This window comes from Streptomyces sp. SID5643, from assembly GCF_009872555.1.
In the GTDB taxonomy this organism is placed as follows: domain Bacteria; phylum Actinomycetota; class Actinomycetes; order Streptomycetales; family Streptomycetaceae; genus Streptomyces; species Streptomyces iakyrus.
Genome location: NZ_WWIC01000051.1, coordinates 1 through 56,585, shown reverse-complemented (window position 1 = coordinate 56,585; position 56,585 = coordinate 1). Strand labels below are relative to the sequence as shown.

Here is a 56,585-nt window from a genome sequence, read left to right as displayed (position 1 = left end):
GTTCACGACGCCGCTGTCCGGATCCTGCCGGACCGGGCGGCGGCACCCAGCGCGGCGAAGTCCCGCTCGTTGCGGTCGGCGTAGGACTGCGCGAACGCGGTGAGGGCACGATCGAAACCGTTCCCGCCGCCCAGGTACGCCCCGATGGCGATGGGGTCGCCCGAGCGGGCATGGGCCCTGGCCAGGCTCGCTCCGCACAGCCCGGCGAACAGCCGCAGCAGCCCCGGGTCCATCGTGTCCGGCCGTGCGATGCCCTTCCAGTCGCGCAGCTGGCGTACGTAGAAGTCCCGCTCGTGCCCGTCGAGGCCCGTGGCGTGCGTCCAGCCGAGGAGGATGTCGCTGGTCGTCTGGATCAGCCGCTGGCCCGCCACCACGCGGCGGCCCTCATTGTCGTAGCGGATGCCGTCGGTGTGGTCGGCGAGTACCGACGCCTGTGCCTCCTTGGCCTGGAGCAGCAGCGGATCGTCGTCGTCCCGGCCGAGCAGGAGCACGATCCAGCAGCGGGTGCCGACGCTGCCGACACCCACCACCTTGCGGGCGATGTCGACCAGCCGGTAGCGGCGCAGCAGATGCCGTCGCTCGGACGACAGGGTCCGCACGTACCCCTCCAGGACGGCGCGCAGCTCCCTCTCCTGCCCGCGGGGCGCGGAGTCGGTCACCAGGTCGCGCAGCGGTGTGATCAGGGGCGGGTCGGGGGCGATCCGCCGGCCCTCGTCCGTGACCCGGGTGAGCTTCTCGAAGGCCTGGACGTGCGTGCGGGTCCTGGCCTTCGCCGCCGCCTCGGCGGTACGGCGCCTCGCCTCCTTGGTCATCGACGCGGCCATGAGCTCCCGCAGCCGGTCGGCGTCGTCCTGTGCGTACCAGATGTCGAGGTTGCGCATGCCGGCGAACTCCCGCATCCGCTGCCGGTAGGCCCGCACGCACGCCTCCACCACCCGGTTCTGCTCCTCGGCCTCGAAGCCGTTGGCCCGGCCCGCGATGGCGAGACTGGCCGCGAGCCGCTTGACGTCCCACTCGAACGGCCCGGCCAGGGTCTCGTCGAAGTCGTTGATGTCGAACACGAGATGGCGTTCCGGCGAGGCCAGCAGCCGGAAGTTCAGCAGATGGGCATCGCCGCAGAGCTGCACCCGCAGGCCGGTGTCCGAGACCGCCCCGAGGTCCGCCGCCATGACGGCCGCCGCGCCGCGGTAGAAGCGGAACGGGGACTCCAGCATGCGGGCGTAGCGGATCGGCACCAACTCCGGTATGCGGGTGGCCGACTGACGTTCCAGCACCTCGACCGGGTCGAAGCGCTGGGGACCCGCGTCGAAGTAGCCGTGGGAGGAGCGGGGGACGTGCCGTCGCACGTTCCTGCCCTCGGCCGCCCGCTCGGCCGGCGACAGGTACGTCGTGAGGGGACCCGGTACGGTCATGGCTCAGTCCTCCGGCCGCGAGGTGAAGTCGTCCGAGGGCTCCCGTCCCCGGCGCCGCAGACCCGCCTGTACGGCACCGGCGAGGATCCGTGCGGCAACGCCCACCAGCAGCAGTCCGCCCGCCATCTGAACCATCGTCAGTACGCGTCCGGTCTGGGACCGGGCGGTGACGTCCCCGTACCCGACCGTGGTGAACGTGGTGAGCGTGAAGTACAGGGAGTCCGTCTTGGTCAGCGGTTCGCTGAAGGAACCCGGGGTGGAGTGCTCCAGCAGGTAGTAGGTGCCGGCGAAGATCAGCAGGAAGAGGACCAGGGTGGCGGCCAGGGCCTCGACGGCCTTCAGCCGCGGGTAGGGCGAGTACGTGATGGCCCGCACCTCCCACCAGAAGACCACGATGCACAGCAGCAGTCCGCAGGCGAGCAGGACCGAGGTGCCGGTCGTGCTCCGTCCGTCCAGAGGCAGCACGTAGTAGACGGTGACGAGACCGGTCGCGATGAGCACCGCACGCATGAGGACGGCGGCCCGCGCGCGTCGCCGCGGACCGTGCGGCCGCCGAGGCCGCTCCCGCTCGTCGTCCTGCTCCTGCTTCTGCCGGAGCGGGGCGGACGCGGGCCGGGCCGGCGCTGGATCGTTCATCTCGTGTCTCGTGCTCCTTGCCGGCAGAGGGGGTCGTCCCCACCTCACCGCGGCGGGGCCGGAGGGGGATCACCCGCCGGGGGTGATCCCGAAGCCGGCGGGGCACGCGACGCTGCTCGGCAAGGGCGTTTCCGCAGACCGGCGGATCGCCGGTGAGGAGGAGCCATGGCCACGTCACCGGGTCGGGGGCCGCATGCGGGTGCCGAGTACGAGCCCGCGGGGCCGGCGTACGGCACCGCGGGCGACCCCGCGCAGCTGCTGGCGGCCCTCGGACGCTCCTGGACGTGGATCCTCGCCTCGGCGGTGGCGACCCTCGTGCCGGGCATCCTGCTCCTGGTCTGGCCCGAGGCCACCCTGCATGTCGTGGCGGTGCTGATCGGCCTGTACCTGCTGGCGGCCGGAGCGTTCCGCTTCGTCGCGACCTTCGCCCGGCAGGAGCAGGGCCACCGCCTGCCCAGCCTGCTCCTGGCCGTGCTGTACGTGCTGGCCGGAGTGCTGTGCCTGAGGAACCCGCTGCAGACCATCACCGCGCTGTCGCTGATCGTCGGCCTCGTCTGGCTGGTGTCCGGCATCCTCACGCTCTACACCGCCCTCGCCGCCCGGGACCTGCCGCACCGCGGCTTCGTCCTGGGCATGGCGGTGCTGGGCATCGTCGCGGGCATCGTGGTGCTCGCCCTGCCCACGGAGTCGGCCCGCGCGCTGACCCGGCTGCTCGGCCTGTGGCTCGTCCTGCTCGGACTGGCCGAGGCGGGGCTCGCGTTCGCCTGGCGGGCCGCGCTGCGCGGATCGTCCACGGCCGTTCCGCACGGCCCCGCCGGGAACGCCTGAACCGGGCGGGACACCTGACGGCGACCGGCCGTCACCGCATGCGAGGAGCAGCCATGGCCCCGACCGACGGTCCCGTCCCGTCATCTCCCAGCGAGGGACATGAGGGCTCGGGGCGCTTCCTGAGCACGGAAGAACACGCCGAGTACGAGCGGCTGCGCCGGAACGAAGGCGTACGGCACCGCCGGCTGCGCTCCTCCGGCGCCGCCGTGCTGCTCGTCCTGGCCCTGCTGCTCGCGCCGCTGTCGGTCGTCGCCGCCTGGGTGGACGACCAGGTCTCCGACACCGGCCGGTACGTGCAGACCGTGGCACCGCTCGCCTCGGACCCGGCGGTCCAGGACGTGGTGACCGACCGGCTGACCGACCGCGTGGTGGCCCAGGTGGATGTCGAGGCGGTGACGGAGGCGCTCACGCGGACGCTGGCGGACGCCGGGGCGCCGCCGCGCGTGGTGGAGGCGTCCGAGTCCCTCGCCGGGCCCTTGCGCTCCGCCGTCCGCGACGTCGTGGACAGGACCATTAGTCGCGTCGTGACCAGCGATGTCTTCGCACAGGCATGGGAGGGCGCCAACACGCGGGCGCACGCCGCCGTGGTGAGCATGCTCACCGGAGAGCGCGAGGGCGCGCTCCGCGCCGAGGGCGACACCGTGCAGCTCGACCTCGGCCAGGTGGTCGACCAGGTACAGCAGCGTCTCGTCGACGCGGGCTTCGACAAGGCCGCGGCCATCCCGGACACCGACCGGACCATCACACTGTTCCAGGCCGAGGAACTGGGCAAGGCGAAGGACGCGATGCGGCTGCTTGACACCCTGGGCACCTGGCTGCCCGTGCTGACGGTCGCCCTGGCCGCCCTCGCCGTGTGGACCGCTCCCCGGCACCGGCGCATGCTGCTGGTCACGGCTGTCGGCGTCGGCGTCATGATGATCGTGTTCCTGGTGGCGCTCGCCCTCCTGCGGCGGGTTTACCTGGACGCCGTGCCGAGCGCGACGCTGCCGCAGGACGCCGCCGCGGCGATCTACGACACCTTCGTCCGCTTCCTGCGCGACAGCACCCGCACCCTCCTCGTGGTGGCCGTGATCACCGCGCTGGCCGCCTACCTCTACGGCCCCGGGCGCGGGGCCCGGGCCGTCCGGAGCCTCGCCCGCCGGGGCACCTCGGCCGCAGGCCGGGGTCTCTCCCGCGCCGGCCTGCGCACCGGATCGGCCGGCCTCGCCCTGGCGGAGCACCGCTCGTGGACGACCGGCATCGTCATCGGCGCGGGGGTCCTGGCCCTCGTCCTGTGGAACCACCCCACGGTCGGCGCGGTCGCGCTCGTGGCAGGCCTGGTCGTCGTCGTGCTGATCGTCCTGGAGACGCTCGCCGCTGCCGCACAGGGCCCGGGCACGACGCGAACGGGCCCGGCCGCGGTTCCATGAGCCATGTCCGGCACCGCCGCCCCGGATCCGCCGTCCCGCAGGTCGAGGGTCGAGCGGATCTCGGCGCACCTGAGGTCCGGCCCCGCGGCCCAACTGCTGCCCCGGCTGGTCGCGCTCAACATCGTGGAAGGGGCGGTCCGGCTGGCCGCCCAGGCCTTCCTCGCCGTGCTGCCCCTGCTGATGTCGGTGGCGGCGTTCGCACCCGACGGCGTACAGGACCTGCTGGCCGACGCGCTCCAGGAGGTTCTCGGCGTCCGGGGCGACACGCTGGAGGAGGTGCGCCGCACCTTCGAGGCGACCGGACCCACCGCGAACACGGTCGGGGCCGTGGGTGTGCTCGTCACGCTGGCCTCGGCGACCGCCTTCAGCCGGGCGCTCCAAGCGGTGTGCCAACGGTGCTGGAACCTGCCCCGGGCCCCGCTGCGGGAGGCGGCCTGGCGCTGGCCGCTGTGGCTGCTGGTCTGGCTCGTCCACCTGCTCCTCCAGGCGCCGCTGCGCGGCGGTTTCGGCGCCGGTCCCGTGTTCGGAGCGGTGCTGTCCGTGCTCTGGGCGACGCTGCTGTGGTGGTGGTCGCAGCACCTGCTGCTGGGCGGCAGGGTCGGCTGGAGCGATCTGCTGCCGGGAGCGGCCCTGGCAGGGACGGGGACGGTCGCGCTCAGCTGGGCGGCCCGTCTGCTGATGCCCGCGGCCATGGACCGCAGCCTGGAGGAGTTCGGTCTGCTGGGGCCGGTGTTCACCTTCCTGTCGTGGCTGATCGCGGTGTTCCTGGTGGCCGTCTCGGGGCTGGCACTCGGGGAGGCGGTGGCCGCGTCCGCCTGGTACCGCGGAGCGCTCGGCACCCGTCGCCGGAGGCGCGGCGGCCGCACGATCACCCGCTCCGGGTGAGGCGGCCCCGCCCGCAGCGCGAGCACGCTGACAACGGCACACAACGGCTGCCGGGCGTGTGCCCGGAACGGAGGAGTGACATGAGTGCGCAGACCTACCTGGCGTACGACTTTCCGCTGCTGAGCGCCTTCTGGGCGATGCTGTGGTTCTTCCTGTGGATCATGTGGTTCGTGCTGCTCTTCCGGATCGTCTTCGACATCTTCCGCGACGACTCCCTGAGCGGCTGGGCCAAGACGGGCTGGCTGGCGTTCTGCATCGTCCTGCCCTTCCTCGGGGTGTTCGTCTACGTCATCGCCCGCGGCAAGAACATGGGACGCCGGGAAATCGCACACGCCCGCGAGCAGCAGGAGGCCATGGACAGCTACATACGGCAGACCGCCAGGAGCGGCGACGACCGGACGAGCAGCGTCGACGAACTCACCAGGCTGTCCGAGATCCGCGCCCGCGGTGACATCACGGACGAGGAGTTCCGCAAGGCCAAGGACCTTGTCCTGAGCGGATCCGGCGCGTCGGCGCCCTCGCCGCACGCCACTTCCACCTCCGGTCGCTGACCGCGCCGGACGCAACAGAAACGAGGCAGCAGATGGCAGCCACACACCCTACGCACGGGCACAGGACGGCGAAGCAGGGCCTGGCCACCGGCATGATGGTCTTCGCGGCCGTCATGCTCATGATCGCCGGGATCCTCGCCGTGATGCGCGGCATCGCGGCGATCGCCGAGGACGAGGTCTTCGTCTCGACGCCCAACTACGTCTTCGCCTTCGACCTCACCGGCTGGGGCTGGATCCACCTCGCCCTGGGCGTGGTCGCCGTTCTCGTCAGCCTGGGACTGTTCCAGGGGTCGGGCTGGGCACGGGTCACCGGCGTGGGCATCGCCGGACTCGTCATCATCGCCAACTTCCTCTCCCTGCCGGCCTACCCCGTCTGGTCCGTGGTCATGATCGCGATGTCCGCGTTCATCATCTGGGCCCTGTGCACCCCGCGCAGGGGTGACGCCTGAGGCGTCACGGCTCAGGCCCGCGTGCGGACCAGCAGCAGGGCCACGTCGTCGTCCGGTTCCGGACTCAGCGCGCTGAGCAGACTGTCGCTCGCGCGCTGAAGGCTGGGCCCCGCGTTCCGGAGCAGGCGGGTCAGCGTGTCGAGGCCCGTGTCGATCGGCTCCGCGCGGTTCTCCACCAGCCCGTCCGTGTAGAGGGCGAGCAGGGAGCCCGGGGCGAGTTCCACCTCCACCGTGCCGAACGGAACGCCGCCGACCCCGAGCGGCACACCGCCCGGCACGTCGAGGAGCTTCGCGCTGCCGTCCGCCCCGGCGAGCACCGGCGGCAGATGCCCGGCGCTGGACAGCTCGCAGGTGCCGCGCTCCAGGTCGCACACCGCGTACACGCACGTGGCGATCGCGTCACCGAGCGAGCCGGCGATGTCGTCGAGGTGGCGCAGCAGCTCCGCGGGCGGCAGGTCCAGCCGGGCCAGCGCCCGCGTCGCCGTGCTCAGCTGCCCCATGATCGCCGCGGCCTGGACACCCTTGCCCATGACGTCCCCGACGACCAGCCCGGTGCGCCCCGGGCCCAGCGGCAGGACGTCGTACCAGTCGCCGCCGACCTCGCTGAGGGCCGGGCGGTAGCGGGCGGCGATGTCCAGCCCCTCCCGCTGGGCGGGGGTGCTCGGCAGCAGACTGCGCTGCAACGTCAGGGCGGTGCCGCGCTCGCGGCCGTAGAGGCGCGCGTTGTCGATGCAGATCGCCGCCCGGGCGGCGAGTTCGGAGGCGAGCACCTGGTCCCGGTCGTCGAAGGGGCGCTCGTTGACCGTGCGGTACAGCGAGAGCGTGCCGAGCACCTTGCCCCGGGCCACCAGCGGCAGCGCCAGGTAGGAATGGGCACCGGCCTCGTGCAGGGCCTGGGCGGCCCGTGAGTCCCGGGCCAGGCGCCGCAGCATCTTGCCGTCCACGCGCTCGACCAGGACCGGGCGGGCACTGCGCACGCACTGCGTGATGACCCGCGACGAGCCGTATGTGGCGAGCTCGCCCACCGGGTCGGCGGCATGGATGGCGTCGGTCGGGTAGCCGGCCGCGACGGCCAGCGCCCGGAACTCCGCCGGGGCTCCGCCCGACACGGGGGTGATGGTGCCGCTGGCCACGACCGACTCCAGGACGTCCACGGCGGCCAGGTCCGCCAGCTGCGGCACGACCACGCCGGCCAGCTCCCGGGCGGTCTGCTGGAGGTCCAGCGTGGTGCCGATCTTCACACCGGCGTCGGCGATCACCGACAGGTGCTGGCGCGCCTGCGCGACCTCCGCCGCGGCCTGCTGGCGCTCGGTCACGTCCAGCACGGCCATCGCCAGCCCGAGCACCCGGCCGTCGGTGTCCTCGATGCGGTGGTACGACTCCGAGTAGGCGCGGTCCTGGAGATCCGCCGCCGTCCGCCCGACGGTCTGCTGGTCGAGCAGGGGTCTGCCGGTCTCCAGGACGTGCCGCATCCGGGCCTCGATGGCCGTCACGTCCAGGTCCGGCAGCACCTCACCCACCCGGCGCCCCAGCACGGCCTCCTCGGGCACGCCGTTGATCCGCTCCAGCGCGGGATTGACCCCGACCCAGCGCAGGTCGTTGTCGAAGACGGCGATGCCGAGCGGGGTCTGGTTGACCAGGCTGTGCGAGAGGGCGAGGTCGCGCTCCACCCGCCGTACGGTCGTCGCGTCCGTGGCGAGTCCCAGCAGGTGGGGCTGCCCCTCGGGGTCGAGGAGGCGCATCGTACGGAACTCCACGGCGCGTTCCGTGCCGTCGCGGTGCCGCAGCGGGAAGACACCGGCCCACCGGGCCCCCGTGCTGACCTGGGCGAAGAGCTCCCTGCCACGGGGCCGGTTCTCGGGGGAGACCAGGAGGGTGTCGGCGCGCTGCCGCAGGGCCTCCGCGGCGGTCCAGCCGAGCAGTTGCTCGATCTCGGGGCTCCACAGCGCGATGCGCCCGCCCGCGTCCAGGACCACGGCCGCGACCTTCAGCAGATCCAGCAGCCCACCGGGCGCGGCCGTGACGGCGTCGCGGTCCGAGGTCGCATACCCGTTCATGCGAGCCGCTCCTTCCGGCGCGGCAAAGGTACCGCCATGATCTGTTCCGCTGGCTGTCCGATGAGGTCACATTACGGTCGGAGGAGCGGCACTGTCGCGCCGAAATGACAAAAAACCGCGGGTGGGTGCCCGCTGTGGGAGGGAGTGGCTTCGTGGAGGACTGGACGCTGCGGGAGAGCCTGGTCACCGCTTCGGGGACCGTGCGCTGGGACCGGCTCGGCGACCCCGGCGCGGAGCCGGTGGTGCTGCTGCACGGGACGCCCTTCTCCTCGTACGTGTGGCACGAGATCGCGCCCGCCCTCGCCGCCGCCGGGTACCGCGTGCACGTGTGGGACATGGCGGGCTACGGCTCCTCCGGCATGCACGCCGACCAGGACGTCTCACTGGGCGTCCAGGGCCGGATCTTCGCCGAGCTGCTCGCCCACTGGGACCTGGAGGAGCCGGCGGTCGTCGCGCACGACTTCGGGGGGTGCGTGGCCCTGCGCGCCCATCTGCTGCACGGAGCCCGCTACCGGCGGCTCGCGCTGGTGGACCCGGTGGCGCTGAAGCCCTGGGGATCCCCCTTCTTCCGGCTGGTCGGGGAGCACAGCCGCGTCTTCGATCAGCTGCCGGCGGCCCTGCACGAGGCGCTGGTGCGCGAGTACGTCTCCTCCGCGAGCCACCTCGGCCTGCGTCCCGCCGTCCTCGACGCCCTGGTGGGGCCCTGGACGGGGGAGGAGGGCCAGGCGGCCTTCTACCGGCAGATCGCGCAGGCCGACCAGCGTTACACCGACGAGATCCAGCCGCTCTACCCGACGATCGACCTGCCCGTCACGGTGTGCTGGGGCACCGAGGACACCTGGATCCCGTTCGCCAGGGGGCGGGAGCTCGCCGCCCTGATCCCGGGAGCCCGGCTGGCGCCCGTCCCGGAGGCCGGTCATCTCGTCCCACTGGACGCGCCCGCCCGGCTGACGGGCGAGTTGCTCACCTTCCTCATGGCCTGAACGATCAGGAACGCACAAAGTCCGACGAGGTCATTGCTTCGATTGTGTGCGGGTCCTAGGGTGTGCCTGCTCAGCAGTTGCTCTCTCACCGTCAGTTGCCACGCGACTCAACAGAAACACTCAGCCCGGGTGGGGAGTTGAGGCCCGCAGCTGACGCGCCCTCAGTCCGTGCAGCACCGCACCTGTCGAACCGAGGAAGGCCACGTTCATGCCGCACCCCCCGCACCCGTCCCCCGCCGACCGGCCCGTCGTCAGCCGCCGCCGACTGCTGGAGGGGGGTGCCGCCGTACTCGGCGCGCTCGCCCTCTCGGCGTCGCCCACCGCATCGCACGCGGCCGGCCGGCGCGCGGCGGCGGACGGCCCTCCCGAGTGGAACGACGGCCTGAGCGTGTACCGGGTGGGCACCGAGCCGCCGCACACCACCCTCATGCCCTACGCGGACCTCGGGCAGGCCCTGAAGGGCGACCGGGAGCGCTCGCCGTACCGGCTGAGTCTCGACGGCACCTGGAAGTTCGCCTATGCGGACCGTCCCGACGACCGGGACACCGACTTCCACCGCACCGACCTCGACGACTCGGGCTGGGACACCATCCCGGTGCCTTCGGCCTGGCAGCTGCACGGCTACGACTTCCCGATCTACGTCAACATCACCTACCCCTGGTGGGGCCCCAACGGCCGCGGGGAGGAGGCCCAGCCGCCGGCCGCCCCGACCCGCTACAACCCCGTCGGCCAGTACCGCCGCACCTTCACCGTGCCCCGCAACTGGCAGGGCCGGCGCACCTTCCTGCACTTCGAGGGCGTCAAGTCCGCCCACTACGTGTGGATCAACGGCGAACTGGTGGGCTACCACGAGGACTCCTACACCTCCGCCGAGTACGACATCACGCCCCACCTCAAGCCGGGCACCAACCAGATCGCCGTGGAGGTGTACCGCTACTCCGACGCGGAGTGGCTGGAGGACCAGGACATGATCCGGCTGAGCGGCATCTTCCGCTCGGTTCACCTGTACTCCACGCCCAGCGTGCACCTGCGCGACTTCAAGCTGGACACCCCGCTCGGCGACGGCTACACCTCCGCCGAGCTCAAGGTCACCGCGCACGTACGCGACTACGGCGGCAAGGGCGGCGGCCGCTACACCGTCGAGACCCAGCTCTACGACGCCCGTGGCCACGCGGTCTGGTCCCGGCCCCTGAACCGTTCCGCCGACGTCCCGGACGGAGACGAGGCGACGGTCGAGGCGTCCAGAGCCGTCCCCGCCCCGAAGCTGTGGTCGGCCGAGCACCCGAACCTCTACACCGCCGTGCTCCGCCTGCGCGACCCCGCAGGCAAGGTGGTGGAGACCCTCTCGCACCGGGTCGGCCTGCGCGAGTTCGCGCTGAAGGACGGCCTGATGCGCATCAACGGCAAGCCGGTCTCCTTCCGCGGCACCAACCGCCACGAGATGCATCCCGTCACCGGCTCGGCGCTGACCCGGGCGCAGATGGTCGAGGACATCCGGATCATCAAGCGCCTCAACATCAACAGCGTCCGCACCTCGCACTACCCCAACAACCCCCTGTGGCTCGAACTCGCAGACGAATACGGCCTGTACCTCGTCGACGAGACCAACCTGGAGACCCACGGCATCCGCGACGAGTTCCCGGGCAGCGGCCACCCCGAGTGGACCGAGGCCTGCGTGGTCCGCGCCCAGAACATGGTCCACCGCGACAAGAACCACGCCAGCGTGGTCATCTGGTCCCTCGGCAACGAGGCGGGCGGCGGTACCACCTTCAACGCCATGCACGACTGGATCCGCTCCTACGACCCCACCCGCGTCATCCAGTACGAGGGCGACGACCGCCCGGGCATCAGCGACATCCGCTCCGAGATGTACGACAGCCCGCAACGGGTCGAGCAGCGCGCCAAGGACACGAGCGACACCCGGCCGTACGTGATGATCGAGTACTCCCACGGCATGGGCAACTCCAACGGCAACTTCAAGAAGTACTGGGACATCGTCCGCCGCTACGACGTCCTCCAGGGCGGCTGGATCTGGGACTTCGTCGACCAGGCCCTGAGCTGGCCCACCCCCACGCGCAAGCTGCTGACCGAGTCCGGCCCGGGCGCGCTGCGCGGCGAGATCATGGCACCCGCGGGCACCTTCGACCGGGCCAAGGGCGTCTCGGGCGGCACCGTCTTCCCCCGCGACCCCCGCCTCGACCTCACCGGCTCCCTGACCCTGGAGGCCTGGGTCACCCCGGACGTCACCGGCGGCCATCAGCCCATCATCGCCAAGGGCGACACCCAGTACGCCCTCAAGCAGAGCGACAAGAACCTGGAGTTCTTCATCCACGGCGGCGGGCAGTGGGTCACCGCGAGCTGGGCCCTGCCCGACGGCTGGACCGGCAAGGAGCATCACATCGCCGGTGTCTTCGACGCGGACGCCGGGACACTCACCCTGTACGTCGACGGCCAGGTGCGCGGCACCCGGACGACCACCCGCCGTCCCGGCGTCAACACCGCGTCCCTGTCCCTCGCCACCGACATCGACAACCCGACCCGGGAGTTCAGCGGCACCATCCGCCGCGCCCGTGTGTACGCCCGCGCCCTGAGCGCCGCCGAACTGGCCTCGGACACCCGCAAGCCCGACGACGAGGGCGTGCGCCTCTGGTTCGACGCGGCCACCGCCGGCCTCACCGAGAAGCGTCCGCGCGACAAGTCGTTCTACGCCTACGGTGGCGACTGGGGCGACAACCCCAACGACGGTGCCTTCGCAGGCGACGGCATCGTCCTGCCCGACCGGACCCTCACCGGCAAGTCCGCCGAGGTCAAGCAGATCTACCAGGCCGTCGACGCAAGCCCGGCCGCGGGCGGCCCCGGTGCCGTCAGGCTCACCAACGAGTACCTTTTCACCAACCTCCGTGAGTTCGACGGCCGTTGGTCCCTGGTCGCCGACGGCAAGGTCGTCCAGCGCGGCCGGCTGACCCGCGACCAGCTGAACGTCGCCCCGCTGAGCAGCAAGGACATCAAGGTCCCGGTGCGGCTCCCGGCGAAGCCCGGGCCCGGCACGGAGTACTTCCTCCAGCTCTCCTTCACCACCAGGGAGGCCACTCCCTGGGCCAGGCCCGGCTTCGAGGTGGCGAAGCAGCAGCTCGAACTCGACGCGGACAGCCCGGCCGTGCGGCCCGCGCCGCTGCGATCCGTGCCCGCCCTCACCCACACCGACGGGGACAGGACCGTCACCGTGAAGGGCAAGGGCTTCGCCGTCACCGTCGACAAGGGCACCGGAACCATCACGTCCTACGAGGCGGGCGGGACCCGGCTCATCACCTCAGGGCCCGTCCCGAACTTCTGGCGGGCGCCCACCGACAACGACCGCGGCAACGGACAGCACACCCGCAACCAGCTGTGGCGCGACGCCGGAGCGCAGCGGAAGGTGGCCGACGTACGGGTGCGGCCCCTGGACGACCGGGCCGTCGAGGTCACCGTCACCGGCACGCTGCCCACCGGCACGGAGTCCACGTACAGCACGACGTACACGGTCTTCGGCAACGGCGAGATCAAGGTCGACAACACCCTGCACCCGGGAGCGGCGAACCTGCCGTACATCCCGGAGGTCGGCACCCTGCTGTTCCTGCCGCGGAGCCTGGACCGGCTGCACTACTACGGCCGGGGCCCCGAGGAGAACATGTGGGACCGCAACAACGCCACCGACGTGGGTCTGTACTCCGGCACCGTCGCCGGGCAGTGGACCCCGTACCTGCGCCCCCAGGAGAACGGCAACAAGACCGACGTCCGCTGGGCGGCGCTGACCGACGGCAAGGGGCGCGGACTGCTGGTGTCCGGTGAGCCGCTGCTGGAGGTCAACGCCTCGCACTTCACCCCCGAGGACCTGTCCGTCGGCGCCCGCCACGACTACCAGCTCACCCCCCGGGACGCGGTGGTCCTGCGGGTCAATCACCGCCAGATGGGCGTGGGCGGCGACAACAGCTGGGGCGCGCACACCCACGACGAGTTCAAGCTCCTCGCGGGCCGCGACTACGCGTACACCTACCGGCTGCGTCCGCTCACGCGCGTGAGCGAGGCGATGGAGGCCTCGCGACGGCCGACCGCCACCGCGTAGCCCGGGTCAGCGGCGCCGCCTCATTCGGCGGCGTCGCTGATGCCCAGCCGCAGGTGCTCCACGTGGTACACGGCCTGGTCGAGCAGCTCGGCGACATGGTGGTCGTGCAGCTGGTACACCACCGAACGGCCCCGGCGCTCGCCCACGACCAGGCCCAGGTTGCGCAGCAACCGCAGCTGGTGCGAGCAGGCCGACTGCTCCATGCCCACCTCGGCGGCCAACTCCGTGGCCGGCAGCGGGCCTTCGCGCAGCCGCGCCAGGATCAGCAGCCGGGAGGGCGTGGACAGGGCCTGGAGCGTGGTGGCGACCTTCGCGACGTTGTCCGCGTCCAGGCGCACGCGCTCGCCGGCGTCCTGCACGGGGGTGACGGCTCCATGACCCATGACGTCATCCTAGCGGCCCCACGCGAACACATGAATGAATCTTCAACTGTGCGTCCGGGGCCGTCCGCGCCGGCACGTCGATGTCGGATTCTCGCCAGCCCTGCGGCGCCCGGTGCCGGATGCTGAAGCCATGCAGATGGGGATGCACACCGACACCGAGCGCTGCGTGCGCGCCGTCCGCTCGAAGGACGCACGCTTCGACGGCTGGTTCTTCACGGCCGTCCTGACCACCGGTATCTACTGCCGTCCCAGCTGTCCGGTGGTGCCGCCCAAGCCGGGGAACATGGTCTTCCACCCGAGCGCGGCGGCCTGCCAGCAGGCCGGGTTCCGGGCCTGCAAGCGCTGCCGGCCCGACACCAGCCCCGGCTCTCCCGAGTGGAACCAGCGCGCCGACCTGGTGGCCCGGGCCATGCGGCTGATCGCCGACGGGGTCGTGGACCGCGAGGGGGTGCCCGGCCTCGCCGGCCGGCTCGGCTACAGCACCCGGCAGGTCGAACGCCAGCTCCTGGCCGAGCTGGGCGCGGGCCCGCTCGCACTCGCTCGCGCGCAGCGCGCGCAGACGGCCCGGCTGCTCATCGAGACGACCACCCTGCCCATGGCCCAGATCGCCTTCGCCGCCGGTTTCGCCTCGATCCGGACCTTCAACGACACGGTCCGCGAGGTCTTCGCCCTGGCCCCGAGCGAGTTGCGCACCCGCGCCCCGAAACGGCAGGGCACCAGCACACCCGGGGCACTCTCCCTGCGGCTGCCGTTCCGCGCCCCGCTCCACCCCGACAACCTCTTCGGTCACCTCGCCGCGACGGCCGTACCCGGGGTGGAGGAGTGGCGCGACGGCTCCTACCGCCGCACCCTGCGCCTTCCTTACGGCCACGGCATCGTGGCCCTCGCCCCCGAGCCGGACCACATCGCCTGCCGCCTGACCCTCAGTGACCTGCGCGATCTGACCGTCGCCATCAGCCGCTGCCGCCGCCTGCTCGACCTGGATGCCGACCCCGTCGCCATCGACGACCAGCTCAGCGCGGACCCGGTCCTCGCGCCGCTGGTCGACAAGGCGCCCGGCCGGCGCGTGCCGCGCACGGTCGACGAGGCCGAGTTCGCCGTCCGGGCCGTGCTCGGCCAACAGGTCTCCACCGCCGCCGCCCGCACCCACGCGGCCCGTCTGGTCATCGCGCACGGCGACCCGGTCGAGGACCCGGAAGGCGGTCTCACCCACCTCTTCCCGGCCCCCGAGGCCCTCGCGGCACTCGACCCCGAGACGCTGGCGATGCCGCGCACCCGCCGCACGACCTTCACCACCCTGGTCAGGACCCTCGCCGACGGCGACCTCCACCTCGGCGTGGAGAGCGACTGGTCCCGCACCCGCGAGCGGCTCCTCGCCCTGCCCGGCTTCGGCCCCTGGACGGTGGACGTCATCGCCATGCGCGCGCTCGGCGACCCCGACGCCTTCCTCCCCACCGACCTCGGCATCCGCCGGGCGGCCCGGGAACTGGGCCTGCCGTCCACTCCCGCCGCGCTCACCGCACGCGCCGGGGCCTGGCGCCCCTGGCGGGCCTACGCGGTCCAGTACCTCTGGGCGACCGACAGCCACCCGATCAACTTCCTTCCGGTATAAGGACGTCCGATGAAGCAGCACACCGTGACCGACAGCCCGTACGGACCCCTCACCCTCGTCGCCGACGACGGTGTCCTGTGCGGCCTGTACATGACCGACCAGCGCCACCGTCCGCCCGAGGAGACCTTCGGCAGCCGCGACGACACGCTCTTCGCCGAGGCGGAGGAGCAGCTGAAGGCCTACTTCGCGGGCGACCTGGAGGAGTTCACGGTCGAGCTCCGCCTGTACGGCACCCCGTTCCAGCGCACGGTCTGGGACGCACTGCGCCGCATCCCGTACGGCGAGACCCGTACCTACGGACAGCTGGCCGGCGTCCTCGGTGCCCCCACCGCCTCCCGCGCCGTCGGCCTCGCCAACGGCCGCAATCCCATCGGCATCATCGTGCCGTGCCATCGGGTGATCGGGGCGAACGGGGGCCTGACGGGGTACGGCGGCGGCCTGGAGCGCAAGCAGCGCCTGCTGGACTTCGAACGCGGAGCCTCACTCTTCTGACTCGGCTCCATGGCTCGTCAAATTTGACTAGGGTGGGGTCATGCCGGAGAAGACGATCCCGATCCTGCCCTGCCGGACCCTCCAGCCCGTCCTCGACTTCTACACCGCCCTCGGATTCCAGGTGACGTACCAGCAGCGCAGCCCCAACCCGTACGCGGTCGTGCAACGCGGCGGCATCGAGTTGCAGTTCTTCGCGATGAAGCAGTACGAGCCGGCCGCGTCGTTCAGCACCTGCTACCTCCTGACCGACGACGTCGACGGCCTCTACCGGGCGTTCCGCGCCGGTCTCAAGGAGACGTACGGCAGGATCCCCACCCGGGGGCTGCCGCGGGTCGGGCCGCTCAAGGACATGACGTACGGCGTGCGGCAGTTCCTCGTGACCGACCCCGGAGGCAACTGCGTCCGGGTCGGGCAGCGCACCGGCGGTGAGCGGCACCACGGGCCCGCCCCGGACGAGACGTTCGCGCGGGCCCTGCACTTCGCGTCCCTCCTGGCGGACTCCAAGGGGGACCCGGCGGGCGCCGCCAAGGTCGTCGACCGGGTGCTCGGTCTGACGGGCGAGACGCCGACCCGCGTCCAGCTGCTTCAGCTCCTCGTCCTGCGCGGGGACGTCGCGGCACGGCTCGGCGACGAGGAGGCGGCCGTCGCCACCCTCGCCCGGGCAGCCGCGCTCGACCTCACCGCGGCCGAGCGCGAGCAGGGCCGCGACGCGCTCACCCGCCTGGCGGACCTGCGGGGCTCGCTTCGGCCGTGAGGCCGCGCAACAGCTCCGGCAGCGCCGTGCCGATGGGGTCCCGGATGATCTCGTCGGCACGGTCGTCGTACGGGGTCGGCTCGGCGTTGACGATGATCAGCCGGGCACCGTGGTCGGCGGCGACGCCGGCCAGACCCGCCGCCGGCTGCACCTGGAGGCTCGTGCCGACGGCGACGAAGATCTGGCAGCCCTTGCTGACGGCGGCCGCCTGGCCGAGGACGACGGGGTCCAGCCGCTCGCCGAACATCACCGTCGCCGGCTTCATGATGCCGCCGCACTCCCGGCACGGCGGGTCCTCCTCACCGGCCTCCACCCGGGCCAGCGCGTCCGCCATCGGGCCGCGGGCGTGGCAGCCGGTGCAGACCACACTCCGCGCCGTGCCGTGCAGTTCGAGCACTTTGCGGGCCGGCATCCCGGCGAGCTGGTGCAGTCCGTCCACGTTCTGCGTGATCACCCGCACCGGCACCCCGGACCGCTCCAGCTCCGCCACCGCCCGGTGCGCGGCGTTGGGCTCGGCCCGCAGTGCCCCCGTCTCGCGCCGCATCCGCCAGGAGCGGCGGCGGATCTCCGGGTCGCCCATGTAGTGCTCGTACGTGACGAGCTTCTCGGCCTCGGGATCCCGGCGCCACAGCCCGTTCGGCCCGCGGTAGTCCGGGATGCCCGAGTCCGTGCTGATGCCGGCACCGGTGAGCAGGGCGACGAGGGGTCTGGCCATGTCACCGAGGGTAGGCCGGGCGAGGCGGCGTCGGCGAACGGATATCGGGCGGGGTCCCGAGCGGTGGGGGAGTGGCCGGGCCCGGTCAGAACACCCGGCGGCCGTCCTCCAGCTCCGCCGTGCCCGGCCCGTCCGCCAGGACGTCGAGGGCGGCCAGGACCCGGCCGCGGTGGGGGTCCGACAGGTACTCACCCAGTTCATCGCGCGCCACCAGCCGCCAGGACAGCAGCTCCTCCTCCTGGAGGCGGATCGCCTTGAACTCGTCCTCGCTCAGCACCCCGCCGTCGTACAGGTACGCCACCAGCGGCGGACGGCCCACGCCCTGCACCCAGTCCACCGTCAGCAGCCGGCCGAGCTCACGGTCCAGCCCGATCTCCTCCGCCGTCTCACGCCGTGCGCCCTGCCGTGGGGTTTCGCCGTCGTCGGACTCGATCGTGCCGCCGGGCAGCGTCCAGCCCTCCCGGTAGTTGGGCTCGACGAGCAGCACACGGCCCTCGCCGTCCCGGAACAGCACCGCGGCACCGGCCAGGACGCGGGGCAGGGAGGCGATGTAGGCGGCGTAGTCAGGAGAGGAGGTCATCGGTGCAGGGTAACCACCGCGCCCCGCATCACGTCAGGGCCGTCAGGCCGCCGGCTCCACCAGCCGCAGCGTCCGTTCCGCCAGTTCGCTGATCCGCACCCCGTCGTAGCCGAACACCGCGCTGCGGACCGTGTCCTCCAGCGGGGCCTTCCACTGGTCGGGGATGGCCGCCGCCCCGCCGAACACGCCGGCCACCGAACCCGCGGTCGCACCGTTGGAGTCGGTGTCCAGGCCCCCGCGGACGGTCAGCGTGATGGTGCGGGTGAAGTCACCGTCGCCGTAGAGCAGGCCCGCAGTGAGGACGGCCGCGTTCGGGACGGTGTGGATCCACCCCATGCCGCCGGTCTCCTCGGCGATCGTGGTGAGTGTGTCCTCCCAGGACATCCGGGTGTCGTGCAGGGCAGTCACCCGGCGCACCGTACGGGCGAGGCGGCTGCTCGCCGGGATCACGGCCAGGGCCTCGTCGACGGCGTGCCGCACGGTGGGCGCCGTGAACGCCGCCGCGATCAGCGCCGCCGCCCACATCGCCCCGTAGACCCCGTTCCCGGTGTGCGACAGCACCGCGTCCCGCCGCGCGAGCCGGGCCGCGCGGCGCGGGACGCCCGGACAGGTCCAGCCGAAGATGTCCGCGCGGATGAGGGCGCCGATCCACTCCTGGTAGGGGTTGTCGTACGTCGCCGTCAGCGGCGGCTTCAGCCCGCTGGCGAGGTTGCGGTACGCGGCCCGCTCGGCGGTGAACGTCTGAAGGAACGGCAGCCGCAGCAGCCACAGGTCGCCGACCTGCTCGGTGCTGAAGCCGAAGCCGTGGGTCTCCAGCAGGTCGAGGCCGAGGATCGCGTAGTCGACGTCGTCGTCACGGCAGCTGCCGTGGATGCGGCCGCGGACGGACTGGGGCCACTCGGGACGCAGCGCGATCTCGAGGTCGCCGGTGGGCTCGGGCAGGTAGTCGGTCAGGGGCAGGGCGGCGGCCTGCCGGAGATAGCGGTCGATGCGCTCACGCGTCCAGAGCTCGCCCTGCTCGACGGGTTTGCCCAGCATGTTTCCCGCGATGCGGCCCGTCCAGCCGCCGAGGACGCGGTCGGTGACGTCTGTGTCGGTGTGTGCGGGGCCCATGAGGGCTGTCTACCCGTTTCACGAGGTGCCTACGGGGCGGGGATGTGCGGTGCGTGCGCGGATGCGGGCCGTCCTGGCCGGTCACGCAGGTCTCCGCGCCCCGGGGAGCCCTGGTCCAGGGGCTGGGCACGTGCTGACGACGGGGGCGTCCTCCGGTTAGGGTCACAGCGGCGCGACTGGCCCTGACATGCGTGAGGGCCCGGAGAGCAAGGGGAGTGCAAGTGGCGGACGCTGCAGTGAGCGACACCCGGAAGACACAGCGGGTGCTCGTCGCCGCGGACAAGTTCAAGGGGTCGCTGACGGCCGTGGAGGTCGCCGAGCGGGTCACGGCCGGGCTGCGCCGGGTCCTGCCGGACCTGGAGGTCGAGGCGCTTCCGGTGGCCGACGGCGGCGACGGGACGGTGGCCGCGGCGGTCGCGGCCGGGTTCCAGCGCCGGGAGGTACGGGTCGCCGGCCCCCTCGGCGACGAGGTGACGGCGGCGTTCGCGCTGCGCGAGGGCACGGCGGTCGTGGAGATGGCCGAGGCGAGCGGGCTTCAGCGGCTGCCCGCCGGGGTCTTCGCCCCGCTCGCGGCCTCCACCTACGGCTCCGGCGAGCTGCTGCGGGCCGCGCTGGACGCGGGCGCCCGCACGATCGTCTTCGGGGTCGGCGGCAGCGCCACCACCGACGGCGGCGCCGGGATGCTGTCGGCGCTCGGCGCCCGGTTCCTGGACGCCGACGGGGAGCCGGTGCCGCCGGGCGGCGGCGGACTCGCCGAGCTGGCCACCGCCGACCTGTCGGGACTCGACCCGCGCCTGGCCGGGATCGATCTGGTGCTCGCGAGCGACGTCGACAACCCGCTGACCGGCCCGAAGGGCGCCCCCGCGGTCTACGGCCCGCAGAAGGGTGCCTCGCCCGAGGACGTGGCGGCCCTGGACAGCGCCCTCGCGCACTTCGCGAAGGTGCTCCAGCAACCGGCGGGCCCGCAGGCCGCCGAGTACGCGGCGTCGCCGGGCGCGGGCGCGGCGGGCGGCATCGGCTACGGCGCCCTGCTGCTCGGCGCCCGGTTCCGGCCCGGCATCGAGGTCATGCTCGACGTCCTGGGCTTCGCGCCCGCCCTGGACCGTGCGGACCTGGTCATCACCGGCGAGGGCTCCCTCGACGAGCAGACCCTGCACGGCAAGGCCCCGGCGGGTGTCGCCGCCGCGGCCCGCGCCGCCGACAAGGACGTCGTGGCGGTCTGCGGACGTCTCGCCCTGCCGCCCCAGACCCTGGGCCGCGCCGGTTTCCGCCGGGCCTACCCTCTGACGGACGCCGAGCCGGACGTGGCGAAGTGCATCGCCGAGGCGGGCCCGATCCTGGAACGGGTCGCGGAACGCATCGCCAGGGACTTCCTGACCTGACCCGGCGGCTCCCGCCCCGCAGGCACGAAAAGGCCCCGAGCCATCGGCTCGGGGCCTTCGTCGTCGTACCGACGCTACGGAAGCTGCGCCGCCCGCGCCTCGCGGCGGTTGTCCCGGAAGTTGTTCACCCGGCGAGCCGTGGCGAACAGCGGGATCACCGCCCCCGTCACCAGCTGGAGCGCGCACCCCGTCTGCAGCAGGAGCTGTCCGCCGGGCGCGCCGAAGGCCCAGGCCGCCAGCAGACCCATGGACAGGACGATCCACACCAGCATCGCCACCGCGAGCCAGCCGCGGGGCTTCGGGTACTCCACCCGGCTCACCATCAGCCACGCCGTCCCCACGATCGCCAGCAGCGTGGCCTCGAACGGCAGCTCCAGCAGCACGATCGCGACCACCGTCAGCGCACCGAACGGCGAGGGCATGCCCTGGAACGTGCCGTCCTTCACCGTCACGCACGAGAACCGCGCGAGCCGCAGCACCACCGCCAGCAGCACCACGATCGCCCCGACCGCCGCCACCCGCTGGTGGGCGTCGTTGGCGACCATGCCGTAGACGAGGACGAAGTACGCCGGTGCCAGGCCGAAGCTGATCAGGTCGGACAGGTTGTCCAGCTCGGCGCCCATGGGGGAGGAGCGCAGCTTGCGCGCCACCAGGCCGTCGAAGAGGTCGAAGACCGCCGCGCAGAGCATGAGGATGACCGCCGTGGCCGCGCTGTGGCGGGCCATGCCGGTCTCCTGGCTGCCCGTGAGGTGCGGGATCAGGATGCCGGTGGTGGTGAAGTACACCGCCATGAAGCCGCACGTGGCGTTGCCGAGGGTCAGGGTGTCCGCTATCGACAGCCGGAGGGAGAGGGGCATCTCCTCTTCCTCGTCGACCTCGTCCGCCTCCGGGACCCAGCCGGCCTTGGTATCAGGATCAATCACGGTCAATGCGAGTCACCCCAGCCACCGTCTTCTGACCGACCTCGACCGCGACCTCCACGCCCTCGGGCAGGTAGAGGTCGACACGCGAGCCGAAGCGGATGAGGCCGATCCGCTCGCCCTGCTCCACCTTCGTGCCCTGGGGCAGGTAGGGGACGATGCGGCGGGCGACCGCGCCGGCGATCTGGATCATCTCGATGTCGCCGAGCTCGGTGTCGAAGTGCCAGACGACCCGCTCGTTGTTCTCGCTCTCCTTGTTGAAGGCGGGAACGAAGCCACCGGGGATGTGCTCGACCGACGTCACCGTGCCGGCCAGCGGCGCGCGGTTGACGTGGACGTTGAGCGGGCTCATGAAGATCGCGACGCGGGTGCGGCCGTCCTTCCACGGCATGATGCTCTGCACCACACCGTCGGCGGGCGAGATGACCCGGCCCTGGGTGATCTCGCGCTCGGGGTCGCGGAAGAACCACAGCATTCCCGCCGCGAGCGCGGTGGCGGGAACGGCGACGGCCTTGGCGGCGCCGGAGCGGCGGGCCCGGGCCAGGCTGAGGGCTGCGGTGGCGACGGTCGGAAGGAGCCACGGCGATGCTCCGCGCGCGAGGCGTACGCCGGCCCGGCTGTCGCGAGATGCAGAGGTTTGGCTGTGGGGCATGGATGACCTTCGTAGCGGAGATGATGCCGCACTCTGACGGGGGACGGCGGCTTTCCGGCGATCGTAGCGGCTCGGGGCCGTAACTGGGTAAGCCAGGCAGCCGAGTCGGCGGCAGAAGAGTGCTGACGGGGTGTGATCTTCTTCTCCAAGAAAACACCCCGTATCCGGACATCTAGCCCTGGAATCGATACTCTTCGAGCAGCCGCCTGCCGATGATCATTTTCTGGATCTCGGCGGTACCTTCACCGATGAGCAGCATCGGAGCCTCGCGGTAGAGACGCTCGATCTCGTACTCCTTGGAGAAGCCGTAGCCCCCATGGATACGGAAGGCGTCTTCCACGACCTCCTTGCAGTACTCGGAGGCGAGGTACTTCGCCATCCCGGCCTCCAGGTCGTTTCGCTCCCCGGAGTCCTTTTTGCGTGCTGCGTTCACCATCATCGCATGCGCGGCCTCCACCTTGGTAGCCATCTCGGCCAGCTTGAACTGGATCGCCTGGTGCTGGGCGATCGCCTTCCCGAAGGTGTGACGCTGCTGCGCGTACTGGACGCCCAGTTCGAACGCACGCTGAGCGACGCCGCAGCCACGCGCCGCCACGTTGACGCGGCCGACCTCCACGCCGTCCATCATCTGGTAGAAACCACGGCCGGTGACCCCGCCGAGCACCCGATCCGCAGGAATGCGCAGGCCATCCATGATGAGTTCGGTGGTGTCGACCCCCTTGTAACCCATCTTGTCGATCTTGCCGGGGATCGTGAGGCCGGGCCGGACCTCACCGAAACCGGGTTCCTTCTCGACCAGGAAGGTCGTCATCGACTTGTGCGGCGCGGTGCCCTCGGGGTGACCTTCGTCACTTCTGACCAGGACGGCCACCAGGGACGACGTTCCACCGTTCGTGAGCCACATCTTCTGGCCGTTGAGGACGTACTCCTCGCCGTCCTTCACCGCCTTCGACGTGATCGCCGACACGTCCGAGCCGAGGGCCGGCTCCGACATCGAGAACGCGCCCCGGATGTCGCCGGCCGCCATCCTCGGCAGGAAGTGGTCCTTCTGCTCCTGCGTGCCGTGCTGCTTGAGCATGTACGCCACGATGAAGTGGGTGTTGATGATGCCGGACACCGACATCCACCCGCGGGCGATCTCCTCCACGCACAGCGCGTAGGTCAGGAGCGACTCGCCCAGACCCCCGTACTCCTCGGGGATCATCAGGCCGAACAGGCCCAACTCCTTCAGCCCGTCCACGATCTGCTGGGGGTACTCGTCGCGGTGCTCCAGCTCCGTGGCGACCGGAATGATCTCCTTGTCCACGAAGTCCCGGACGGTGGACAGGATCTCCTGCTGGACGTCCGTCAGACCGGCGGTCTGGGCGAGTCGCGCCATGGCTACTTCTCCTGCTCCCTGAGCTCGGGGCGGCCGGGCTGCTCGCCGCCGCGCTCCTTGATGTACGTCTCGGTCGGCACCATCACCTTGCGGCGGAACACGCAGACGAGCGTTCCGTCCTGCTTGTAGCCCTTGGTCTCGACGTGGACGATGCCGCGGTCGTTCTTCGACTTCGACGGCCACTTGTCGAGCACGGTCGTCTGGCCGTAGATCGTGTCGCCGTGGAAGGTCGGCGCCACGTGCTTCAGCGACTCGATCTCCAGGTTGGCGATCGCCTTGCCGGAGATGTCCGGTACGGACATGCCGAGCAGCAGCGAGTAGATGTAGTTGCCCACGACGACGTTCTTGCCGAAGTCCGTCGTCTTCTCCGCATAGTTCGTGTCCATGTGGAGCGGGTGGTGGTTCATGGTGAGGAGACAGAACAGGTGGTCGTCGTACTCCGTGACCGTCTTCCCCGGCCAGTGCTTGTACGTCGCCCCGACCTCGAACTCCTCGTAGGTGCGTCCGAACTGCATCGCCGTCACGCCTCCGGGATCTCGAACTTGCTGGTGCGCTGCATGCCGGCGGCGCGGCCCTTGCCGGAGATGACCAGGGCCATCTTGCGGCTGGCCTCGTCGATCATCTCGTCGCCGAGCATCGCCGAGCCCTTCTTGCCACCCGCCTCGGACGTGTAGTAGTCGTACGCGTCCAGGATCAGCTCGGCGTGGTCGTAGTCCTCCTGCGACGGCGAGAAGATCTCGTTGGACGCCTCGACCTGGCCCGGGTGCAGCACCCACTTGCCGTCGAAGCCGAGCGCGGCGGCGCGCTGGGCGACCTCGCGGTAGCCGTCGATGTTGCGGATCTGGAGGTAGGGGCCGTCGATCGCCTGGAGGTTGTTGGCGCGGGCGGCCATCAGGATCTTCATCAGGATGTAGTGGTAGGCGTCCGCCGGGTAGCCGGGCGGCTGCTCGCCCACGACCAGCGACTTCATATTGATGGACGCCATGAAGTCGGCCGGGCCGAAGATGATCGTCTCGACGCGCTGGGAGGCGGTCGCGATCTCGTTGACGTTGTTCAGGCCCTGGGCGTTCTCGATCTGCGCCTCGATGCCGATCTTGCCGACCTCGAAGCCCATCGTCTTCTCGATCTGGGTGAGGAGGAGGTCCAGGGCGACGATCTGCTCGGCCGTCTGCACCTTCGGCAGCATGATGCAGTCGAGGTTCTGGCCGGCGCCCTCGACGACCGTGACGACGTCCCGGTAGGTCCACTCGGTGGTCCAGTCGTTGACGCGCACGACCCGCGTCTTGCCCGTCCAGTCGCCCTCGTTGAGGAACTTCACGATGGTGTGCCGCGCCTCGGGCTTGGCGAGCGGGGCGCACGCGTCCTCCAGGTCGAGGAAGACCTGGTCCGCGGGGAGGCCCTGCGCCTTCTCCAGGAAGCGCGGATTGCTGCCCGGTACCGCCAGGCAGGAACGCCGGGGGCGAAGGCGGTTGACGGTCGTCATGCGGGGACCTCCAGGGGGTCGAGCTTGTTCGCTTTCCGGATCTCGTCGACGATGCGGCCGATGATTCCGGTGATGTCGAAGTCCTTCGGGGTGAAGACCGCGGCCACTCCGGCTTCCCTGAGCTGCTCGGCATCACCGTTCGGGATGATGCCACCGGCGATCACCGGTATATCTGTGGCACCCGCCACACGCAGCCGTTCGAGGACGTCCGGCACCAGCTGGGCGTGCGAGCCGGACAGGATGGACAGGCCGACCGCGTGCACGTCCTCGGCGAGGGCCGCGTCCACGATCTGCTCCGGCGTCAGCCGGATGCCCTGGTAGACCACCTCGAAGCCGGCGTCCCGCGCGCGCACCGCGATCTGCTCGGCGCCGTTGGAGTGCCCGTCGAGGCCCGGCTTGCCGACCAGGAAGCGCAGCTTGCCGACGCCCAGGTCCTTGGCCGTCAGGTCCACCTTGCGGCGCACCAGGGCGAGCGTGCTGCCCTCCTCGACGGGGACGGCCACCGGCGCCGACGAGACACCCGTGGGCGCCCGGAACTCGCCGAACACCTCGCGCAGGGCCCCGGCCCACTCGCCGGTCGTCGCCCCGGCGCGGGCGCACTCCAGGGTGGCCTCCATGAGGTTCTCGTTGCCGCGTGCGGCCTCCTTCAGCCGCTCCAGCGCCTTGCAGGGCCGCGGGTGGTTGAACGGCGGCTGATAGCGGCTGTCGCGCCACTGCTGGAGGGCCGCGACGACCCGGGCCTCGACCGCCGGGTCCACCGTCTGGATCGCGGTGTCCAGGTCGGCGGTCAGCGGGTTCGGCTCGGTGCCCTCGAACATGTTGACGCCGATGATCTTCTCCTGGCCGGACTCGATCCGGCCCCGGCGCTCGGCGTGCGATGCGACCAGCTGCGACTTGAGGTAGCCGGACTCGACGGCCGCCATCGCGCCGCCCATCTCCTGGATGCGGTCGATCTCGGCGAACGAGGCCTCGACCAGCTCGTCCACCTTCGCCTCGATCACCTTCGAGCCCTCGAAGATGTCCTCGTACTCCAGCAGGTCGCTCTCGTACGCGAGCACCTGCTGGATGCGCAGCGACCACTGCTGGTCCCAGGGGCGGGGCAGGCCGAGCGCCTCGTTCCAGGCGGGCAGCTGCACGGCACGCGCGCGGGCGTCCTTGGAGAGCGTGACGGCCAGCATCTCCAGCACGATCCGCTGGACGTTGTTCTCCGGCTGCGCCTCCGTCAGCCCCAGGGAGTTGACCTGGACGCCGTACCGGAAGCGGCGCTGCTTGGGGTTCTCGATGCCGTACCGCTCGCGGGTGACGCGGTCCCAGATGCGGCCGAACGCCCGCATCTTGCACATCTCCTCGACGAAGCGGACGCCCGCGTTCACGAAGAACGAGATGCGCGCGACGACGTCGCCCATGCGCTCCTGCGGCACCTGGCCGGAGTCGCGCACGGCGTCGAGGACGGCGATCGCGGTGGACATCGCGTACGCGATCTCCTGCACCGGTGTGGCCCCCGCCTCCTGCAGGTGGTAGCTGCAGATGTTGATCGGGTTCCACTTCGGGATGTGGGAGACCGTGTACGCGATCATGTCCGTCGTCAGACGGAGGCTCGGCCCCGGCGGGAAGACGTGCGTCCCGCGGGACAGGTACTCCTTGACGATGTCGTTCTGGGTCGTGCCCTGGAGCTTGGTGATGTCCGCGCCCTGCTCCTCGGCGACGACCTGGTAGAGCGCCAGCAGCCACATGGCGGTGGCGTTGATCGTCATCGAGGTGTTCATCTGCTCCAGGGGGATGTCCTGGAACAGCCGGCGCATGTCACCGACGTGCGCGATCGGCACGCCGACCCGGCCCACCTCGCCGCGGGCGAGGATGTGGTCGGAGTCGTAGCCGGTCTGCGTCGGCAGGTCGAACGCCACCGACAGACCCGTCTGGCCCTTGGCGAGGTTGCGCCGGTACAGCTCGTTGGACGCCTCGGCGGTGGAGTGGCCGGCGTACGTGCGCATGAGCCACGGCCGGTCCTTCTCCCGCTTCGCTTCGGCGGGCTGACGCTCAGTCATCTATGACCCCGGGTCTCAGATGTTACGGAAGCGGTTGATGGCGTCGATGTGCTTGGCGCGCTTCTCGTGGTCGCGCACGCCCAGGCCCTCCTCGGGCGCCATGCACAGCACGCCGACCTTGCCCTGGTGCAGGTTGCGGTGCACGTCGTAGGCGGCCTGGCCGGTGTCCTCCAGGGAGTACACCTTCGACAGGGTCGGGTGGATCTTGCCCTTCGCGATGAGCCGGTTGGCCTCCCAGGCCTCGCGGTAGTTGGCGAAGTGCGAGCCGATGATGCGCTTCAGCGACATCCACAGGTAGCGGTTGTCGTATTCGTGCATGTAGCCCGAGGTCGAGGCGCAGGTGGTGATGGTGCCGCCCTTGCGGGTGACGTAGACGCTCGCGCCGAAGGTCTCGCGGCCGGGGTGCTCGAAGACGATGTCGATGTCCTCGCCACCGGTGAACTCGCGGATGCGCTTGCCGAAGCGCTTCCACTCCTTCGGGTCCTGGGTCTGCTCGTCCTTCCAGAACTTGTAGCCCTCGGCGCTGCGGTCGATGATCGCCTCGGCGCCCATCGAGCGGCAGATGTCCGCCTTCTGCTCGCTGGAGACGACACAGATCGGGTTGGCGCCGCCGGCCAGCGCGAACTGGGTGGCGTAGGAGCCGAGTCCGCCGCTCGCGCCCCAGATCAGGACGTTGTCGCCCTGCTTCATGCCGGCGCCGTTGCGGGAGACCAGCTGCCGGTAGGCGGTGGAGTTGACCAGGCCGGGCGCGGCGGCCTCCTCCCAGCTGAGGTGGTCGGGCTTCGGCATCAGCTGGTTGGACTTGACCAGGGCGATCTCGGCGAGGCCGCCGAAGTTCGTCTCGAAGCCCCAGATGCGCTGCTCGGGGTCGAGCATCGTGTCGTTGTGGCCGTCGCTGGACTCCAGCTCGACGGAGAGGCAGTGCGCGACGACCTCGTCGCCGGGCCGCCAGGCGTTGACGCCCGGGCCGGTGCGCAGGACGACACCCGCGAGGTCGGAGCCGATGATGTGGTACGGCAGGTCGTGGCGCTTGGCCAGCTCGTTGGTACGGCCGTAGCGCTCCAGGAAGCCGAAGGTCGACAGCGGCTCGAAGATCGAGGTCCACACCGAGTTGTAGTTGACCGACGAGGCCATGACGGCCACCAGGGCCTCACCCGGGCCGAGCTCGGGCAGCGGCACCTCGTCCAGGTGGATCGACTTGCGGGGGTCCTTGTCGCGCGTGGCGAGTCCGGCGAACATCTCCGTCTCGTCCTTGTGCACGGTGATCGCGCGGTACGACTCGGGGATCTGGAGGGCGGCGAAGTCCTCCGACGTGGAGTCGGGCGACTGGATCGCGGCCAGGATGTCCTTAACGGTCACGGTGTTGCCTCCGGCGGTGAGCGCCCTGAGGGAGGGGCGCCGATGGTTACGTCGGTGCTGCTGAGGGTTGAGGGTGTGCCGTCGGTTCGGCGGTGGTGCTGATCGGCAGCGCTGGGTGGCGCGGGAGGTTGCCTGTGACGCAGGCGCCCGGGCGGGCAAGCGGGTGAGCTTGCCGGGACGTCGCCCGGACCTCTTCAACGTATGACACCGCGTGTCACCCCGCAAGGCACTGAGTGCCAGAACTTGATCTCAGATGAAATCTTTACGTAACAAATGAGCGATGATCGATCGAATGGGCTCCTCAAGGGCCGGCAAAAGGGCCCCTGACATGCCAAAACGGCCACCCCGAGGGGTGGCCGTCATCACACGGGGGAAAGGGGCGTCAGCGCTCCTTGAGGGCCTGCTCGATCGTCCGCATGACCTCGTCCAGCGGTGCGTCGGTGCGGGCGACCGTCACCAGCACCTCGCCCTGTGCCGAAGCCGTGGCCGCGGCCGGCTGCGCGTCCGTGGAACGCCCGGCCCCGATGCCCGTGCCGAAGGTCTTCCGCACGATCGCGAAGGCGTGGTCCAGCTGCGCCTCCACGTCCCCCTGGGCGCCCGCGCGCAGCCAGCGCCGCAGCACGTGGTTGTGGGCCGTGACCACGGCCGACGCGGCGACCTCCGCCAGCAGTGGGTCGTCGTTGGCGTCGTCGGCGTGCGCGCGCTCGTCGAAGTGGCCGAGGAGATAGCGGGTGAAGAGACGCTCGTAGCGGGCCACCGACGCGATCTCCGCCTCGCGCAGCGTGGGCACCTCGCGCGTCAGCTTGTAGCGGGCGACCGAGATCTCCGGCCGGGCCGCGTACATCCGCATGACTTCCTTGATGCCACGGCACACCGTGTCGAGCGGGTGCTCGTGCGCCGGCGCGGCGTTGAGCACCGCCTCGGCCCGGATCAGGGTGTCGTCGTGATCGGGGAAGATCGCCTCTTCCTTGGAGCGGAAGTGGCGGAAGAAGGTACGGCGGGCGACCCCGGCCTGGGCCGCGATCTCGTCGACGGTGGTCGCCTCGTACCCCTTGGTGGCGAACAGCTCCATCGCGGCGGCCGCCAGTTCCCGGCGCATCTTGAGCCGCTGGGCGGCGGCACGAGAGCCGGCGGCACTCTCCGGCGCCTCGGTCGCGGCTGGTGTACGTGAGGACTTGGCGGGCTGGGGCATGCCCTGAACGTACTGCATGTGCGCAGCTCGCTGCGCATGGCCTGGTTCGTGGAACCGGTCCGTGCCGAGCAGGCCGCCCCACTCCGCACCGGACCGGAACCAGTCGCCGGGACGCTCAGCGCTTGGCATATTCGCGGAAGCCACGGCCGGTCTTGCGGCCGAGGCAGCCCGCGGCCACCAGGTGCTCCAGCAGCGGCGCCGGAGCGAGTCCCGGGTCGCGGAACTCGCGGTGCAGGACCTTCTCGATGGCCAGCGAGACGTCCAGCCCGACGACGTCCAGCAGCTCGAACGGGCCCATCGGGTAGCCGCCGCCCAGCTTCATCGCGGCGTCGATGTCGTCGAGCGTCGCGTAGTGCTCCTGCACCATCTTGATCGCGTTGTTCAGGTACGGGAACAGCAGCGCGTTCACGATGAAGCCGGCGCGGTCGCCGCAGTCGACCGGGTGCTTCCTGATCCGTCCGCACACCTCGCGGACCGTCGCGTGGACGTCGTCGGCCGTCAGCACGGTCCGGACCACCTCGACCAGCTTCATGGCCGGCGCCGGGTTGAAGAAGTGCATGCCGATCACGTCCTGCGGGCGCGAGGTCGCCCGGGCGCAGGCGACGACCGGCAGCGACGAGGTCGTGGTGGCCAGGATCGCGCCCGGCTTGCAGACCTTGTCCAGGGCCGCGAACAGCTGCCGCTTGACCTCCAGGTCCTCGGCGACGGCCTCCACGGCCAGGTCGACACCGGCGAAGTCGTCGTAGGTGCCCGTGGCGGTGATGCGGTCCAGGGTCTCGGCGGCACTCTCCGCGGTCATGCGGCCCTTGTCGACCGAGCGGGCCAGGGACTTGCCGATCCGGGCCTTGGCGGTCTGCGCCTTCTCCGCGCTGCGGGCGGCCAGGACCACCTCGTACCCGGCCTTCGCGAAGACCTCGGCGATCCCGGAGGCCATGGTGCCCGAGCCCGCGACACCGACCGAGCGGATCTCCCGGCCGGGAGCCGGGTCGCCGCCCTCCGTCGGGGTCAGCGTGTCCCGCACGGTGACCGCGCTGCCCGGCGCCTCGTACGTGTAGAAGCCGCGCCCCGCCTTGCGGCCGGTCAGGCCCGCCTCGCTGAGCTGCTTGAGGATCGGGGCCGGGGCGTGCAGCCGGTCGCGGGAGGCGGCGTACATGGCCTCCAGGACCGTGCGGGCGGTGTCGACGCCGATCAGGTCGAGCAGCGCCAGCGGGCCCATGGGCAGTCCGCAGCCCAGCCGCATCGCGGCGTCGATGTCCTCGCGGGAGGCGTACTTGGCCTCGTACATCGCGGCGGCCTGATTGAGGTAGCCGAACAGCAGGCCGTCCGCGACGAAACCGGGGCGGTCGCCGACCGCGACGGGCTCCTTGCCGAGGTCCAGCGCGAGATCGGTGACCGCCGTGACGGCCGCCGGCGCGGTCAGCACCGAGGAGACGACCTCGACCAGCTTCATGGCCGGGGCGGGGTTGAAGAAGTGCAGACCCAGCACCCGCTCGGGGCGCGACGACTCGGCGGCCAGCCGGGTCACGGACAGGGCGTTGGTACCGGTCGCCAGGATGGTCTCCGGGCGCACGATCCCGTCCAGCTCCCGGAAGATCTGCTGCTTGACCTCGTACGACTCCGGGGCCACCTCGATGACCAGGTCGGCGTCGGCCGCGTGGCGCAGGTCGGCGGAGGTGCGGACCCGGCCGAGGATCTCGGCGCGCTCCTGCTCGGTCAGCCGGCCGCGCTCGACGCCCCGGGCGGTGGAGGCCTCCAGGGCGGCGACGCACTTCGCGGCCTGGGCCTCGCTGATGTCGATGCCGACGACCGTGCGGCCGGCCTTGGCGAGGACCTCGGCGATGCCGGTGCCCATCGTGCCGAGGCCGACGACGGCGATCTTCTGCAGCGGGGACTGGGACGGGTCGGAAAGGGGAGTGGCCATCGCGGGACTCCAGGATGAGGGTGACGACGGGGAACGCGCTCCGGGTGCGCCGGAGGCGGCCCGGCAGGGCCGGACCACGGGCGCACCGGGTGCGTGATGACGTGCGGGTGTTGGCCGGGCTGCGAAGCGCACACGCCCGGTGCCGCTCAGCGGGCGTGCACACGCCCGGGGTTGAAACGGCGGGTCCGACCGGCCCTGTCCCGGGGCCGAGCCGTACTGCGGTACCTGAGGCACCGAACCGACTGCTCCCGCGACAGCCGCGTCACCAGACCGCCACGGGGAAAGACGAGTGGGTAACTCGCTCGTCTGAGCTTAACTGGCGGGTAACGAGCGCGCCAGCCCTCGTCTTTGTGATGTACGTCCCGCGCGGACCGCGCCACCCCTAATCTCTGAGGCATGAGCGAAGAGTTGCGATCACTCACGGAGCGCTTACGGCAGGAGTCGGGGGCGCCGCCCGCGTTCGAGCGGCTCGTGGCGACCGACGACCTCGACGCCCTGGCGGCGGTGCTGACCGAACCCGGGCAGCACCTGTGGGCGAGGGAACTGGCCGCGTTCCGGCTGGGGCTCGCGCGGGACCGGCGGGCCTTCGAGGCCCTGGTGCTGCTGCTCAACCACCGTGACCCCCCGCGCTGCGCCTCCGCCGCCCACGCCCTGGCCCGGCTCGGCGACCCGCGCACCGCGCGGGCGGCCGCCGCCCTCGCCACCAACGAGCTGCGCGTCGCCTACGCCCTTCAGCCGGTGCGGCTCCTGGTCGAGCTGCGCGCCCCGGAGGCGGTGCCCGCGCTGATCACCACGCTCCAGCGGCGCCTGCGACCGCACGACCCGTACCGTCGCGTGGCCCTGGCCTGCGTGGACGGGCTCGGAACGCTGGGTGACACCCGGGCCCGGCCCGTCCTGAACGAGGCCTTGGCCCATCCGGCGCTGGCCGAGGCGGCGGTGCGGGCGCTGGGGCGGATCCCGAAGCAGCGGTGATGTCAGCGGGGGAGCGTCCTGGCGTACCGCACCTCCGGGACCGCGACCCCGTCCACCTCGAAGGGCTCCTCGGCGCCGTCCGCACGGAAGCCGGCCCGCTCGTAGAAGCGGCGGGCCCGGTCGTTCCCCTTGAGCACCCACAGCAGGACACGGCCGTGGCCCGCAGCGCAACAGCGCGCGACCGACTCCGTCAGCAGCGCCCGCCCCACGCCCCGCCCCAGCTGATCCGGGTGCACGTAGACGGCGTACAACTCGGCGTCCCCGGTGCGGACTTCTCCTTCGCGGTAAGGGCCGTGGCACGCCCAGCCGACGAGCTCGCCGCCGGCGTCCTCGGCGACCAGGTTCACCACGCTGCCCTCGCCCTGGGACAGGTACGTGCGACGGCGCTCGGCGTCCTCCTCGACGCTGAGCCCGTCCAGGTACGACTGCGGGATCAGACCCCGGTAGGCGCTGCGCCAGCCGCCCACGCGGATCTCCGCGACGCGGTCGCAGTCCGCGAGCGTCATCTCCCGTGTCCGCAGCCCGCTCATGGCGCGACCACCGCGAGCGCCTCGACCTCCATCAGGAACTCCGGCCGGACCAGCGCCGCGACCTGTACCGCCGACGCGGCCGGCAGCCGGTCGTCGGGTATGTACCGGGCGCGGGCCGCGCGCAGGGCCGGCATATGGGCCATGTCCGTGACGTAGTAGGTGAGTTTGAGGACGTCGTCGAAGGTCGCGCCGGCGGCCGCCAGGCAGCGCCGGAGGTTCTCGAAGACCTGGCCGGCCTGCGCCGCCGGGTCGCCCTCGCCGACCGGCCGCCCCTGCTCGTCGAGAGCGAGCTGGCCGGCGATCGCCACGAAACGGCCGGTGCCCAGAACCACATGGCTGTACTGGGGCGCGGCGGCGACGCCGTCGGGGGCGGGGATCCTCGTCAGCTCACTCATGGGTTCATGATGGACCACGGCACTGACAGCGCCTGCCGGCCCCCGACAGGTCGTCAGCCGCTCAGTGACGGAAGCCGAGCAGGCCGTGCAGCGCCGAGCCCTTCGCGGAGGCCGAGGCCGCCTTCGCGGTCGCCGCCGCGGGCTTCGGGTCGGGCAGCGCCTCGCACACCGCGTCCGCCTCGCCGTAGCCGCGCGGCACGGTGCCGTCCGTGAGGTACGCCGCCAGGTGCTCGTCCAGGCAGGCGTTGCCGCTCAGCGTGATGCCGTGGTTGCCGCCGCCCTCCTCGACCACGAGGCTGGAACGGGCCAGCAGACGGTGCGCGGTGACGGCGCCCTCGTACGGGGTGGCCGCGTCGCCGGTCGCCTGGAACAGCAGGACCGGCGGCAGCTCGCCGTTGGCCACGTTCACCGGGCGCAGCGAGTCCACCGGCCAGAACGCGCACGGCGCGTTGTACCAGGCGTTGTTCCAGGTCATGAACGGCGCCTTGTCGTACACCGCCCAGTTGTCCTTGCGCCACTGCCGCCAGTCGCGCGGCCAGGACGTGTCCCGGCACTGCACCGAGGTGTAGACGCTGTAGCCGTTGTCGCCGGAGGCGTCCACCGCGCCGAAGTCCTCGTACGCCTCGACCAGCGGCCCGGCGTCCTGGTCGTTCACGTACGCCGCGAACGCCTCCGCCAGGCTCGGCCAGTAGCCGTTGTAGTAGCCGCCCGGGATGAAGGTGTCCTCCAGCTCCGAGGCGCCCACCGTGCCGGACGCCGGCTTCTTCGCGAGGGCCGCGCGCATCGCGTACCACTCGGCCTCGATCTCCTCCGGATCGGTGCCCAGCCGGTACGTCGCGTCGTGCTTGCCGACCCACGCGAGGAAGGCGCGGTGGCGGTCGTCGAAGGCCATGTCCTGGTGGAGATTGGCTTCGTACCAGACGCCGGTCGGGTCGACGACGGAGTCCAGGACCAGGCGCCGGACCCGCTCGGGGAAGAGCCCGGCGTAGACGGCGCCGAGGTAGGTGCCGTACGAGTAGCCGAGGTAGTTGATCTTCTGGGCGCCCAGAGACTGCCGGATCGCGTCCATGTCGCGCACCGCGCTGGTCGTGTCCATGTACGGCAGGACGTGCCCGTACTTCTTGCCGCACGCGGCGGCGAAGGACCTGGCGCGGTCGAGGTTGGCCCTCTCGATCGCGGGCGTCGTGGGCAGGGAGTCCGGGCGGACCGGGGCGAAGTGGCCCGGCCCGCAGTCCAGCGCCGGCTCGCTCGCCCCCACGCCGCGCGGGTCGAAGCCGATGACGTCGTACTGGGCCGCCACCTTCGCGGGCAGCGACGACGCGACGAACCCGGCGAGGCTGAGCCCGCTGCCGCCGGGACCGCCGGGGTTGACCAGCAGCGGGCCCTGGTAGGTCCTGGCGGTGTGCGGGACGCGTGACAGGGCGAGGGAGATCTTCTCACCGTGTGGCCTGCGGTGGTCGAGGGGCACCTTCAGGGACGCGCACTGGAGCGTCGGGTAGTCCTCGGTGGCGCAGCTCTCCCAGGCGGGCTCCGCGGTCCGGACGGTGCTCGCGGTGCCCGGTGCGCCCGCCTCGGCGGGACCGGCCGTGAAGGTGCCGGCCAGGACGACGGCGGCGCCGCACAGCGCTGCTGCGCGCTTTCTCATGGAGTCCTCCCAGGACGGCGGGATGGAGGACCGCGAGGGTCGCCGTCCTCGCGGCATCGTCCCGGAAAGACGTCCCGGAAGAACTCATTGCGCAGAACCCATGACCCGATTGGATCGTCGGATGCGCTCGAATGCTCGGAAGGGGCAGGTTCGAACCGCCCTACAGGAGGGAGAGTTGGGTCGGTCCGGCGGCCGGCGGCTCCTCGGCCGGCCCGGCGGGCCGGATCCGCCGCGGCATCCCCGTCCGCGTGGGCCCGATGCCGTACTCCTCGGCCAGTTCGTGCACCTGACGGGTGATCCGCCGCTGGTACCACTTCGGGGCGTAGGAGCCCTCCGCGTACAACCGCTCGTAACGGGCCACCAGGTACGGGTGGTGCTGCCCCAGCCAGGCCATGAACCACTCGCGGGCGCCGGGCCGCAGATGCAGCACCAGCGGTGTCACGGACGTGGCGCCGGAGGCCGCGATCGCCCGCACCGTGGCGCGGAGCCGGTCGGGCGAGTCGCTCAGGAACGGGATCACCGGAGCCATCAGCACCCCGCAGCCGATGCCGTGCTCGGCCAGGGTGCGCACCACGTCGAGGCGCCGTTCGGGCGCGGGCGTGCCCGGCTCGACGGTGCGCCACAGCTCCTGGTCGGTGAAACCGACCGACACGGAGATGCCGACGTCGGTCACCTGCGCCGCCTGCTCGATCAGTTCCAGGTCGCGCAGGATGAGTGTGCCCTTGGTGAGGATCGAGAAGGGGTTGGCGTGGTCGCGCAGCGCCGAGATGATGCCCGGCATCAGCCGGTAACGGCCCTCGGCGCGCTGGTAGCAGTCGACGTTGGTGCCCATGGCGATGTGCTCGCCCTGCCAGCGGCGCGAGCCGAGTTGCCGGCGCAGCAGCTCCGGCGCGTTGGTCTTCACCACGATCTGGCTGTCGAAGCCGAGGCCCGTGTCGAGGTCCAGGTAGCTGTGCGTCTTGCGCGCGAAGCAGTACACGCACGCGTGCGAGCAGCCCCGGTACGGATTGACCGTCCACTGGAACGACATCCGTGACACCGCCGGCACCCGGTTGATGATCGACCGGGCCCGGATCTCGTGGAAGGTGATCCCGCGGAACTCCGGCGTGTCGAAGGTACGCGTGGTCACCGCGTCCGCGCCGAACAGCGCGGCATCGGCCCGGCTGTGTTCGGAGTCCGATGTGAGGTTCTCCCAGCGCATGACGCCTCCTCGGTAGCACTGACCACAGAATAGAACACATGTTCCCTTGATCGTGCGAGGGTGTTTTGCGAACGCGTTCGACCGGTTCGGCCACCCCGATTTGGGGGGCCGGGCAGCGGGGTGGTTGGCTTGCCCCGACCCCCGAGCAACCAGGTCCTGGAGGAAAGCGATGGCGCAGGTCGAAGCCACTACGGAGCGGATCGTCGCGGCGGACGCGGAGACGGTGTTCGACGCCCTCGCCGACTACAGCGGCACGCGCGCGAAGCTGCTGCCCGAGCAGTTCAGCGAGTACGAGGTCCGGGAGGGCGGGGACGGCGAGGGCACCCTCGTCCACTGGAAGCTCCAGGCCACCAGCAAGCGGGTGCGCGACTGCCTCCTGGAGGTCAGCGAGCCCACCGACGGCGAGCTGGTCGAGAAGGACCGCAACTCCTCCATGGTCACCACCTGGCGGGTCACCCCGGCCGGTGAGGGCACGTCCCGGGTCGTGGTGACCACCACCTGGACGGGCGCCGGCGGTATCGGCGGCTTCTTCGAGAAGACCTTCGCGCCGAAGGGTCTCGGCCGCATCTACGACGCGATGCTCACCAAGCTCGCCGCCGAAGTCGAGAAGTAGTCCTCCTCCCAAGGCACGGACATCCAAGGGGTGTTGCCGCCCCTCACCGGTTCGGGTGATCTCCGTACCGCTCGCTCCTGTGCCGTAACTCGTCGCGCTTGCTCGTAGTTGTCGCTTTTACGCGGTAATGGTGCGGCAGCGCGACGAGGGGAGCGGTGAGTGGGCGGGATCACTCTGGCGCAGGACGAACCGGCGGTAGCGCCTCCCGACACCCCCGCACCCCCGCCGGATCCGGACACCGGACCCAGCCCGCGCCGGGTGCGGCTGGTCTTCTTCGCTCTCGTGCTCGCCCTGCTCCTGGCCGCCCTGGAGCAGATGATCGTCGCCACCGCGCTGCCGAAGATCGTCGGTGAGCTGCACGGCCTGGACCGGATGTCCTGGGCGATCACCGCCTACCTGCTCACCGCCACCGTCGGACTGCCGATCTACGGCAAGCTCGGCGATCTGTTGGGCCGCAAGGGCGTCTTCCAGTTCGCGATCGTCGTCTTCGTCGTCGGTTCCGCGCTCGCGGGCCGGGCCCAGACCATGGACCAGCTGATCGCCTTCCGCGCAGTGCAGGGCGTCGGCGCGGGCGGGCTCATGATCGGCGTCCAGGCGATCATCGCGGACATCGTGCCGCCCCGGCAGCGTGCCCGCTATCTGGGCCTGATCGGCGCCGCCTTCGGCCTCGCCTCCGTGGCCGGGCCGCTGCTCGGCGGCTACTTCACCGACCACCTCTCCTGGCGCTGGTGCTTCTACGTCAACGTCCCCTTCGGGCTGGTCACCCTCGCCGTCGTCGCCGTCGCGCTGAAGCTCCCCAAGCCGGCCGCCAGGGCCCGGCTGGACGTCCTCGGCGCGCTGCTGCTGACCGCCGTCTCCACCTGCCTGGTCCTGCTGACCAGTTGGGGCGGCACGGAGTACGCCTGGGACTCGCGCACGATCCTCGGCCTCGCGGCCGGAGCGGCGGCGGCGACCGTCCTCTTCCTCGTCACCGAGCACTTCGCCGCAGAACCCCTCATCCCGCTGCGTCTGTTCAGGGACTCCGTCTTCAACGTCACCGGCCTGGTCGGCCTGGTGGTCGGTGCCGGGCTGTTCGGCGCCGCCGGCTATCTGCCGACGTACCTGCAAATGGTCGACGGGGCCTCCGCCACCGAGTCGGGCCTGCTCATGCTGCCGATGATGGCCGGCATCGTCGGCGCCTCGGTCGTCGTCGGGCAGCTCATCAGCCACACCGGCCGCTACAAGGCCTACCCGGTCCTCGGCGGCACCCTCTCCGTCGCCGGCATGTGGCTGCTGTCCCGCCTGGAGGTGGGCACACCCCGGCTGCACTACAGCATCTGGATGGCCGTCCTCGGCGCGGGCATCGGCATGGTGATGCCGGTGCTGATCCTCGCCGTGCAGAACTCCGTGCGTCCCGCCGATCTCGGCACCGCCACCAGCGCCAACAACTACTTCCGGCAGATCGGCGGCAGCGTCGGAGCCGCCGTCTTCGGCACGCTGTTCGCCGACCGGCTCACCCACGCCCTCGCCGAGCGCCTGCCCGCCCGCGCCGGCACCGGGCTGCCGGACCCCGAGTCCATCACCCCCCAGCTCGTGCACGCACTGCCGCCGGCCCTGCGCGACGAGTACATCCGGGCGTACGCCGACGCCATGCCGCGGATCTTCCTCTACCTGGTGCCGGTGCTCGTCCTCGGGCTGGTCATCGCCCTCTTCCTCAAGGAGAAACCCCTGGTGTCCCACAACGCCTCCGTCACCGACCTCGACACGGCGCCGGGGGCGATCCCGCAGGCCCGGGCGTACGCCGTCGGCGGGCCCGTGTGCGGCTCGGTGCAGCACCACGACGGGACCGTCGTGCCCCGCGCGGCGCTCACGCTCATCGACGCCACCGGGCAGCAGACCGGGCGGGGCGCCAGCGGCGAGGACGGGCGCTACGCGCTGGCCACCCCGGGCCCGGGCTCGTACGTGCTGATCGCCACCGCCGGCGGTCACCAGCCGCAGGCGGTCTCCGTGACCGTCGGCGAACGCCCCGTCGAACTCGACATCGTCCTCGGCGGCGCCGGAAATCTGATCGGCACCGTCGTCACCGGCGACGGCACACCCGTACGGGACGCCACCGTCACGCTCACCAACGTGCACGGCGAGGTCGTGGCCACCACCCGCAGCGGCCGGGAGGGCGGTTACGTCATCACCGAGCTGGTCGCCGGCGAGTACACCCTCGCCGCCAGTGCGCCCGCCTTCCGCCCGGCCGCCCTGCCCGTCACCGTCCAGGCCGCCCGCGAGACCCGCCGGGACATCGAACTGGCCGGCGGCGCCGTGCTGCGCGGCACCGTCCGGGCGGGCGGCGGCCGGCCCGTCGAGGACGCCCGTGTGACGCTGCTCGACGTGGCGGGCAACGTCGTCGACACCCTCACCACCGGGGCCGACGGCACGTTCCGCTTCGTCGACCTGTCCTCCGGCGAGTACACCGTCATCGCCGCCGGCTACCCGCCCGTCGCCACCGTGCTCCAGGTCGCGGGAGGAGACCGCACCGAGCGGGATCTCCAGCTGAGCCACGAGGACTGAAGGGGCACCGGCCGAGGACCGGCCGGCACCGGCGCACGGGGTCGTACGCCGGTGCGTGCCCCGCGCGGGCAATTCCCGCATTGCCTCACATCGCCACCTGCGGGCGCCGTACGGTGGTGACGCCGGCACAGATCTTGCGTCCGTGGGAGAGAGGGCCTGGGCCATGGACCGTGGCACCGACAGGGCTGAGCAGGGCACGGCGACCGAACCCGCCGAGCCCGGCCGCGTCCCCCTGGCCGTCGTCGTGGTCGACCGCGACGGCCTCGTGTCCCACTGGAGCCGCGGCGCACGACGCCTGTTCGGCACCCCCAAGGAAGAGGCGATCGGCCGCACAGCCCTCGACCTGCTCCCCGTCTCCGGCGCCCTGCCCGAAGAGCAGGACGCCCCGTACGCCGCCTGCGACGGTCTCGGCCCCGACCTCGAATCCTCCCTCGACGGAGGGCTCTCCTATCCTGCCGCGGGCCGCGCCCGGCTCGGCTCGCCCGGAGACGGCCGCGTCGACGTCCTGTGGTGGGCCTATCCGCTGGTGGGCCCCGGGCCCGAGCGGCTGCTCGTGCTGGCCGCCGACGCGGACGGGCTGCGGGCGGGTGACGGGGCGTTCGAGCGGATCGCGCCCGGTTTCGCGCTGCACACCGACTTCCCCGGGGCGGAGGACCTCGCCCGCCGCCTCCCCGAGATCCTGCCCAGCATGAGCGTCGGCGAGAGCGCCCGGATCGTCGGACAGATCCTCGAACTCGGCTATCCGATTCTGGAGTTCAGCCAGAACGACCGGGTCCCCGTCACCCCCGACTGGGCGTGGCCCGGCGCGTCGAGCGCAGGGCGCGCCGCGAACGGGCCGCGCGGGCCCTGGCCGCAGGCGAACCCGTGCCGGAGGAACTGCGGGACGAGGGCGAGGACCTCGAATACGCCGCCGTGCGCGAGCGCCTGGAGTTCCTCAACGAGGTCAGCGGCCGCATCGGCACCTCCCTCGACCTGTCCCGCACGATCATCGAGGTCAGCAGGGCGGTCGTGCCCCGCTTCACCGACGTCGCCGGGACGTACCTGCGCGAACAGGTCGTCGCGGGCGAGGAGTTCGCGGACGGCGTGCCCGACACGACCACGATGTGGCACCGGGTCGCCGTCGAGCACACCGACGAACCGGGCCGCTGGGACGACGTCGTCCCCGTCGGCGAGGCCATGCCGTTCCCCGCGCACACACCGTTCTTCCAGTGCATGACCAGCGGCGAACCCGTCCTCGTGCCGCGCATCAGCGAGGAGATGGGGCACGCCATCGCCGCGCAGTTCGAGAAGCGCGACATCCGGCCCCTCATCACCGGCCGCTCCATGCTGGTCGTGCCTCTGAAGGCGCGCAACGTCGTGCTCGGCTTCATGATCCTGCTGCGCCACCCCGAGCGGCCCGTCTTCAATGACATGGACCGCGTCACCGGCGCCGAACTCGCCGCTCGCGCGGGCCTCGTGCTCGACAACGCGCGCATGTACACCTTCCAGGAGAACGTCGCCGAGACACTCCAGGACAGCATGCTGCCGCACATCCCGTCCCGCATGGCGGGCTGCGACATCGCCACCCGTTACCTGCCGGGCACACAGCTCGGACGGGTCGGCGGCGACTGGTTCGACGCGGTGAAACTCCACGGCGGGCGCACCGCGTTCGTCGTCGGCGACGTCATGGGCCACGGGCTGAACTCGGCCGCCATGATGGGCCAGTTGCGTACGGCCGTGCAGACCATGGCAGGGCTCGACCTGCCGCCCGCCCAGATGCTGCGCAACCTCGACGACCTCGCCCAGCGCCTCGGCGACACCTACCTCGCGACCTGCCTCTACGCCGTCTACGACCCGATCGCCGGCGAGCTCCACCTCGCCAATGCCGGGCACATCCCGCCCGTCCTGGTCCGGGCCGCGGACGGCCGCAGCGAACTGCTGGACCTGCCCACGGGTGCGCCCATCGGCGTCGGGGGAGTGCCCTTCGAGGCGGTATGCGTGCGCGTGGAACCCGGCGACCGGCTCGTGATGTGCACCGACGGGCTGGTCGAGGTGCGCGGCGAGGACATCGGGGTCGGTCTCGCCACCCTCTGCGAGTCCGCCGCACACCCCGCCGCGTCCATGGACGACGCCTGCGACACCATCATCCGGGCCCTCAACACACGGGGTGGCCGCAAGGACGACGTGGCGCTGCTGATGGCCCGCCTGGGCGGCATCGAGCCGGACGACGTGGCGGTATGGCGCCTCTCCCTCGACCCGGCCGAAGTGAGCCGGGCCCGCGCGGCGGTCCGCGAGCAACTGCACGACTGGGGCCTGCCGAAGCTCGCCCCGCCCGCCGAGCTGATGGTGGGCGAACTGGTCACCAACGCCGTACGGCACTCCCACGCCCGCCCCGTCGAACTGCGCCTGGTCCGCGGCGACACCCTGCTGTGCGAGGTGGACGACGACGACCACGAGCTGCCGACGCTGCTCAACGCGGGCCCGCTCGACGAGGCCGGGCGCGGTCTGCGCGTCGTCAGCACCCTGTCCCGCGAGTGGGGGACCAGCCGGACCAAGACCGGCAAGACGGTCTGGTTCGAGCTGACGCTGCCGCGCCGCTGAACACCCCCGGGTCGCAGGGGGCGTGAAGGTACGTGCCGCGTTCTTGTGGCCGGGGCCCGGGCGCGATACACCGTACTCGCCCGCCGCACGGCGGGGTTCGTACGCACCCTGGGGAGTGGGCCATGAGCGTGACGAGTCGGTACCGGGAGGCCTGGGAGGGTTTCTGGCGTGAGGCGTCCGACGAACCGGGGGCGGTGTTCTGGGACGCTGAACCGGTCCTGACCGTGGGCCCGCACCTGGCCCTCTTCGAGCCGTACCTGACCGATCCCGCACTGCCGCTGGTGGACCTCGGCTGCGGCAACGGCACCCAGACCCGCTACCTCGCCGACCGCTTCCCGAGGGTCCTGGGCGTCGACCTGTCCGCCGCGGCCCTCGACCACGCCCGGCGCTCCGACCCCGCGGGGCAGGCCGCCTACCGGCAGCTGGACGCCGCCGGGAAGGACGAGGCCCAGGCCCTGCACGCGGAGCTCGGCGACACCAACGTCTACATGCGCGGCGTCCTGCACCAGTGCGAGCCGGACGACCGGCAGCCCTTGGTCGACGGCATCGCCACGCTGGTCGGCGACCGTGGCCGCGTCTGCCTGGTGGAGCTCTCGGGCGCCGCCAAGCAGGTCCTCGGGGGGCTGGTGGGCGGCCAGGACGGTCCGCCGCCCAAGCTCGCGCCCGTGTTCCGGCACGGCCTCGCGCCCGGCGAGGTCTCGGACGAGGCCGTGCCCGAGTACCTGCGCTCGGCCGGCCTCACCGTCCTGGCGAGCGGCCGACTGCCCCTGAAGACCACGGAGTACCGGCCCGACGGCACCCGCATCGAGCTGCCCTCCACCTGGCTGGTGGCGGGGCGCACGGCCTGAGGCGAGCCGCCGGCGGTCCGCGCCGGCCGGACAGGCCGGCTGCGGCGCCGCAGCCGCCCGGACGAGACGGAAGCCGCTTCGGCACCAGGTGGCGACGGTGTCGCGCAGAGCGCAGGCCGGCCCGGCTGGTGCGGGAGCGGCGCGGCAGGCACGCCGACGCCTTCGCCGCCACCGGCCACGGCAGGCTCGCGGTCACCCTCGGCCCGGTCACCGGCCACCGGCTCGCCGAGCAGGTCGTCCGTGGGTCCGGCCCGAGGCGCTCGTGCCGTTCGGCTTCGACCGGCTCCGGCGCTGAGCCGGACGCCGTCTGGTGGACGGCGGATTTGTCGATGTACGGTCACTCCGTCCCGTCCCTGCACCCGCCTCGCCCCCGCGGAGGACAGCCATGACCATGCCCTGGTTACGGACGCTGGTCGCCTCGGCGGCGTCGGCGGTGCTGGTCGGTACAGCGGCCGTCACGACCGCCGCCGCACCGGACCACCGCGGGGTACGGGACAGCGTGCACACCGCGGGACGGGTCAAGGACGCCGGCGGCATGTGGCAGTACAGCTGGCCCGGCGTCTACTTCGAGGGCCGGATCCGGGGCACCGGCGTGGGCATCGTGCTCGACGACCCGGCGGCCGACTACGACGTCCAGGTCGACGGAGTCACCGTCGCGACCCTCGTCACGCCGGGGCGGACGACCCACTGGGTCAGGGGCCTGCGCGAGGGCGTCCACACCGTCCGGCTCGTCAAGCGCAACGACACCCCGTGGAGCACCAGCGCCTTCGGCGGCTTCGTCGCCCCGCCCGGCGGCGCCGTCCTGGCCAGGCCCGCCGCCCGCAGCCGCCAGATCGAGTTCATCGGCGACTCCCTCACGGCCGGCTACGGAAACCTCTCAGCCTCCCGCGACTGCGACGGCGAGCAGCTCAAACGCACCACCAACGCCGACGTGAGCTACGGCGCCCTCACCGCCCGGAGACTGCGCGCCGACTACCAGATCAACGCGTACTCGGGCCAGGGCATGGTGCGCAACTACAACGGCGGCTCCCCGGAGGTGAACTACCGCAGCTTCTACGACCGCGCGCTGCTGAACGTGCCGGGTGACGTCTGGCAGAACCCGGGCACCTGGCGCCCGCGGCTGGTGGTGGTCCACCTCGGCACGAACGACTTCTCGACGCCGGTCAACCCGGGCGAGCCCTGGACGGACGAGAGCCTCGCCGCCGCCTACCGCAGCGCCTACAGCGGCTTCCTCGCCAAACTGCGTGGGCGCTACGGCCCTGCGACCACCATCCTGGCCGCGGGCACGGGCCCGTTCGCCGGCCATGTCGAACACGTCGTCCAGGAGCGCACCGCCGCGGGCGACCGCGGGGTCCGCTACTGGCCCCTCGACACCACCGGCCTGGACCACACCGGCTGCCACTGGCACTACTCGGCCCGTGACCACCGGCTCCTGGCCGACCGCCTCACCGGGTTCCTCGCCGACGTGCCGATCCGTTGGTGACGACCTCGTAGCCGGTTGCGCGCCCAGCGCGTAACGTGACGAACCATGAACATCTCCGCCCTGGCAGGCACGTCATGAGAATCCTCATCAGCGCCGACATGGAGGGCGCCACCGGAGTCACCTGGCCCGACGACGTGATGCCGGGCGCCTCCCAGTGGGAGCGCTGCCGCTCGCTGTTCACCTCCGACGTCAACGCCGCCGTACAGGGCTTCCACGACGGCGGCGCCGACGAGGTGATCATCAACGAGGCCCACTCCACCATGCGCAACCTGCTGCTGGAGCGGCTCGACGACCGCGCCCGGATGCTCACCGGCCGGCACAAGGCGCTGTCCATGGTGGAGGGCGTGCAGCACGGCGACGTCGACGGCATCGCGTTCGTCGGCTACCACGCGGGCGCCGGCATGGAGGGCGTCCTCGCCCACACCTACCTCGCCAACTCCATCACGGGCGTGTGGCTCAACGACGTCCGGGCGAGCGAGGGGCTGCTCAACGCCCAGGTCGCCGCCGAGTACGGGGTGCCCGTCGTGCTGGTCACGGGGGACGACGTCGCCTGCGAGGACGCGCTCGGCTACGCGCCCGAGGCGCTCAAGGTCGCCGTGAAGGACCACGTGTCGCGGTACGCGGCGGTGTGCCGCACTCCCGGTCGCACCGCGGCCGACATCCGGGCGGCGGCCAAGGAGGCGGCCACGCTGGCGGTCCGTCACCAACCGGTGCACGGCGGCCCGTTCACCGTGGCCGTGGAGTTCGACGCGGAGCACCTGGCGATGGCCGCCACCGTCGTCCCGGGTGTGGACCGGATCGGGGAGCGCAAGGTGGCGTACACGAGCGGGACCATGTATGAGGGCATCCGCGCCTTCAAGGCGGTCACCACGATCGTCTCGGCCGCGGTGGAGGAGCAGTATGGCTGAGCAGGTGGACCCGCCCGCGCTGGACGAGGTCGTGACCTTCACGTCCGACCTCATCAGGATCGACACCACCAACCGGGGCGGCGGCGACTGCCGGGAGCGGCCCGCCGCCGAGTACGCGGCCGCACGGCTCGCCGACGCCGGGATCGAACCGGTCCTGCTGGAGCGCACCCAGGGGCGGACCAACGTCGTCGCCCGGGTCGAGGGCACCGACCCCTCCGCCGACGCCCTGCTGCTCCACGGCCATCTGGACGTCGTACCCGCCGAGGCCGCCGACTGGAGCGTGCACCCCTTCTCCGGGGAGATCCGCGACGGGGTCGTCTGGGGCCGCGGAGCCGTCGACATGAAGAACATGGACGCGATGATCCTGGCCGTCGTGCGCGGCTGGGCCCGGCAGGGCGTCCGGCCCCGCCGGGACATCGTCGTCGCGTTCACCGCCGACGAGGAGGCCAGCGCCGAGGACGGATCCGGGTTCCTCGCCGACGAGCACCCCGAACTGTTCGAGGGCTGCACCGAAGGCGTCAGCGAGTCGGGCGCCTTCACCTTCCACGACGGCAGCGGGCGGCAGATCTACCCGGTCGCCGCCGGGGAACGGGGCACCGCCTGGCTGAAGCTCACCGCCCGCGGACGCGCCGGGCACGGCTCCAAGGTCAACCGGGACAACGCCGTGACCCACCTCGCGGGCGCCATCGCCCGGATCGGCGCGCACCAATGGCCGCTGCGGCTCACCCCGACGGTACGCGCCTCCCTCACCGAACTCGCCGCGATCTACGGCATCGAGACCGACCTCACCGACGTGGACGCGCTGCTGGAGAAGATCGGCCCGGCCGGGAAGCTCGTCGAGCCGACCCTGCGCAACAGTGCCAACCCGACCATGCTGGACGCCGGTTACAAGATCAATGTCATCCCCGGGCAGGCCGTGGCGTACGTGGACGGCCGGTACATGCCCGGCGGCGAGGAGGAGTTCCGCCACACCCTCGACCGGCTCACCGGGCCGGACGTGGACTGGGAGTTCCACCACCGCGAGGTCGCCCTTCAGTCGCCGGTGGACTCGCCGACGTTCGCCGGCATGCGGGCCGCCGTCGAGGAGTTCGCGCCGGAGGGCCACGTGGTGCCGTTCTGCATGTCCGGCGGCACCGACGCCAAGCAGTTCTCCCGTCTCGGCATCACCGGCTACGGCTTCACCCCCCTGAAGCTGCCGGACGGTTACGACTACGCGGCCATGTTCCACGGGGTCGACGAACGGGTACCGGTCGAGGCGCTGCACTTCGGTGTCCGCGTACTCGACCGGTTCCTGCGGACGGCCTAGGAGAGTGGGGGAGACGGTGCGGACGCTGGCCTACGGGGCGTGGCCCTCGCCCATCGACGCGGCCCTGACCGCCGCGCACGACGGGCACCCGGAGTACGTGGGCTTCGTCGGCGACGAGGTGTGGTGGACCGAGCCGCGCCCCGCCGAAGGCGGCCGGCGCACGCTGGTCCGGCGGCACGCCGACGGCCGGGAGGAGCCCTTGCTGCCCGCGCCGTGGAACGTGCGCAGCCGGGTCATCGAGTACGGCGGGCACCCGTGGGCCGCCCTCGCGGGGGACAGCGGACCGCTGGTGGTGTTCGTGAACTTCGCCGACCAGCGGCTGTACCGCTGCGAGCCGGGCGGCGAACCCCGACCGCTCACCCCCGTGTCCTCCGTGGGGGCCGGCCTGCGCTGGGCCGAGCCGCTGCTGCGGCCCGAACGGGGCGAAGTGTGGTGCGTGCTGGAGGAGTTCACGGGGGACGGACCCACCGATGTGCGCCGCGTCCTGGCCGCCGTACCGCTGGACGGATCCGCGGCCAGGGACCGGGGCGCCGTCCGCGAACTCACCGACGGCAGACACCGGTTCGTCACCGGTCCGAAGCTCTCGCCCGACGGGCGGCGGGCCGCCTGGCTCGCCTGGGACCATCCGCGCATGCCCTGGGACGGCACCGAGCTGCTCCTGGCCGAGGTCGCGCCCGACGGCACCCTGCGCGAAGCCCGGGCCGTGGCGGGCGGCCCCGGGGAGTCCGTCGCCCAGGTCGACTGGACCCACGACGGCCGTCTGCTGCACGCGAGCGACTGCACCGGCTGGTGGAACCTCTACCTCGACGGACAGCCCGTGTGCCCGCGCGAGGAGGAGTTCGGCGGCGCGCTGTGGAAGCTGGGCTCGCGCTGGTTCACGCCGCTGGACAGCGGGCTGATCGCCGTCGTGCACGGCCGGGGCGCCACCGCCCTGGGCATCCTGGACCCCGAGACCGGCGAGGTCGTCGACGCCGCCGGGCCCTGGACGGAGTTCACCCCCACCCTGGCCGCCCACGGCGAACGGGTCGTCGCCGTCGGGGCCAGCCCGCGCAGCGCCTACGAGGTCGTCGAGCTGGACGCCCGCACGGGCCGGGCCCGGGTCGTCGGCGCCGAGCACGACGACGCCGTCGATCCCGCGTACTACCCCGAGCCGCAGATCCGCACCTTCACCGGCCCCGACGGGCGCGACATCCACGCCCACATCTACCCGCCGCACCACCCCGGCTGCGTCGCGCCCGGCGACGAACTGCCGCCCTACGTCGTCTGGGCGCACGGCGGGCCCACCGGCCGGGCCCCGCTCGTGCTCGACCTGGAGATCGCCTACTTCACCTCGCGCGGCATCGGCGTCGCCGAGGTGAACTACGGCGGCTCCACCGGCTACGGGCGCTCCTACCGTGAGCGGCTGCGCGAGCAGTGGGGCGTGGTCGATGTCGAGGACTGCGCCGCCGTCGCCCTGGCCCTGGCCGAGGAGGGCACCGCCGACCGCGCCCGGCTCGCCGTCCGGGGCGGCAGCGCGGGCGGCTGGACCGCGGCCGCCTCGCTGACCACGACCGACGTCTACGCCTGCGGCACCATCAAGTACCCCATCCTGGACCTGGCCGGCTGGGGCACGGGGGAGACCCACGACTTCGAGTCGCGGTACCTGGAGGGCCTGATCGGGCCGCTCGCCGAGGTGCCCGCCCGGTACGCGGAACGCTCGCCCGCCGCCCACGCCGACCGCCTCGCCGTGCCGTTCCTGCTGCTCCAGGGCCTCGACGACGTGATCTGCCCGCCCGTCCAGTGCGAGCGGTTCCTGGCCCGCCTGGAGGGCCGGCGGGTACCGCACGCGTATCTCGCCTTCGAGGGGGAGGGGCACGGCTTCCGGAAGGCGGAGACCATGGTGCGCGCCCTGGAAGCGGAACTCTCCCTGTACGCCCAGGTGTTCCGCCTGCCCTCGCCCGGCGTCCCCACCCTGGAGCTCAGCAAGTGAACCAGCTCGTCCGACCGCCCCGGCTCGTCCCCGGCGCCCGCGTCGCCGTCGTCGCGCCCAGCGGGCCTGTGCCCGAGGAACGCCTCCAGGCCGGGCTCGACATCCTGCGCGGCTGGGACCTCGACCCCGTCCTGGCGCCGCATGTGCTGGACCGGCACAGGGAGTTGGACTACCTCGCCGGCACGGACGAACAGCGCGCCGCCGACCTCCAGGCCGCCTGGTGCGATCCGACCGTCGCGGCCGTCCTGTGCGCCCGGGGCGGGTACGGGGCGCAGCGCATGGTCGACCTGCTCGACTGGACGGCGATGCGGGCTGCGGGCCCGAAGGTGTTCGCCGGGTTCAGCGACGTCACCGTCCTGCACCAGGCCTTCGCCACCCGCCTGGGCCTGGTCACGTTGTACGGGCCCGCCGCCGCCGGCGTCGACTTCCTCAAGAACGCCCGGGCCCAGGACCACCTGCGGGCCAGCCTCTTCGAGCCGGAGTCCGTGACGACGCTGACGGCCGTGTCCTCGGGCGGCACCGCGCTGGTCCCGGGCCGCGCCCGGGGCGTCACCCTGGGAGGGTGCCTGAGCCTGCTCGCGAGCGACCTCGGCACCCCGCACGCCCACCGCGGGGCGCGGGGCGGGCTGTTGCTGGTGGAGGACGTCGGCGAGAGCCCCTACCGCCTGGACCGGTACCTGACCCAGCTCCTGCGCGCCGGCTGGCTCGACGGGGTGGCCGGGATCGTGCTCGGCTCCTGGGCGGCGTGCGGCCCGCGCGAGGCGCTGCGCGCGGTCTTCGCCGACCGGCTCGGTGGCCTGGGCGTCCCGGTCGTGGAGGAGTTCGGGTTCGGGCACGGCGAGGGCGCGCTGACCATGCCCCTCGGGGCCGGGGCCGAACTGGATGCCGACGCGGGCACGTTGACGCTGGACGAACCGGCCCTCGGCTGAGCGGACCGCTGCTGAAATTCTGTCAAGAAACCCTCGTTTCGGTGATTGACGACCCCTGACACGTGTCACACCATGACAACCGGCCGGTACCTACCGGTCGGTATCCGGGTTGCCCTCACCGTGGAGGTCCGAGTGTCCCGACGCGTGCCCAGATTCCGCGCCCCCCTCGTCCTCGCCCTGGGCGCCGCCCTGGCCCTGCCCCTCGCCCCGCCCGCGCCCGCCGCCGACACCTACACCCTCACGCCGCTGAAGTTCACCGTCCGGGCCGGCGGCCGGACCTGCACCGTCGACGCCGACCTGTACCGCCCCGCGGGCGTGGACCGCGACCACCCCGCACCCGCCGTACTCGGCACCAACGGCTTCGGCGGCAGCAAGTCCGACGGCTCCACGGACACCATCGGCAAGGCCTTCGCCCAGCGCGGCTACGTCTCGCTGATCTACTCCGGGCTCGGATTCGGCCGCAGCGGCTGCCTCGTCTCCCTCGACGACCCGGACATCGACGGCGCGGCGGCCTCGCAGCTCGTCGACTTCCTCGGCGGCAAACGCGCCGCCGACGACGGCACCACCGCCGACTTCGTCACGCGGGACGCTCCCGGGGACCCCCGGGTGGGCATGATCGGCGGATCCTACGGCGGCGCCGTGCAGCTGGCCACGGCCGCCGTCGACCACCGCCTCGACGCGCTCGTCCCGATGATCACCTGGAACGATCTGGCCTACTCGCTCGATCCCAACAACGCCGTCGGCAGCTCGGGCGTCCCCGGCGCCTTCAAATGGCAGTGGACGAACGGGTTCTACCTCATCGGCGAGGGCCAGCCGCTGCTCCAGCCCGCCCTCGACCCGTCCCGCATCAACTCCCTGGCCTGCCTGCACTTCGTCACCGAGGCCTGCCGGACCGTCCACACCCTCAACTCCGGCAGCTACCCGGCCGACCGCACCGCCGAGCTGCTCGCCTTCGCACACCGGGTCTCCCCGGTGTCGTACCTCCACCGTGTGCGCACCCCCACCCTGCTGGTCCAGGGGCAGGCCGACACCCTGTTCAACCTCAACGAGGCCACGGCCACCTACCGGACGCTCAAGGCCCAGGGCACGCCCGTCAAGATGATCTGGCAGTCCTGGGGTCACAGCGGGGGCCTCACCGGCCCGGCCGCCGGTGAACTCGACCTGTCCCGGGGCAACCTGGAGACCAGCTACGTCGGCCGGCGCGTCCTCGCCTGGTTCGACCGCCATCTGCGCGGGCGGGCCGACGTCGACACCGGACCGGCCTTCGCCTACTACCGCGACTGGATCACCGACCCCGACCGCACCTACGCCACCGCGAGCCGTCTCCCCGCCACCGGCCGCACCCTCTACCTCTCCGGCGACGGCAGACTCGTCGACCGGCGCGGCGAGGTCGCCGCCGGCAGCCGCCGCTACACCAACTGGCTCATCCCCACGAGCCATTCGGAAAGCTCGCTGTCCGGCCTCATCGGCGTGCCGGACACCCCGCCGCGCGACACCAAGGGCACCTACCTCGACTGGACGAGCGAGCCGCTGAAACGCCCCCTCGACGTCGTCGGCGCACCGCGGGCCACGCTCAAGGTGGTCTCCCCGAAGGCAGAGCGCACCCAGAACTCCGCCGACGCGGCCGACAAGCTCGTCCTGTTCGCCAAGCTCTACGACGTCGCCCCCGACGGCACCCGCACCCTGGTGCGCCGCCTGGTCGCGCCGGTACGCGTCCCGGACGTCACCAAGAGCTTCACCGTCACCCTGCCCGGCATCGTGCACCGGTACCAGGCCGGGCACCGGCTGCGGTTCGTGATCGCCGCGAGCGACGACGCGTACTTCGGCAACCGTGGGATCAAGCCCGTGACCGTGATCAGCGGGCCGCGGAACACCGGGGTGCTCCGGCTGCCGGTCGCCGGCTCCTGACGCCCCGACTGGGGAGGCACAGCCGGCGCGGTTACTGTGGCGGGGTGCCGCACCACGCATCCCGCCACCTCGCCGAAGGCCCCCGGGTGGGCGTACGCCACTTCACCTACGGGGACGGTGCCGAGTTCACCGCCCGCGCCCGGGAGAGCAAGGACCTGCACCACCCGTGGCTCTTCCCGCCCACCACGGCCCAGACCTACACCGCCTACGCGGGCCGGCTGATCGAGGATCCGTCCAAGGCCGGGTTCCTGGTCTGCGACAAGAGCGACGGGGCCATCGGCGGGTTCATCAACATCAACAACATCGTCGAGGGCGGCTTCCAGTCCGGGGCGCTGGGCTACGGCGCCTTCGCGCACGCCGCCGGGCGCGGGCTGATGCGCGAAGGCCTGGACCTCGTCGTGGGCCACGCGTTCGGCCCGATGCGGCTGCACCGGCTGGAGATCAACGTCCAGCCGGGGAACGCCGCGTCGATCGCCCTGGCCCGTGCCTGCGGCTTCCGCCTGGAGGGCTTCTCGCCGAAGATGCTCTTCGTCGACGGAGCCTGGCGCGACCACCAACGCTGGGCGATCACCACGGAGATGATCACCCGGCCGAGCCGGCCCTGAGCCCCCGCGGCGCCGCCTACGCCTGCCGGTCCACGTACTCGTAGACCGAGCCGTCCGGATGCAGGGCGATCAGGTTGCGGCCCGCCGGCGAGGCGATCGGGCCCGCCACGATGTGCGCCCCCAGTCCGGTCAGCACCTTGTGCGTCTCCTCGACGTCCGTCACGGCGATCGTCGCCGCGACCTTGCGCAGCACCTCCAGTTCGGCCGGGGGGCCGCTCATCAGCAGGAAGCAGCCGATCGCCGCCACCTGGACACCTCCCCGCTCGAAGCGCTGGGCTCTGCCGCCCGCCAGCCGCTCGTAGAAGGGGATCGCGGTCTCGAGGTCGTCGACGCAGACGCGCAGTGTGGCACCCAGAATCTCCATGCGGCGAAGCCTAGTTACGCGCAGGGGGGCGAGGGTACCCGGCCGGGCATGAAGCCGTTGGATCACCTGGAGCATCTGGACAAGCACCTGGTCGACGAGCTGGCACAGGTGGCGCGCGAGACCGTACGGGACGAACTGCGCGAGCAGACGCGCAAGCAGCGCCGCAAGGCCGCCCTGTACGCCGCGTCCGGCGCGCTCGCCCTGTACGCGGGCGCGGCCCTCGCGCTCGCCGTGGGGCTGGCCCTCGCCCTGGGCCTGCCCGACTGGGCCGCCGCACTCATCACCGCGGTGATCCTGGGCGCCCTGGCCTACGTGCTGCGCGGCATGGCGCGGCCGTCCCGCCCGGGGCAGGATCACGCGGCCGGCATGCCCACGGACGGGCACAGCGCCCGCCGGAGCGGGGCCGAGGCGGTCGGGGGTATGCCGTATCCGCCCGTGCCGCCGGCCCCGCCCGCCGGAGCGGACGCCCCGGGCCCCGTGCCCCCGCGGCCGTCAAAGGCTCCGGACGTACCGCGCCGGGGGGTGTGACCCCGGGTGCGCAAGGCAGCGGCATCGCATCGGCGCGGCCGGGTGGTCGTCGTGACCGGAGCCGGCGGCGGCGTCGGACGGGCCACGGTCCGCGCCTTCGCCGCCCGCGGCGACAAGGTCGCCCTGCTCGCCCGCGGACGTGAGGGACTCGCCGCCGCGGCGGACGAGGTGGAGCGCGCCGGCGGCGAGGCCCTCGTCGTCACCGTGGACGTCTCCGACGCCAAGGCCGTCGACGACGCGGCCCGGCAGGTCGTCGACGCCTTCGGCCACATCGACGTCTGGGTCAACAACGCCTTCACCGGAGTGTTCGCGCCGTTCACGGAAGTCGCCCCGGACGAGTTCCGCCGCGTGACCGAAGTGACCTACCTGGGCTATGTGTTCGGCACCCGGGCCGCCCTGCGCCACATGCTGCCGCGCGACCGCGGGACCATCGTGCAGGTGGGCTCCGCGCTCGCCTACCGGGGCATCCCGCTGCAGTCCGCGTACTGCGGGGCCAAGCACGCGATCCAGGGGTTCAACGAGTCGCTGCGCTGCGAGCTGCTGCACGCGCGCAGCGGGGTGCGGACGACGATGGTGCAGCTGCCGGGCCTCAACACCCCGCAGTTCGACTGGGTGCTGAACCGCATGCCGGGGCGGGCCCGGCCCGTCGCGCCCGTCTATCAGCCGGAGGTCGCGGCCCGGGCCATCGTGCACGCGTCGTCGCACGCGCGGCGCCGGGAGTACTGGGTGGGCGGGTCCACGGTCGCCACGCTCCTCGCCAACGCGGTCGTCCCCGGGTTGCTGGACCGCTACCTGGCCCGGACCAACGTCGACGCGCAGCAGGAAAAGGGCCGGCCCGAGGGCCCGGCGAACCTGTGGTCACCGGCGGACGGCGCGCACGGGCGGGACTTCGGCGCGCACGGGCGATTCGACGACGAGTCCACCGGCAACAGCCCGCAGCAGTGGCTGTCACGGAACCGCGGTTGGATGGGCGCGGTCCTCACCGCGGGGGCCGCCGCCCTGGCGGCCCGCAGGCTGACCACCCCCGCCCGCGGTTAGCCGCCCGCGCCCGCCGCCGGTCGGCGGCTACGAGCTCCGCGCCGTGCCCTCGGCGGCGCCGTCGAGGAAGCGCAGCAGCACGGCCGCCTCCGTCCGCAGCCGGTCGGCGCGGTCCGCGTGTGCGGGGGCGGTCAAGTGCGCCGCCGCCTCCAGCCGTTCGGCGGCCTCGGCCCGCACGACGTCCACCATCTCCTCTTCGCTGAGCTCACGCCGGGCCGCCTCGGTGGCGCCGGCACCGACCGGTGAGGCCTCAAGCGCAGCGGCGCGCGGCGCGGTCTCGTCCAGGGGAACCGCCTCGGCGTTGTCCAGCGCCGCCAGGGTGGCGCGCAGGGCACTCACGGCGGCCCTGTCCCGGGCCCGCATCGCTTCCGGCAGAGCGTCACGCATACGAAGACGTACCGACATGCCCGCGACTGTAGGCGACCCGGTGCAGGGCCGTCCCCGGATTTCCGGAGCGAGCGTCAGGCGGCCTGCTGGAGCTGCGGCAGCACCTTCGTGCGGTAGAAGTCGAAGAAGCCGCGCAGGTCGGGCCCGATCTGGTTCACGTAGACCCGGTCGAAACCCGCGTCGGCGAACTGCCTCAGCTCCGCCACGTGCTCGTCCACGTCGTCGCCGCACACCCGGTTCGCGCGCACCATGTCCTCGGTGACGAGCTGCTGCGCCTGCTCGAAGTGCTTGGGGGAGGGCAGCACCTGGCCGAGCTCGCCCGGCAGTTGCTCGTTGGCCCAGAGCCGGTGGACGGTCCGGGCGGCCTCGTCCCTGTCGGTGTCGTAGCAGACCTTGGTGCCGCCGCTGACGAGCTTTCCGCCGCCTCCGCCCTTGCGGTACTGCTCCACCATCGCCTCGTCCGGCATGACGGTGATGTAGCCGTCGCCCACGCGGGAGGCGAGCTGGGTCGCGGCCGGTCCGAAGCCGGAGATGTCGATGGGGATCGGCTCGTCCGGGACCGTGTACAGGCGGGCGTTCTCGACCGTGTAGTGCGGGCCGTGGTGGTTGACCTCCTCGCCCGTGAAGAGGCGGCGCATCACCTGGATGGCCTCCTCCAGCATGTCCAGACGCACGTGCGCCGGCGGCCAGTGGTCGCCCAGGATGTGTTCGTTGAGCGCCTCGCCGGACCCGACGCCCAGCCGGAAGCGGTTGTTCGTCATCACCGCGCTGGTCGCGGCGGCCTGCGCCACCACCGCCGGGTGCATGCGCACGGTCGGGCAGGTCACCGCCGTCTCGACCGGCAGGGACACCGCCTCCGACAGCGCGCCGATCACCGACCAGACGAACGGGCTCTGGCCCTGCTCATCGTTCCAGGGGTGGTAGTGGTCCGAGATCCACAGCGCCTGGAAACCGGCCTGCTCGGCCATCCGCGCCTGTTCGATCAGCTCGGCGGGTCCGTACTGCTCGCACGAGAGGAAGTAACCGTACTCGGGCATGGGGGAGTGCCTCCGCGACGTCGGCGGTCCGTATCCCGCACCGGGTTACCCGCGCGCCGGGCCGGAAACCGGCGGCGTACGGGCCGGTGGGCCCCGGCCGACGTTTGGGTGCGCAGGCCAGGGGGACGCGGAAGGCTCCCGAGCTACGCGACAGCGCCGGAGGCGAGCGACCGTGAGTCGACCCCGCATCCTAATCGTCGGTGCCGGCTTCGCCGGGTACCGCACGGCCCGCACCCTGTCCCGGCTCACCCGGGGCCGGGCCCACATCACCCTGCTGAACCCGACCGACTACTTCCTGTACCTGCCCCTGCTGCCCCAGGTCGCCGCCGGCATCCTGGAGCCGCGCCGGGTCACGGTCTCCCTCTCCGACTCGCTGCCGGACGTCCGGCTGGTGCTGGGGGAGGCGGACCGGATCGACCTCGACGACGGCACCCTGCACTACACGGGTCCCGAGGGCGAGGTGGGCTCGCTCTCCTACGACCGGCTGGTGCTGGCCGCGGGCAGCGTCAACAAGCTGCTGCCCATCCCCGGGGTCGCCGAGCACGCGCACGGCTTCCGGGGGCTGCCCGAGGCGCTCTACCTGCGCGATCACGTGACCCGGCAGGTGGAGCTCGCGGCTTCCGCCGACGACCCGGAGGCGTGCGCCGCGCGGTGCACCTTCGTGGTGGTCGGCGCCGGGTACACGGGCACCGAGGTCGCCGCGCACGGGCAGATGTTCACCGACGCGCAGGTCCGCAAGCACCCGCTGCGGAAGGGCATGCGGCCGCGCTGGATGCTGCTGGACGTGGCGCCGCGCGTGCTGCCCGAGATGGACGAGAAGCTCTCCGCCACCGCCGACCGGGTCCTGCGGCAGCGGGGCGTCGACGTGCGGATGGGGACCTCCGTGAAGGAGGCCACGCACGACGGGGTCGTGCTGACCGACGGCGAGTTCGTCCGGACCCGGACGCTCGTGTGGTGCGTGGGCGTACGTCCCGACCCGCTGGTGGAGTCCCTCGGGCTGCCGATGGAGAAGGGGCGGCTGCTCGTCGACCCGCACCTGCGGGTGCCGGGGCGGCCGGAGCTGTTCGCTTGCGGTGACGTGGCCGCCGTGCCCGATCTGGAGAACCCCGGGAGCTACACGCCGATGACCGCGCAGCACGCCTGGCGGCACGGCAAGGTCGCGGCGGAGAACGTCGCGGCGTCGCTCGGCCTCGGCGGGTCGCGCAAACCCTACCGTCACCGCGACCTCGGCTTCGTCGTCGACCTGGGCGGGGCCAAGGCCGCCGCCAACCCGCTCGGCGTGACCTTGTCCGGCGTACCGGCCGGGGCGGTGACGCGGGGCTATCACCTCGCCGCGATGCCCGGGAACCGGGTCCGGGTCGCGGCCGACTGGCTGCTGGACGCGGTGCTGCCGCGCCAGGCCGTGCAGTTGGGGCTCGTACGGTCCTGGTCGGTGCCGCTGGACACGTCGTCGCCCGAGGTGGCCCGCGTGGCGGGCGGGCCCGGGCGGCGGGCGGACGCCAGGT

48 protein-coding genes and 1 pseudogene are annotated in these 56,585 nt (G+C 72.1%); 26 read left to right on the top strand and 23 right to left on the bottom strand.

Going from position 1 to position 56,585, the window contains the following annotated elements; genetic code table 11:
• Positions 1-2: 2 nt before the first annotated feature.
• Positions 3-1,412 carry a DUF2252 domain-containing protein gene (locus tag GTY56_RS05735; protein WP_161363107.1) on the bottom strand — a complete coding sequence of 470 codons (1,410 nt, stop codon included), beginning with the start codon at positions 1,410-1,412 and terminating at the stop codon, positions 3-5.
• A 3-nt stretch (positions 1,413-1,415) separates the two neighbouring features.
• A complete protein-coding gene (locus GTY56_RS05730) occupies positions 1,416-2,048 on the bottom strand; it encodes a potassium channel family protein (RefSeq protein WP_237524394.1) in 633 nt (210 codons plus the stop codon).
• Between the two features lie 165 nt (positions 2,049-2,213).
• Here GTY56_RS05730 and GTY56_RS05725 point away from each other — a divergent pair, with 165 nt between their 5' ends.
• The 5 genes from GTY56_RS05725 to GTY56_RS05705 all read left to right on the top strand — a co-directional run bounded on the left by GTY56_RS05725 (position 2,214) and on the right by GTY56_RS05705 (position 6,170).
• Complete coding sequence (locus GTY56_RS05725; protein ID WP_161363106.1) at positions 2,214-2,876, top strand: HdeD family acid-resistance protein; 663 nt, start codon at positions 2,214-2,216, stop codon at positions 2,874-2,876.
• Between the two features lie 53 nt (positions 2,877-2,929).
• Positions 2,930-4,285 carry a hypothetical protein gene (locus tag GTY56_RS05720; protein WP_161363104.1) on the top strand — a complete coding sequence of 452 codons (1,356 nt, stop codon included), beginning with the start codon at positions 2,930-2,932 and terminating at the stop codon, positions 4,283-4,285.
• 3 nt (positions 4,286-4,288) lie between these two features.
• Positions 4,289-5,170 (top strand): YhjD/YihY/BrkB family envelope integrity protein, encoded by an 882-nt coding sequence (locus GTY56_RS41075; protein WP_161363102.1) that lies wholly within the window; start codon positions 4,289-4,291, stop codon positions 5,168-5,170.
• Between the two features lie 80 nt (positions 5,171-5,250).
• Entirely contained in the window at positions 5,251-5,721 is a 471-nt protein-coding gene (locus GTY56_RS05710) for an SHOCT domain-containing protein (RefSeq protein ID WP_161363100.1), read from the top strand.
• A gap of 32 nt (positions 5,722-5,753) precedes the next feature.
• Positions 5,754-6,170 carry a DUF7144 family membrane protein gene (locus tag GTY56_RS05705; RefSeq protein WP_161363098.1) on the top strand — a complete coding sequence of 139 codons (417 nt, stop codon included), beginning with the start codon at positions 5,754-5,756 and terminating at the stop codon, positions 6,168-6,170.
• 11 nt (positions 6,171-6,181) lie between these two features.
• Here the strand turns inward: GTY56_RS05705 and GTY56_RS05700 are convergent, their stop codons facing one another.
• The gene (locus GTY56_RS05700) at positions 6,182-8,227 is read right to left on the bottom strand and encodes a SpoIIE family protein phosphatase (protein ID WP_161363096.1); all 2,046 of its coding nucleotides are present in this window, start codon (positions 8,225-8,227) and stop codon (positions 6,182-6,184) included.
• Positions 8,228-8,379: 152 nt separating this feature from the next.
• Here GTY56_RS05700 and GTY56_RS05695 point away from each other — a divergent pair, with 152 nt between their 5' ends.
• A complete protein-coding gene (locus GTY56_RS05695) occupies positions 8,380-9,210 on the top strand; it encodes an alpha/beta fold hydrolase (protein ID WP_346345425.1) in 831 nt (276 codons plus the stop codon).
• A gap of 208 nt (positions 9,211-9,418) precedes the next feature.
• The gene (locus tag GTY56_RS05690) at positions 9,419-13,312 is read left to right on the top strand and encodes a glycoside hydrolase family 2 TIM barrel-domain containing protein (RefSeq protein ID WP_161363092.1); all 3,894 of its coding nucleotides are present in this window, start codon (positions 9,419-9,421) and stop codon (positions 13,310-13,312) included.
• 20 nt (positions 13,313-13,332) lie between these two features.
• Here GTY56_RS05690 and GTY56_RS05685 read toward each other — a convergent pair whose 3' ends face one another.
• Positions 13,333-13,695, bottom strand: coding sequence for an ArsR/SmtB family transcription factor (locus GTY56_RS05685; protein ID WP_161363090.1), 363 nt, complete (start codon positions 13,693-13,695; stop codon positions 13,333-13,335).
• 142 nt (positions 13,696-13,837) lie between these two features.
• Between GTY56_RS05685 and GTY56_RS05680 the strand changes: the two genes are divergently transcribed.
• The 3 genes from GTY56_RS05680 to GTY56_RS05670 are packed head-to-tail and all read left to right on the top strand — an operon-like array spanning position 13,838 to position 16,553.
• Complete coding sequence (locus tag GTY56_RS05680) at positions 13,838-15,307, top strand: AlkA N-terminal domain-containing protein (RefSeq protein WP_161363179.1); 1,470 nt, start codon at positions 13,838-13,840, stop codon at positions 15,305-15,307.
• Between the two features lie 9 nt (positions 15,308-15,316).
• Positions 15,317-15,799: a methylated-DNA--[protein]-cysteine S-methyltransferase gene (locus GTY56_RS05675; RefSeq protein ID WP_161363088.1), complete on the top strand. Its 483-nt coding sequence runs from the start codon at positions 15,317-15,319 to the stop codon at positions 15,797-15,799.
• A 40-nt stretch (positions 15,800-15,839) separates the two neighbouring features.
• Complete coding sequence (locus tag GTY56_RS05670; RefSeq protein WP_161363086.1) at positions 15,840-16,553, top strand: bleomycin resistance protein; 714 nt, start codon at positions 15,840-15,842, stop codon at positions 16,551-16,553.
• Here GTY56_RS05670 and GTY56_RS05665 read toward each other — a convergent pair.
• The 3 genes from GTY56_RS05665 to GTY56_RS05655 form a co-directional block, all read right to left on the bottom strand.
• On the bottom strand, positions 16,513-17,268 hold the full coding sequence (locus GTY56_RS05665) for an SIR2 family NAD-dependent protein deacylase (protein ID WP_161363084.1): 756 nt from the start codon (positions 17,266-17,268) through the stop codon (positions 16,513-16,515). The two genes, GTY56_RS05670 and GTY56_RS05665, sit on opposite strands and share 41 nt — an antisense overlap.
• Before the next feature lie 85 nt (positions 17,269-17,353).
• Positions 17,354-17,848, bottom strand: coding sequence for an NUDIX domain-containing protein (locus GTY56_RS05660; RefSeq protein WP_161363082.1), 495 nt, complete (start codon positions 17,846-17,848; stop codon positions 17,354-17,356).
• A gap of 42 nt (positions 17,849-17,890) precedes the next feature.
• Complete coding sequence (locus tag GTY56_RS05655; RefSeq protein WP_161363080.1) at positions 17,891-18,961, bottom strand: ADP-ribosylglycohydrolase family protein; 1,071 nt, start codon at positions 18,959-18,961, stop codon at positions 17,891-17,893.
• 263 nt (positions 18,962-19,224) lie between these two features.
• Here GTY56_RS05655 and GTY56_RS05650 point away from each other — a divergent pair, with 263 nt between their 5' ends.
• The gene (locus GTY56_RS05650; protein WP_161363178.1) at positions 19,225-20,343 is read left to right on the top strand and encodes a glycerate kinase; all 1,119 of its coding nucleotides are present in this window, start codon (positions 19,225-19,227) and stop codon (positions 20,341-20,343) included.
• Between the two features lie 74 nt (positions 20,344-20,417).
• Here GTY56_RS05650 and pssA read toward each other — a convergent pair whose 3' ends face one another.
• From pssA to GTY56_RS05605, 9 genes are all read right to left on the bottom strand, one after another.
• On the bottom strand, positions 20,418-21,200 hold the full coding sequence (pssA, locus tag GTY56_RS05645) for a CDP-diacylglycerol--serine O-phosphatidyltransferase (protein WP_161363176.1): 783 nt from the start codon (positions 21,198-21,200) through the stop codon (positions 20,418-20,420).
• 58 nt (positions 21,201-21,258) lie between these two features.
• On the bottom strand, positions 21,259-21,915 hold the full coding sequence (locus GTY56_RS05640; protein WP_161363078.1) for a phosphatidylserine decarboxylase: 657 nt from the start codon (positions 21,913-21,915) through the stop codon (positions 21,259-21,261).
• A gap of 172 nt (positions 21,916-22,087) precedes the next feature.
• The gene (locus GTY56_RS05635; RefSeq protein WP_107453776.1) at positions 22,088-23,293 is read right to left on the bottom strand and encodes an acyl-CoA dehydrogenase family protein; all 1,206 of its coding nucleotides are present in this window, start codon (positions 23,291-23,293) and stop codon (positions 22,088-22,090) included.
• 2 nt (positions 23,294-23,295) lie between these two features.
• Positions 23,296-23,808: a MaoC family dehydratase gene (locus GTY56_RS05630; RefSeq protein ID WP_033309326.1), complete on the bottom strand. Its 513-nt coding sequence runs from the start codon at positions 23,806-23,808 to the stop codon at positions 23,296-23,298.
• Positions 23,809-23,813: 5 nt separating this feature from the next.
• Positions 23,814-24,776 carry an HpcH/HpaI aldolase/citrate lyase family protein gene (locus GTY56_RS05625; RefSeq protein ID WP_030948307.1) on the bottom strand — a complete coding sequence of 321 codons (963 nt, stop codon included), beginning with the start codon at positions 24,774-24,776 and terminating at the stop codon, positions 23,814-23,816.
• Complete coding sequence (locus tag GTY56_RS05620; RefSeq protein ID WP_161363077.1) at positions 24,773-26,821, bottom strand: ethylmalonyl-CoA mutase; 2,049 nt, start codon at positions 26,819-26,821, stop codon at positions 24,773-24,775. The genes GTY56_RS05625 and GTY56_RS05620 overlap by 4 nt, the downstream gene beginning before the upstream one ends.
• Before the next feature lie 15 nt (positions 26,822-26,836).
• Entirely contained in the window at positions 26,837-28,180 is a 1,344-nt protein-coding gene (gene ccrA, locus GTY56_RS05615; RefSeq protein ID WP_161363075.1) for a crotonyl-CoA carboxylase/reductase, read from the bottom strand.
• Between the two features lie 382 nt (positions 28,181-28,562).
• Positions 28,563-29,372: a TetR family transcriptional regulator gene (locus tag GTY56_RS05610; RefSeq protein WP_229856054.1), complete on the bottom strand. Its 810-nt coding sequence runs from the start codon at positions 29,370-29,372 to the stop codon at positions 28,563-28,565.
• Between the two features lie 115 nt (positions 29,373-29,487).
• Positions 29,488-31,293 (bottom strand): 3-hydroxyacyl-CoA dehydrogenase family protein, encoded by a 1,806-nt coding sequence (locus tag GTY56_RS05605; RefSeq protein ID WP_161363071.1) that lies wholly within the window; start codon positions 31,291-31,293, stop codon positions 29,488-29,490.
• Positions 31,294-31,689: 396 nt separating this feature from the next.
• Between GTY56_RS05605 and GTY56_RS05600 the strand changes: the two genes are divergently transcribed.
• Positions 31,690-32,265 (top strand): adenylosuccinate lyase, encoded by a 576-nt coding sequence (locus tag GTY56_RS05600; protein WP_161363069.1) that lies wholly within the window; start codon positions 31,690-31,692, stop codon positions 32,263-32,265.
• Positions 32,266-32,267: 2 nt separating this feature from the next.
• On the opposite strand, the gene GTY56_RS05595 is transcribed toward GTY56_RS05600, so the two are convergent.
• The 4 genes from GTY56_RS05595 to GTY56_RS05580 form a co-directional block, all read right to left on the bottom strand.
• Positions 32,268-32,795, bottom strand: a complete 528-nt coding sequence (locus GTY56_RS05595) for a GNAT family N-acetyltransferase (RefSeq protein WP_161363067.1) — start codon at positions 32,793-32,795, stop codon at positions 32,268-32,270.
• Positions 32,792-33,190 (bottom strand): RidA family protein, encoded by a 399-nt coding sequence (locus tag GTY56_RS05590; RefSeq protein WP_161363065.1) that lies wholly within the window; start codon positions 33,188-33,190, stop codon positions 32,792-32,794. The genes GTY56_RS05595 and GTY56_RS05590 overlap by 4 nt, the downstream gene beginning before the upstream one ends.
• A gap of 61 nt (positions 33,191-33,251) precedes the next feature.
• A complete protein-coding gene (locus tag GTY56_RS05585) occupies positions 33,252-34,835 on the bottom strand; it encodes an alpha/beta hydrolase (protein WP_161363063.1) in 1,584 nt (527 codons plus the stop codon).
• Between the two features lie 160 nt (positions 34,836-34,995).
• Positions 34,996-36,036 carry an Rv2578c family radical SAM protein gene (locus GTY56_RS05580; protein WP_161363061.1) on the bottom strand — a complete coding sequence of 347 codons (1,041 nt, stop codon included), beginning with the start codon at positions 36,034-36,036 and terminating at the stop codon, positions 34,996-34,998.
• A 169-nt stretch (positions 36,037-36,205) separates the two neighbouring features.
• Here GTY56_RS05580 and GTY56_RS05575 point away from each other — a divergent pair, with 169 nt between their 5' ends.
• From GTY56_RS05575 to GTY56_RS05525, 11 genes and pseudogenes are all read left to right on the top strand, one after another.
• Positions 36,206-36,649, top strand: a complete 444-nt coding sequence (locus GTY56_RS05575; RefSeq protein ID WP_161363059.1) for an SRPBCC family protein — start codon at positions 36,206-36,208, stop codon at positions 36,647-36,649.
• Positions 36,650-36,808: 159 nt separating this feature from the next.
• Complete coding sequence (locus tag GTY56_RS05570) at positions 36,809-39,190, top strand: DHA2 family efflux MFS transporter permease subunit (protein ID WP_161363057.1); 2,382 nt, start codon at positions 36,809-36,811, stop codon at positions 39,188-39,190.
• Between the two features lie 163 nt (positions 39,191-39,353).
• A pseudogene (locus GTY56_RS05565) lies at positions 39,354-41,770 on the top strand (ATP-binding SpoIIE family protein phosphatase).
• 122 nt (positions 41,771-41,892) lie between these two features.
• Positions 41,893-42,618 (top strand): class I SAM-dependent methyltransferase, encoded by a 726-nt coding sequence (locus GTY56_RS05560; protein WP_161363055.1) that lies wholly within the window; start codon positions 41,893-41,895, stop codon positions 42,616-42,618.
• Between the two features lie 385 nt (positions 42,619-43,003).
• Entirely contained in the window at positions 43,004-44,101 is a 1,098-nt protein-coding gene (locus GTY56_RS05555; protein WP_237524393.1) for an SGNH/GDSL hydrolase family protein, read from the top strand.
• 74 nt (positions 44,102-44,175) lie between these two features.
• On the top strand, positions 44,176-45,009 hold the full coding sequence (locus GTY56_RS05550) for a M55 family metallopeptidase (protein WP_161363053.1): 834 nt from the start codon (positions 44,176-44,178) through the stop codon (positions 45,007-45,009).
• Complete coding sequence (locus GTY56_RS05545; protein ID WP_161363051.1) at positions 45,002-46,315, top strand: M20/M25/M40 family metallo-hydrolase; 1,314 nt, start codon at positions 45,002-45,004, stop codon at positions 46,313-46,315. The genes GTY56_RS05550 and GTY56_RS05545 overlap by 8 nt, the downstream gene beginning before the upstream one ends.
• Before the next feature lie 4 nt (positions 46,316-46,319).
• Positions 46,320-48,284 (top strand): LpqB family beta-propeller domain-containing protein, encoded by a 1,965-nt coding sequence (locus tag GTY56_RS05540; protein ID WP_161363050.1) that lies wholly within the window; start codon positions 46,320-46,322, stop codon positions 48,282-48,284.
• Positions 48,281-49,213 carry an LD-carboxypeptidase gene (locus GTY56_RS05535; protein WP_161363047.1) on the top strand — a complete coding sequence of 311 codons (933 nt, stop codon included), beginning with the start codon at positions 48,281-48,283 and terminating at the stop codon, positions 49,211-49,213. Before GTY56_RS05540 ends, GTY56_RS05535 begins: the two co-directional genes overlap by 4 nt.
• A gap of 72 nt (positions 49,214-49,285) precedes the next feature.
• Positions 49,286-51,121: a CocE/NonD family hydrolase gene (locus GTY56_RS05530; protein ID WP_202509768.1), complete on the top strand. Its 1,836-nt coding sequence runs from the start codon at positions 49,286-49,288 to the stop codon at positions 51,119-51,121.
• 44 nt (positions 51,122-51,165) lie between these two features.
• The gene (locus GTY56_RS05525; protein WP_161363043.1) at positions 51,166-51,726 is read left to right on the top strand and encodes a GNAT family N-acetyltransferase; all 561 of its coding nucleotides are present in this window, start codon (positions 51,166-51,168) and stop codon (positions 51,724-51,726) included.
• A gap of 16 nt (positions 51,727-51,742) precedes the next feature.
• Here the strand turns inward: GTY56_RS05525 and GTY56_RS05520 are convergent, their stop codons facing one another.
• On the bottom strand, positions 51,743-52,090 hold the full coding sequence (locus tag GTY56_RS05520) for a VOC family protein (RefSeq protein ID WP_107453794.1): 348 nt from the start codon (positions 52,088-52,090) through the stop codon (positions 51,743-51,745).
• 48 nt (positions 52,091-52,138) lie between these two features.
• Here GTY56_RS05520 and GTY56_RS05515 point away from each other — a divergent pair, with 48 nt between their 5' ends.
• Both GTY56_RS05515 and GTY56_RS05510 read left to right on the top strand, forming a co-directional pair.
• On the top strand, positions 52,139-52,618 hold the full coding sequence (locus GTY56_RS05515; RefSeq protein ID WP_161363041.1) for a phage holin family protein: 480 nt from the start codon (positions 52,139-52,141) through the stop codon (positions 52,616-52,618).
• Positions 52,619-52,624: 6 nt separating this feature from the next.
• Positions 52,625-53,656: an SDR family oxidoreductase gene (locus GTY56_RS05510; protein ID WP_161363039.1), complete on the top strand. Its 1,032-nt coding sequence runs from the start codon at positions 52,625-52,627 to the stop codon at positions 53,654-53,656.
• 27 nt (positions 53,657-53,683) lie between these two features.
• On the opposite strand, the gene GTY56_RS05505 is transcribed toward GTY56_RS05510, so the two are convergent.
• Positions 53,684-54,019 (bottom strand): GatB/YqeY domain-containing protein, encoded by a 336-nt coding sequence (locus GTY56_RS05505; RefSeq protein WP_161363172.1) that lies wholly within the window; start codon positions 54,017-54,019, stop codon positions 53,684-53,686.
• Positions 54,020-54,117: 98 nt separating this feature from the next.
• Positions 54,118-55,080, bottom strand: a complete 963-nt coding sequence (locus GTY56_RS05500) for an LLM class F420-dependent oxidoreductase (protein WP_161363037.1) — start codon at positions 55,078-55,080, stop codon at positions 54,118-54,120.
• A gap of 172 nt (positions 55,081-55,252) precedes the next feature.
• On the opposite strand from GTY56_RS05500, the gene GTY56_RS05495 reads away from it, so the two are divergent.
• The coding region (locus tag GTY56_RS05495; protein ID WP_161363035.1) for an FAD-dependent oxidoreductase at positions 55,253-56,585 on the top strand (1,333 nt) is incomplete at its 3' end.

Bases quoted from the DNA above. Each gene is read 5' to 3' on its own strand.
- GTY56_RS05665 (WP_161363084.1), bottom strand. From the start codon at position 17,268: ATGGCCAGACCCCTCGTCGCCCTGCTCACCGGTGCCGGCATCAGCACG.
- GTY56_RS05635 (WP_107453776.1), bottom strand. From the start codon at position 23,293: ATGGCGCGACTCGCCCAGACCGCCGGTCTGACGGACGTCCAGCAGGAG.
- GTY56_RS05725 (WP_161363106.1), top strand. From the start codon at position 2,214: ATGGCCACGTCACCGGGTCGGGGGCCGCATGCGGGTGCCGAGTACGAG.
- GTY56_RS05685 (WP_161363090.1), bottom strand. From the start codon at position 13,695: ATGGGTCATGGAGCCGTCACCCCCGTGCAGGACGCCGGCGAGCGCGTG.
- GTY56_RS05620 (WP_161363077.1), bottom strand. From the start codon at position 26,821: ATGACTGAGCGTCAGCCCGCCGAAGCGAAGCGGGAGAAGGACCGGCCG.
- GTY56_RS05605 (WP_161363071.1), bottom strand. From the start codon at position 31,293: ATGGCCACTCCCCTTTCCGACCCGTCCCAGTCCCCGCTGCAGAAGATC.
- GTY56_RS05690 (WP_161363092.1), top strand. From the start codon at position 9,419: ATGCCGCACCCCCCGCACCCGTCCCCCGCCGACCGGCCCGTCGTCAGC.
- GTY56_RS05585 (WP_161363063.1), bottom strand. From the start codon at position 34,835: ATGAGAAAGCGCGCAGCAGCGCTGTGCGGCGCCGCCGTCGTCCTGGCC.
- GTY56_RS05610 (WP_229856054.1), bottom strand. From the start codon at position 29,372: ATGCCCCAGCCCGCCAAGTCCTCACGTACACCAGCCGCGACCGAGGCG.
- GTY56_RS05580 (WP_161363061.1), bottom strand. From the start codon at position 36,036: ATGCGCTGGGAGAACCTCACATCGGACTCCGAACACAGCCGGGCCGAT.
- GTY56_RS05520 (WP_107453794.1), bottom strand. From the start codon at position 52,090: ATGGAGATTCTGGGTGCCACACTGCGCGTCTGCGTCGACGACCTCGAG.
- GTY56_RS05710 (WP_161363100.1), top strand. From the start codon at position 5,251: ATGAGTGCGCAGACCTACCTGGCGTACGACTTTCCGCTGCTGAGCGCC.
- GTY56_RS05630 (WP_033309326.1), bottom strand. From the start codon at position 23,808: ATGCAGTTCGGACGCACCTACGAGGAGTTCGAGGTCGGGGCGACGTAC.
- GTY56_RS05670 (WP_161363086.1), top strand. From the start codon at position 15,840: ATGCCGGAGAAGACGATCCCGATCCTGCCCTGCCGGACCCTCCAGCCC.
- GTY56_RS05515 (WP_161363041.1), top strand. From the start codon at position 52,139: ATGAAGCCGTTGGATCACCTGGAGCATCTGGACAAGCACCTGGTCGAC.
- GTY56_RS05700 (WP_161363096.1), bottom strand. From the start codon at position 8,227: ATGAACGGGTATGCGACCTCGGACCGCGACGCCGTCACGGCCGCGCCC.
- GTY56_RS05705 (WP_161363098.1), top strand. From the start codon at position 5,754: ATGGCAGCCACACACCCTACGCACGGGCACAGGACGGCGAAGCAGGGC.
- GTY56_RS05500 (WP_161363037.1), bottom strand. From the start codon at position 55,080: ATGCCCGAGTACGGTTACTTCCTCTCGTGCGAGCAGTACGGACCCGCC.
- GTY56_RS05545 (WP_161363051.1), top strand. From the start codon at position 45,002: ATGGCTGAGCAGGTGGACCCGCCCGCGCTGGACGAGGTCGTGACCTTC.
- GTY56_RS05680 (WP_161363179.1), top strand. From the start codon at position 13,838: ATGCACACCGACACCGAGCGCTGCGTGCGCGCCGTCCGCTCGAAGGAC.
- GTY56_RS05655 (WP_161363080.1), bottom strand. From the start codon at position 18,961: ATGGGCCCCGCACACACCGACACAGACGTCACCGACCGCGTCCTCGGC.
- pssA (WP_161363176.1), bottom strand. From the start codon at position 21,200: ATGCCCCTCTCCCTCCGGCTGTCGATAGCGGACACCCTGACCCTCGGC.
- GTY56_RS41075 (WP_161363102.1), top strand. From the start codon at position 4,289: ATGTCCGGCACCGCCGCCCCGGATCCGCCGTCCCGCAGGTCGAGGGTC.
- GTY56_RS05555 (WP_237524393.1), top strand. From the start codon at position 43,004: ATGACCATGCCCTGGTTACGGACGCTGGTCGCCTCGGCGGCGTCGGCG.
- GTY56_RS05675 (WP_161363088.1), top strand. From the start codon at position 15,317: ATGAAGCAGCACACCGTGACCGACAGCCCGTACGGACCCCTCACCCTC.
- GTY56_RS05530 (WP_202509768.1), top strand. From the start codon at position 49,286: ATGACAACCGGCCGGTACCTACCGGTCGGTATCCGGGTTGCCCTCACC.
- GTY56_RS05590 (WP_161363065.1), bottom strand. From the start codon at position 33,190: ATGAGTGAGCTGACGAGGATCCCCGCCCCCGACGGCGTCGCCGCCGCG.
- GTY56_RS05660 (WP_161363082.1), bottom strand. From the start codon at position 17,848: ATGACCTCCTCTCCTGACTACGCCGCCTACATCGCCTCCCTGCCCCGC.
- GTY56_RS05625 (WP_030948307.1), bottom strand. From the start codon at position 24,776: ATGACGACCGTCAACCGCCTTCGCCCCCGGCGTTCCTGCCTGGCGGTA.
- GTY56_RS05640 (WP_161363078.1), bottom strand. From the start codon at position 21,915: ATGCCCCACAGCCAAACCTCTGCATCTCGCGACAGCCGGGCCGGCGTA.
- GTY56_RS05560 (WP_161363055.1), top strand. From the start codon at position 41,893: ATGAGCGTGACGAGTCGGTACCGGGAGGCCTGGGAGGGTTTCTGGCGT.
- GTY56_RS05595 (WP_161363067.1), bottom strand. From the start codon at position 32,795: ATGAGCGGGCTGCGGACACGGGAGATGACGCTCGCGGACTGCGACCGC.
- GTY56_RS05600 (WP_161363069.1), top strand. From the start codon at position 31,690: ATGAGCGAAGAGTTGCGATCACTCACGGAGCGCTTACGGCAGGAGTCG.
- GTY56_RS05735 (WP_161363107.1), bottom strand. From the start codon at position 1,412: ATGACCGTACCGGGTCCCCTCACGACGTACCTGTCGCCGGCCGAGCGG.
- GTY56_RS05505 (WP_161363172.1), bottom strand. From the start codon at position 54,019: ATGCGGGCCCGGGACAGGGCCGCCGTGAGTGCCCTGCGCGCCACCCTG.
- GTY56_RS05720 (WP_161363104.1), top strand. From the start codon at position 2,930: ATGGCCCCGACCGACGGTCCCGTCCCGTCATCTCCCAGCGAGGGACAT.
- GTY56_RS05730 (WP_237524394.1), bottom strand. From the start codon at position 2,048: ATGAACGATCCAGCGCCGGCCCGGCCCGCGTCCGCCCCGCTCCGGCAG.
- GTY56_RS05575 (WP_161363059.1), top strand. From the start codon at position 36,206: ATGGCGCAGGTCGAAGCCACTACGGAGCGGATCGTCGCGGCGGACGCG.
- GTY56_RS05550 (WP_161363053.1), top strand. From the start codon at position 44,176: ATGAGAATCCTCATCAGCGCCGACATGGAGGGCGCCACCGGAGTCACC.